Annotated in this window: 47 protein-coding genes (1 of these 47 cut by a window edge); 21 read left to right on the top strand and 26 right to left on the bottom strand. The window is 68.0% G+C overall.

Annotated features, from left to right (window positions below; genetic code table 11):
* From ALI144C_RS14800 to ALI144C_RS14790, 3 genes are all read right to left on the bottom strand, one after another.
* Positions 1-377 carry the 5' portion of a hypothetical protein gene (locus ALI144C_RS14800; RefSeq protein ID WP_143230649.1) on the bottom strand. 43 nt of this gene lie to the left of the window's left edge, so the window shows 377 of its 420 coding nt (coding positions 1-377); its start codon is at positions 375-377; its stop codon lies off the left edge, out of view.
* A 100-nt stretch (positions 378-477) separates the two neighbouring features.
* Entirely contained in the window at positions 478-1398 is a 921-nt protein-coding gene (locus ALI144C_RS14795) for an MBL fold metallo-hydrolase (protein ID WP_076987664.1), read from the bottom strand.
* Positions 1399-1409: 11 nt separating this feature from the next.
* Positions 1410-4472: a UvrD-helicase domain-containing protein gene (locus ALI144C_RS14790; protein WP_076987750.1), complete on the bottom strand. Its 3063-nt coding sequence runs from the start codon at positions 4470-4472 to the stop codon at positions 1410-1412.
* 147 nt (positions 4473-4619) lie between these two features.
* Between ALI144C_RS14790 and ALI144C_RS14785 the strand changes: the two genes are divergently transcribed.
* A complete protein-coding gene (locus tag ALI144C_RS14785; protein ID WP_330359589.1) occupies positions 4620-6047 on the top strand; it encodes an alpha-L-fucosidase in 1428 nt (475 codons plus the stop codon).
* 34 nt (positions 6048-6081) lie between these two features.
* Here ALI144C_RS14785 and ALI144C_RS14780 read toward each other — a convergent pair whose 3' ends face one another.
* The 3 genes from ALI144C_RS14780 to ALI144C_RS14770 all read right to left on the bottom strand — a co-directional run bounded on the left by ALI144C_RS14780 (position 6082) and on the right by ALI144C_RS14770 (position 8810).
* Entirely contained in the window at positions 6082-6777 is a 696-nt protein-coding gene (locus ALI144C_RS14780; RefSeq protein WP_083753031.1) for a TetR family transcriptional regulator, read from the bottom strand.
* A gap of 360 nt (positions 6778-7137) precedes the next feature.
* Complete coding sequence (locus ALI144C_RS14775) at positions 7138-7770, bottom strand: response regulator (protein WP_076987662.1); 633 nt, start codon at positions 7768-7770, stop codon at positions 7138-7140.
* Positions 7767-8810, bottom strand: coding sequence for a sensor histidine kinase (locus ALI144C_RS14770; protein ID WP_076987661.1), 1044 nt, complete (start codon positions 8808-8810; stop codon positions 7767-7769). The genes ALI144C_RS14775 and ALI144C_RS14770 overlap by 4 nt, the downstream gene beginning before the upstream one ends.
* Positions 8811-8956: 146 nt before the next feature.
* Here ALI144C_RS14770 and ALI144C_RS14765 point away from each other — a divergent pair, with 146 nt between their 5' ends.
* Positions 8957-9508, top strand: a complete 552-nt coding sequence (locus ALI144C_RS14765) for a hypothetical protein (protein ID WP_076987660.1) — start codon at positions 8957-8959, stop codon at positions 9506-9508.
* On the opposite strand, the gene pcaC is transcribed toward ALI144C_RS14765, so the two are convergent.
* The gene (gene pcaC, locus ALI144C_RS14760; RefSeq protein WP_202818951.1) at positions 9487-9828 is read right to left on the bottom strand and encodes a 4-carboxymuconolactone decarboxylase; all 342 of its coding nucleotides are present in this window, start codon (positions 9826-9828) and stop codon (positions 9487-9489) included. The genes ALI144C_RS14765 and pcaC overlap by 22 nt on opposite strands.
* Positions 9829-9925: 97 nt before the next feature.
* On the opposite strand from pcaC, the gene soxR reads away from it, so the two are divergent.
* The 4 genes from soxR (at position 9926) to ALI144C_RS14740 (ending at position 12977) form a co-directional block, all read left to right on the top strand.
* Entirely contained in the window at positions 9926-10390 is a 465-nt protein-coding gene (gene soxR, locus ALI144C_RS14755; RefSeq protein WP_076987659.1) for a redox-sensitive transcriptional activator SoxR, read from the top strand.
* An 18-nt stretch (positions 10391-10408) separates the two neighbouring features.
* A complete protein-coding gene (locus ALI144C_RS14750) occupies positions 10409-11380 on the top strand; it encodes a hypothetical protein (RefSeq protein WP_076987658.1) in 972 nt (323 codons plus the stop codon).
* A 73-nt stretch (positions 11381-11453) separates the two neighbouring features.
* Entirely contained in the window at positions 11454-11792 is a 339-nt protein-coding gene (locus ALI144C_RS14745) for a YciI family protein (protein ID WP_076987657.1), read from the top strand.
* Positions 11793-12977: an RNA polymerase sigma factor gene (locus ALI144C_RS14740; protein WP_076987656.1), complete on the top strand. Its 1185-nt coding sequence runs from the start codon at positions 11793-11795 to the stop codon at positions 12975-12977.
* Here the strand turns inward: ALI144C_RS14740 and ALI144C_RS14735 are convergent.
* A complete protein-coding gene (locus tag ALI144C_RS14735; RefSeq protein WP_076987655.1) occupies positions 12949-13374 on the bottom strand; it encodes a hemerythrin domain-containing protein in 426 nt (141 codons plus the stop codon). The two genes, ALI144C_RS14740 and ALI144C_RS14735, sit on opposite strands and share 29 nt — an antisense overlap.
* Positions 13375-13460: 86 nt before the next feature.
* Positions 13461-13733: a hypothetical protein gene (locus ALI144C_RS14730; RefSeq protein WP_143230647.1), complete on the bottom strand. Its 273-nt coding sequence runs from the start codon at positions 13731-13733 to the stop codon at positions 13461-13463.
* 99 nt (positions 13734-13832) lie between these two features.
* Here ALI144C_RS14730 and ALI144C_RS53155 point away from each other — a divergent pair, with 99 nt between their 5' ends.
* The 5 genes from ALI144C_RS53155 to ALI144C_RS14710 all read left to right on the top strand — a co-directional run bounded on the left by ALI144C_RS53155 (position 13833) and on the right by ALI144C_RS14710 (position 20489).
* Positions 13833-14132, top strand: a complete 300-nt coding sequence (locus ALI144C_RS53155; protein WP_083753030.1) for a helix-turn-helix domain-containing protein — start codon at positions 13833-13835, stop codon at positions 14130-14132.
* A 26-nt stretch (positions 14133-14158) separates the two neighbouring features.
* The gene (locus tag ALI144C_RS53150) at positions 14159-14674 is read left to right on the top strand and encodes a DUF5753 domain-containing protein (protein ID WP_083753029.1); all 516 of its coding nucleotides are present in this window, start codon (positions 14159-14161) and stop codon (positions 14672-14674) included.
* Positions 14675-14782: 108 nt separating this feature from the next.
* The gene (locus ALI144C_RS14720) at positions 14783-15121 is read left to right on the top strand and encodes a VOC family protein (protein ID WP_076987653.1); all 339 of its coding nucleotides are present in this window, start codon (positions 14783-14785) and stop codon (positions 15119-15121) included.
* A 39-nt stretch (positions 15122-15160) separates the two neighbouring features.
* Positions 15161-17656, top strand: a complete 2496-nt coding sequence (locus ALI144C_RS14715) for a DEAD/DEAH box helicase (protein WP_076987652.1) — start codon at positions 15161-15163, stop codon at positions 17654-17656.
* Between the two features lie 838 nt (positions 17657-18494).
* Positions 18495-20489 carry a tetratricopeptide repeat protein gene (locus ALI144C_RS14710; protein WP_168211251.1) on the top strand — a complete coding sequence of 665 codons (1995 nt, stop codon included), beginning with the start codon at positions 18495-18497 and terminating at the stop codon, positions 20487-20489.
* Here the strand turns inward: ALI144C_RS14710 and ALI144C_RS54350 are convergent.
* Genes ALI144C_RS54350 through ALI144C_RS14700 form a run of 3 tightly spaced genes read right to left on the bottom strand, consistent with a single transcriptional unit; the run spans position 20405 to position 23059 of the window.
* Entirely contained in the window at positions 20405-20707 is a 303-nt protein-coding gene (locus tag ALI144C_RS54350) for a hypothetical protein (RefSeq protein WP_143230646.1), read from the bottom strand. The genes ALI144C_RS14710 and ALI144C_RS54350 overlap by 85 nt on opposite strands.
* Positions 20704-21897 carry a hypothetical protein gene (locus ALI144C_RS14705; protein WP_076987650.1) on the bottom strand — a complete coding sequence of 398 codons (1194 nt, stop codon included), beginning with the start codon at positions 21895-21897 and terminating at the stop codon, positions 20704-20706. Before ALI144C_RS14705 ends, ALI144C_RS54350 begins: the two co-directional genes overlap by 4 nt.
* Positions 21890-23059 (bottom strand): nucleotide sugar dehydrogenase, encoded by a 1170-nt coding sequence (locus ALI144C_RS14700; protein WP_143230645.1) that lies wholly within the window; start codon positions 23057-23059, stop codon positions 21890-21892. The genes ALI144C_RS14705 and ALI144C_RS14700 overlap by 8 nt, the downstream gene beginning before the upstream one ends.
* Before the next feature lie 304 nt (positions 23060-23363).
* On the opposite strand from ALI144C_RS14700, the gene ALI144C_RS14695 reads away from it, so the two are divergent.
* The gene (locus ALI144C_RS14695) at positions 23364-26345 is read left to right on the top strand and encodes an ATP-binding protein (RefSeq protein WP_143230644.1); all 2982 of its coding nucleotides are present in this window, start codon (positions 23364-23366) and stop codon (positions 26343-26345) included.
* A gap of 80 nt (positions 26346-26425) precedes the next feature.
* Here ALI144C_RS14695 and ALI144C_RS14690 read toward each other — a convergent pair whose 3' ends face one another.
* On the bottom strand, positions 26426-27817 hold the full coding sequence (locus ALI144C_RS14690; protein ID WP_076987647.1) for a M20/M25/M40 family metallo-hydrolase: 1392 nt from the start codon (positions 27815-27817) through the stop codon (positions 26426-26428).
* 114 nt (positions 27818-27931) lie between these two features.
* Between ALI144C_RS14690 and ALI144C_RS14685 the strand changes: the two genes are divergently transcribed.
* The gene (locus ALI144C_RS14685; protein WP_076987646.1) at positions 27932-28531 is read left to right on the top strand and encodes an RNA polymerase sigma factor; all 600 of its coding nucleotides are present in this window, start codon (positions 27932-27934) and stop codon (positions 28529-28531) included.
* Positions 28524-29690 carry a hypothetical protein gene (locus ALI144C_RS14680; RefSeq protein ID WP_076987645.1) on the top strand — a complete coding sequence of 389 codons (1167 nt, stop codon included), beginning with the start codon at positions 28524-28526 and terminating at the stop codon, positions 29688-29690. Before ALI144C_RS14685 ends, ALI144C_RS14680 begins: the two co-directional genes overlap by 8 nt.
* Positions 29691-29692: 2 nt before the next feature.
* On the opposite strand, the gene ALI144C_RS14675 is transcribed toward ALI144C_RS14680, so the two are convergent.
* The 6 genes from ALI144C_RS14675 to ALI144C_RS14650 all read right to left on the bottom strand — a co-directional run bounded on the left by ALI144C_RS14675 (position 29693) and on the right by ALI144C_RS14650 (position 37047).
* A complete protein-coding gene (locus ALI144C_RS14675) occupies positions 29693-31402 on the bottom strand; it encodes a dipeptide ABC transporter ATP-binding protein (protein ID WP_076987644.1) in 1710 nt (569 codons plus the stop codon).
* Positions 31399-33078, bottom strand: a complete 1680-nt coding sequence (locus ALI144C_RS14670; RefSeq protein ID WP_076987643.1) for an ABC transporter substrate-binding protein — start codon at positions 33076-33078, stop codon at positions 31399-31401. The genes ALI144C_RS14675 and ALI144C_RS14670 overlap by 4 nt, the downstream gene beginning before the upstream one ends.
* Positions 33079-33088: 10 nt before the next feature.
* Entirely contained in the window at positions 33089-34084 is a 996-nt protein-coding gene (locus ALI144C_RS14665) for an ABC transporter permease (RefSeq protein ID WP_076987642.1), read from the bottom strand.
* Positions 34084-35022 carry an ABC transporter permease gene (locus ALI144C_RS14660; RefSeq protein ID WP_076987641.1) on the bottom strand — a complete coding sequence of 313 codons (939 nt, stop codon included), beginning with the start codon at positions 35020-35022 and terminating at the stop codon, positions 34084-34086. The genes ALI144C_RS14665 and ALI144C_RS14660 overlap by 1 nt, the downstream gene beginning before the upstream one ends.
* Positions 35023-35218: 196 nt before the next feature.
* Positions 35219-35866: a response regulator gene (locus ALI144C_RS14655; protein ID WP_076987640.1), complete on the bottom strand. Its 648-nt coding sequence runs from the start codon at positions 35864-35866 to the stop codon at positions 35219-35221.
* Positions 35863-37047, bottom strand: a complete 1185-nt coding sequence (locus ALI144C_RS14650; RefSeq protein ID WP_076987639.1) for a sensor histidine kinase — start codon at positions 37045-37047, stop codon at positions 35863-35865. Before ALI144C_RS14650 ends, ALI144C_RS14655 begins: the two co-directional genes overlap by 4 nt.
* A 107-nt stretch (positions 37048-37154) precedes the next feature.
* Between ALI144C_RS14650 and ALI144C_RS14645 the strand changes: the two genes are divergently transcribed.
* A complete protein-coding gene (locus tag ALI144C_RS14645) occupies positions 37155-37694 on the top strand; it encodes a hypothetical protein (protein WP_076987638.1) in 540 nt (179 codons plus the stop codon).
* Here the strand turns inward: ALI144C_RS14645 and ALI144C_RS14640 are convergent.
* The gene (locus ALI144C_RS14640; protein WP_076987637.1) at positions 37666-40380 is read right to left on the bottom strand and encodes an ATP-binding protein; all 2715 of its coding nucleotides are present in this window, start codon (positions 40378-40380) and stop codon (positions 37666-37668) included. The two genes, ALI144C_RS14645 and ALI144C_RS14640, sit on opposite strands and share 29 nt — an antisense overlap.
* Positions 40381-40539: 159 nt before the next feature.
* Between ALI144C_RS14640 and ALI144C_RS14635 the strand changes: the two genes are divergently transcribed.
* Positions 40540-42009 (top strand): S8 family peptidase, encoded by a 1470-nt coding sequence (locus ALI144C_RS14635; protein ID WP_076987636.1) that lies wholly within the window; start codon positions 40540-40542, stop codon positions 42007-42009.
* Positions 42010-42019: 10 nt separating this feature from the next.
* Positions 42020-43768 carry a S8 family serine peptidase gene (locus ALI144C_RS14630; RefSeq protein ID WP_330359587.1) on the top strand — a complete coding sequence of 583 codons (1749 nt, stop codon included), beginning with the start codon at positions 42020-42022 and terminating at the stop codon, positions 43766-43768.
* A gap of 127 nt (positions 43769-43895) precedes the next feature.
* On the opposite strand, the gene ALI144C_RS14625 is transcribed toward ALI144C_RS14630, so the two are convergent.
* A complete protein-coding gene (locus tag ALI144C_RS14625) occupies positions 43896-45137 on the bottom strand; it encodes an aminotransferase family protein (protein WP_076987634.1) in 1242 nt (413 codons plus the stop codon).
* A 19-nt stretch (positions 45138-45156) separates the two neighbouring features.
* A complete protein-coding gene (locus tag ALI144C_RS14620) occupies positions 45157-46326 on the bottom strand; it encodes an acyl-CoA dehydrogenase family protein (protein WP_076987633.1) in 1170 nt (389 codons plus the stop codon).
* Positions 46327-46386: 60 nt separating this feature from the next.
* Between ALI144C_RS14620 and ALI144C_RS14615 the strand changes: the two genes are divergently transcribed.
* On the top strand, positions 46387-47436 hold the full coding sequence (locus ALI144C_RS14615; protein ID WP_076987632.1) for a CaiB/BaiF CoA transferase family protein: 1050 nt from the start codon (positions 46387-46389) through the stop codon (positions 47434-47436).
* Positions 47433-48083: a GntR family transcriptional regulator gene (locus ALI144C_RS14610; RefSeq protein WP_076987631.1), complete on the top strand. Its 651-nt coding sequence runs from the start codon at positions 47433-47435 to the stop codon at positions 48081-48083. The genes ALI144C_RS14615 and ALI144C_RS14610 overlap by 4 nt, the downstream gene beginning before the upstream one ends.
* A 6-nt stretch (positions 48084-48089) precedes the next feature.
* Here ALI144C_RS14610 and ALI144C_RS14605 read toward each other — a convergent pair whose 3' ends face one another.
* Positions 48090-48887: a hypothetical protein gene (locus ALI144C_RS14605; protein ID WP_076987630.1), complete on the bottom strand. Its 798-nt coding sequence runs from the start codon at positions 48885-48887 to the stop codon at positions 48090-48092.
* 19 nt (positions 48888-48906) lie between these two features.
* Between ALI144C_RS14605 and ALI144C_RS14600 the strand changes: the two genes are divergently transcribed.
* A complete protein-coding gene (locus tag ALI144C_RS14600) occupies positions 48907-50157 on the top strand; it encodes a serine/threonine-protein kinase (protein ID WP_076987629.1) in 1251 nt (416 codons plus the stop codon).
* Between the two features lie 44 nt (positions 50158-50201).
* On the opposite strand, the gene ALI144C_RS14595 is transcribed toward ALI144C_RS14600, so the two are convergent.
* Positions 50202-52058 (bottom strand): glycoside hydrolase family 9 protein, encoded by a 1857-nt coding sequence (locus tag ALI144C_RS14595; protein WP_076987628.1) that lies wholly within the window; start codon positions 52056-52058, stop codon positions 50202-50204.
* Between the two features lie 78 nt (positions 52059-52136).
* A complete protein-coding gene (locus ALI144C_RS14590) occupies positions 52137-53207 on the bottom strand; it encodes a hypothetical protein (RefSeq protein WP_083753025.1) in 1071 nt (356 codons plus the stop codon).
* Between the two features lie 212 nt (positions 53208-53419).
* Here ALI144C_RS14590 and ALI144C_RS14585 point away from each other — a divergent pair, with 212 nt between their 5' ends.
* Positions 53420-54061 (top strand): lytic polysaccharide monooxygenase auxiliary activity family 9 protein, encoded by a 642-nt coding sequence (locus tag ALI144C_RS14585; protein WP_076987626.1) that lies wholly within the window; start codon positions 53420-53422, stop codon positions 54059-54061.
* 59 nt (positions 54062-54120) lie between these two features.
* Here ALI144C_RS14585 and ALI144C_RS14580 read toward each other — a convergent pair whose 3' ends face one another.
* Positions 54121-57336 (bottom strand): S8 family serine peptidase, encoded by a 3216-nt coding sequence (locus tag ALI144C_RS14580; RefSeq protein WP_237774149.1) that lies wholly within the window; start codon positions 57334-57336, stop codon positions 54121-54123.
* Positions 57337-57366: the final 30 nt, after the last annotated feature.

Raw genomic sequence — 57366 nt, 5'->3', positions numbered from 1 at the left:
TCGCACAGCACGAGCTTCACGTCACCGGTGAGCCCGCTCGGGCTGCGGTAGGTGATTATCGAGCCGTTCTGGTCACCGTGGGTCCACCCGCGTGCGGTCACCACCTTGGCGATGTCCTGCTTGACCACCTCGGGGTCCGCGTCGATGACCGCGGCGACCTCGATGGTCTCCCCGGTCTGCTTGCCCCTCGGCTCCTGCACGCTGTCGTCGGGCAGCGGCGGGACGGGGTTCGGCTTGAACTCGTCGACCGGCAGCCCGGTCGCCATCACATCCTTGGCCCCCTGGCACGTCCGCGCCCTGTCCGAATCCGCGCGCACCGGCCCCGCACACCCCGCGGCCACCAGCACAAGCGCCATCACAAGAACCCGCCCCTGCATGACATCGACCTTATCCGGACGATCAAGCCGACGCCGCCCGTTTGACCAACCTCACCAGGCCGATGCGGACAAAGACAAAATAGACACGGTCCTGAGTGGATTACAGCGCACACGCCAGCGGGCCGCCATTGTACGTCATCGCGTCGGTCAGCGACGCGAGCAGGTCCATCTCGGTGTTCGTCGCCTCCGCGTACGCCCGGTGCAGGTTGAGCACGATGCGCTCGGCGTCCGGCAGGTCCGCGAACTCGCCGAGGTCGCAGTCCTTCGCGGCCTCCAACGGCGTCCAGCCCCGGTCGAGACCCGCGGCCGCTGTGGCCTGGACCATTTTGTAGTACCGGGCGTGCGAGTCGAGCACCTCGCCGAACGCCGAGCCGTCGAGGACTGGGCCGTGTCCCGGCACGACGTGGGCCGCCGAGAAGCCGCGCAGCCACTCCAGCGAACGCAACGCGCCGCTCACCGAACCCATGAACACCAGCGGGGTGACCTTGTGGAAGATCAGGTCACCGGTGAACAGCACCTTGGCCGACGGCACCCACGCGACCGCGTCGCCCGGGGTGTGCGCGCTGTAGCCGGGGTGCTCGAGCGAAACGGCGATTTCGCCCGCGTACACGGTCATCGACGAGCCGAAGGTCACAGTGGCCGCGCGGATCTCGGAGATCTCCCAGTCCGGCGCGGGCGACCAGACCGGCGGCGTGTTCTTCAGGATGAAGTCCGCGAGCAGACCGTCACGTGTCAGCCGGTGGGACACGATCGTGGTCGAGGACGGCAGCAGGGCGTTGCCGTACGTGTGGTCGCCGTGCAGGTGGGTGTTCACGGCGATGTCGACGGACGCGCCATTGGTCACCTCGGCAACCGCTTCCAGGAAACGGGAAGTACGGTGGCGCGTCGCACATGTGTCGACCAGCACGACTGATGATCCGTCGTGGATCACACCCGCGTTGTTGAGCCACCACGAGCCGTCGGGCTGGACCCAGGCGTGGATCCCGGAAGCCACTTCGTGCAAAGCCGGTGTTTCGCTCATGGCAGTAGAACTTATAGGAGTCTCAGCTGACGACTTCTCCTAGCGGTGCGATCTGCCAACTTTTCAGCCACTTGCGGGCCGAGTGCGCCCAGGAATGGCGAGGGTTCGCCCCGATGGCTGAGGTACAAGTGCTTCTGCGCACGACTCACACCGACGAAGAACAATCGTCGTTCCTCGTCAGTTTCCTGCGACCAGCGCATTGGCAGCGTGCCATCGGCGCAACCGATGATGAATACGACCGGGAACTCGAGCCCTTTGGACGCGTGCAACGTCAGCAGCGAAATCTTCTCGGCCCGCGGATCCCACGTGTCCACCTCGGCGCCCAGCGCCAGCTCGGCCAGGAACGCGGCCGGTTCCAGCCGGGTTGCCAGCGGGTTCAGCAGTTCGAGCGCGTCCTGCACGTCGACCGACTCCGGCACGCGCTGCGCGGCCTGCCTGAGCAACAGAGGCGTGTTCGGACTGTCCACAACGAAATGTTCGACCAGCGCGCGCACGCCGGGGTGCCCGGCAAGCGGTGAGTGGGAGCGCTTCTGGAACGGCAAACCTTCCCGTGCCAACGCCTCCATCACGGGTTTCGTCTGCGCGTCCGTCCGGTACAGCACCGCGATGTCGTCAAAGGACAGTCCACCGTCGACGCCGTCACCCCCGACCCGGCCGGAGTCGTGTGCGTGGAACGACGAGCCGCCGAGCAACTCCTCGATGGTCCGCACGACGAACTCCGCCTCCGACTCGTCGGAAGCGGCCAGGTAGACGCCGATCCGCTCCCGGTCACCCGGTGCCGTGCGCATCGCCTGCAGTTCCCGGTCGGGCACGAGCGTCGTCGGTTTGATGGCCGCGAGCGCGCCTGCCACGATCACCGGGCTGGAGCGGTAGTTGCGGGTCAGCTGGACGGTCCGCGCGGCCGGGAAGTCGTGCTGGAACCGCAGGAAGAACCCGACGTCCGCACCGCGGAACGAGTAGATCGCCTGGTCGGGGTCGCCGATCGCGCAGAGGTTGCCGTTCTGCGGCGTCAACTCCTGCAGCAGCCGGTACTGCAGTTCGTCGACGTCCTGGTACTCGTCGACGCAGATGTGGGAGAACCGCGACCGGTAGTGCTCGACCAGCTCGATCTGCCGGGACAACAGCGTCACCGGCATCGCCAGCAGGTCGTCGAAGTCGACGAGATCCTTGCTGTGCAACGCCTTGTCGTAGCGTTCGACCAGGCCGATCAGGTCACCGTCGATCTCGTCGCCGATCGGCAGCTCCCCCGCGGCGGCCGCGGCGAGCTCGGCGGCGAGCACCCGCTTGGCGCGGGAGATGTCCCGCAGCGCCCGTCGCGGCTCCTCGCCGACGATCTCCCGCAGCAGGGCGATCCTGGTCGCCTCGTCGGCGACACCGAAGTCCGCCGCGAGGCCGAGCACGGCGTGCTGCTCGCGCAGGATCATCAGGCCGAACTGGTGGAATGTGGCCACGGTCAGCTCCGCGGCAGCCGGGATCAGCGCGGCGAGGCGTTCCCGCATCTCCTCGGCGGCGCGGCGGGTGAACGTGATGGCCAGCACCGAGTCGGGCGAAACGTCGTGGGACAGCACGAGGTGCGCGATCCGGTGGGTCAGCGTCCGCGTCTTGCCGGTTCCCGGGCCTGCGACGATCAGCACCTGACCGTCCACAACGGACGCCGCGACGCGCTGGTCCGGGTCGAGACCGTCCAGCAGCGACGACGTGGACGGCGGCGTGATCATCACCGGCGTCACCGGCCGCGTGATCTCGACCAGCGGCTTGATGGCCCGCCGCGACACGACGATCTCCTCGACCGTCGGCACGTCGAACAGCCCGGGGCTCTGGTCGGTCGGCGCGTCCAGTTCACCGGGCGCGAACACCTTGATGGTGCCGTACTCGCCGTCGAACCCGGGATCGCAGCGGACCTGGCCGCGGCGCAACCGGTCGATCGCCTCGTGCACAAGGGGATTGCGGATCCCCTCGAGCGGAGCCTCCATCAGCAGCGGCAGTTCCGGACCGTGCGCGTTGACCAGATCGCTCACCGCCGCGCTGACGGCCTTGCTCTTGGGACCGACCTTGAGGATCTCGCCCATGATCTCCGGCAGCGGGATGATGCTCCAGTACTCGCCCGCGTTCGCCGGGCGCACACCGGGTTCGCGGTCGGCCAGCTCGGCTATCCGGTGCAGCACACCGACAGTCAACGGCTTCGAACACGAAGGGCAGACGCCGCCGAGCTTCTTGGTCTCGCCGGGTTCCATCCGCACGTCGCACTTGCGGTGCCCGTCGAGGAAGTACTTGCCCTCTTCGGGAAACATGTCGACCGTGCCGACGTACCCGGTGCCGTCCCGCAACGCGTCACGCAGCTTGAAGTAGTCCAACTCGGTGTCGAACACGGTGGCGTTGCGGCCGAGGATCGGCGGCGAGTGCGCGTCGGAGTTGCTGACCAGCCGGTAGGAGTCCAGTCCGGACACCCGCCAGTTCATCGACGGGTCGCTGGACAGCCCGGTCTCGACGGCGAAGACGTGGTCGGCCAGGTCGGCGTAGCAGTCCGCGACCGCGTCGAAACCCGACTTCGAGCCGAGCACGGCGAACCACGGCGTCCACACGTGCGCGGGCACGAGGTACGACCCCTCGCCCGACTCCAGCGTGATCTCCAGCAGGTCGCGGGAATCCAGACCGAGAATCGGCCGCCCGTCGGACCCCAGGTTGCCGATCTTGGCCAGCGCGGCGGTGAACTTGTCGGCGGCGTCGAACGACGGCACGTAGCAGAGGTGGTGCACCTTGCGGGTGCGGTCGTCCCGCTTGTAGATCGTCGAGATCTCCACTTCCAGCATGAACCGCACATCGCCGTGGCACGAGCCGGGTAGCGTGCGCAGCACGTCGGCGTCGACGTCGTCGCGCAGCTTGAACAGGCCGGGCTCGGCTGGCTCCAGCGTCTCGCGCAGTTCCCGCGCCCACGCCGGATGGGTGAAGTCACCGGTGCCCAGCACGGTGATCCCCTTGCGCCGCGCCCACCACGCCAGGTTGCGCACGTCACAGTCGCGGCTGCACGCCCGGCTGTGCTTCGAGTGCACGTGGAGATCAGCGTAATAACGCACTGACGGATCCTGCCATGAGCGCGACAAAAACCCACGGAGGGTCGGCGACACGCGCCAGTCGATCATGCAGGTTCCACGTGGATCAGCCAAGATCCACCGATCGGGCAACCAATCGGTGGATGTCCGCATACCGCCATCCCGGTGACGATGACGGTCATGGTCAGCCGTCGCGCACTGCTCTGTGCAGCATCAGCAGGAACGTTTTCCCTCGTCATGGGCGGTACCGCCGCTGGGGGAACGCTGGGGAAAGCGGCGACGCGACCAGTGCCGGGATGGTACGACGAGGTCAAGCTGGGCATCTTCGTCCACTGGAACGCGGCGGCCATCCCGGCATTCGCCCCTGTGCACCTGCTGCGCGACCTCGTCGCGCCGGGCACGCCGAACGTGCCACTACGCCTGCAGCAGCAGACGTGGCGCACGCTGCCGTACGCCGAGATGTACCAGAACACGATGGCCGTCGCGGGCAGTGAAACAGGCCGCTACCACGCCGAGCACTACGGCACGATGCCGTACGACGGGTTCGTGGAGCAGTTCCGCGACCGGATGATCCCGGGGTGGGACCCGGGACCGTGGGCGGAGCTGTTCCAGCAGGCCGGGGCGGGGTACGTGGTGCTGACCACGAAGACCGAGGACGGCTTCCTGCTGTGGCCGAGCCGGCACACCAACCCGCACAAGCGCGGATGGCAGTCGCCGCGCGACGTGGTCGGCGAACTCGCCGGAGCGGTCCGGGCGCGCGGGATGCGGTTCGGCGCGTACTACTCGGAAGGAATGGACTGGACCTTCGGCGGTATCCCGATCACCGACGACACCAAGCTGATCGAGGCGATGCCGCAGGGCGAGCAGTACGCCCGCTACACCGACGCGCACTGGCGTGAACTGGTCACCCGCTACCGCCCAAGCGTGCTGTGGAACGACTACGGCTTCCTGCCCAACGCGGACGCGGAGGCGTTGTTCGAAACCTATTACGCCACGGTGCCGGACGGCCTGGTCAACGACCGTTTCGACATGAGCCGCCCGCTACCGGCCGACTTCGTCACGTTGGAGTACGCCGCGACGACCGGCCCGGCGGACCGCAAATGGGAGGCGTGCCGCGGCATCGGCACCTCGTTCGGCTACAACAGGCTGGAGTCGGACGCGAGCTACCTGAGCGAGACCGCGTTGGTGCACCTGTTCGTCGACATCGTCGCGCACGGCGGCAACCTGCTGATCAACGTCGGACCGACCGGCACCGGCCAGATCCCCGCCGCACAACGTGAACGCCTGCTGGGCCTGGGGAAGTGGTTGCACACCAACGGCGAGGCGATCTACCGGACGAGGCCGTGGGACCGCGCCAAGGGGATCACCTCGATGGGCCAGCAGATCCGTTACACCACCTCGAACAACGCGGTGAACGCGATCGTCCTCGACAGCCCCGGCCCGGTGGTGGAGATCGACATGACACCCGGTCCACGCGCGACGATCACCCTGGCGGGCACCAGGGACCGGTTGCGCTGGGAACCGACGCCGCACGGAGCACGAGTCCAGTTGCCACGATCAGCGGCCCGACAGCCCGCGTACGCACTGCGCATCCGTTAGCGGTTGGACACCCTCAGCGTTTTGGCACTCAGTGTCAACGTTCGAGCGCGTCCTCGATCCGGCTCATCACGTTGGCGAGCGGCATACCCCGGCGCATCACCGCGACCACGACATCGTCGTCGGCGTCGTCGGCGCGTGCGGCGGTCAGTCCCAGCGTTTCCCGGATGTACCGGAACGCGCGGTCGGCTTTGCCGAGCACATCGCCCTTGCCGCCCGCCTTGAGGTACTGCCGCAGAACGTGGTTGTGCGCGGACACGACCGCCGAGGCGGCGACTTCGGCCCACAGCGCGCCGTCGGGTTCGTCACCGACGCGGTCGACCAGATACCGCGTGACGGCGATGTGGTAGCTGTGCGCGCTCGCGATCTCCCTGGCGCGCAACTGGGGGAAGTCCCTGGTCAAACGGTACCGCTGTACTGCGATGACACCCTCGGCGAGGTACGCCTCCAGCACCCCGTGCACAGCGCGGCAGGCGACCGCCAGCGGTGGCTCGTCCTGGGGCGCGGTCGCGAAGACCTCGGCGACGCGGACGAGGCGGGCCTCGTGGTCGGGGAAGATCACGTCTTCCTTCGAGGGGAAGTAGCGGAAGAACGTCCGCCTGCCCACCCTCGCCGCCGCGGCGATCTCGTCGACGGTCGTCTCCTCATACCCCTTTGTCAGGAACAGGTCGATCGCGGCCGCGGTGAGCGCCTCGCGGACCCGTCGCCTGCGGTCGGGCACCCCGCTCGTCATGACCGAAAAAGTAGCACGGGGTGTTGCGCTGTGGCACTGAGTGCCATTAGTGTGTTGAATCACGCTCACCAACGGAGGTCGCGATGAACCCCAGCACCGCCTGCCTGTGCGTCTGCGCCCCAGCCGGTCACCACCACAGCACGTGCCAGTCCACGGCCGAACCGGGACTGAGCGTCGCCCTGAGCCAGTCAGTGACCAGGCCCATCCGGGTGCCGGCCTGCCGCCCCTGCTACGAGGCAGTCCGGCGCGCACTCTGGGCGGGCGTCGGTCTGCGTCTGCACCCCGCGACCGCCGCCAGCGCATGAGTGCCGCGGGGTGCCGGCCTGGCTGTGCCCGGCACCCCGTGCCCGGATGTGCTGCTCAGACCAGGCCGTGGTCCCTCGCGTAGATCGCCGCCTGGGTGCGGTCGCGTAGCCCGAGTCTGCCGAGTATCCGGGAGATGTGGTTCTTCACCGTCCCCTCGCTGAGGAACAGGCGCGACGCGATCTCGCGGTTCGTCGCTCCGGACGCGATCAGCCGCAGCACATCCGTTTCCCTCGCCGTCAGCGCGTCCACGCGGCTCGGCGCGGCGTGCGAACTCAATGCAGCGGCAACGTGGTGCGCGGCAGCGTCGTCCAATTGCGTGACGCCTGCGTGCGCCAACCGGACGGCCTCGGCCAACTGCGCGGCGGGCAAGTCCTTCAGCAGGTAACCCGCCGCCCCGGCACGCAGTGCCTGGATGACGTACTCCTCGTCGTCGAACGTCGTCAGCATCACGACTTTGCACTCCGGCGCGCGTTTCCTGAGCACCGCCACCGCGTCGACGCCGTCCATCCCGGGCATCCGGACGTCCATCAGCACCACGTCCGGGCCCAGCGCGGCGACCTGGTCCACGGCCTGCTTGCCGTCCTCGGCCATCCCCACCACCGAGATGCCCGGCTGGATGTCCAGCAGCGACGCGATGCCTTCGCGGACAAGCCTTTGGTCGTCGACGACCAGCACACGGACCGTCATGAGCGCGGCACCGTCACCGCGACCCGCGTCCCCGAACCCGGCGCACTGTCCACTGTGACCGATCCGCCCACCAGTGCCGCGCGTTCCCACAAGCCCAGCAGCCCGAAGCCGCCGTGATCCGCCCCGGGCTGGAAGCCGCTGCCGTCGTCGCTCACCACCAAGCGGGTGTCTGCTTTGCCGAACGCCACCGCCACGGACACCCGGCCCGCCTGACCGTGCCGTCGTGCGTTGGTGATCGCTTCCTGCGCCGCGCGGTAGAGGGTGGTGACGGTCGCCCGGTCCAGGGCCGGTTCGTCGCCGTCGACCTCGACCGCCACGTCGAGCGCCGTCAGTGCCCCCACCAGCGAATGGCCGGTGCGCAGCGTGCTGACCGAGGTCCGGACGTCCTCCAGCGCGTGGGCCACCGATCCCCTGGCGTCCGCGAGGGCCCGCGCGGCCACGTCGGGATCCCGCGAGGTGAACGCGGCCGCCTTCTCCAGTTGGATGGAGACCGCGGTCAGGTGGTGCCCCAGGCTGTCGTGGATGTCACGGGCGAGCCTGCTGCGCTCGGCGGCCGCGGACAGCTCGGCGACCTTCGCCGCCGCGCGTCGCTCACGGACAGCGACGTCCGCCATGGCCACCGCCAGGATCAACCCCAGGCTGAACATCAGCACGTCGGACACGTAGTTCGCGTCCCGGTACCAGCCAGGCACCCACACCACGAAACTCACGACGAGCAACGCGAAGCACAGCCCGCCGAGCCCAAGTCCGGCCATCCGACCGAACGTCAGATACGCGGCGAACGGCACCAGCACGAACAGGACCCGGGACAAGCTCGACTCGTCCAGCGCGACCACGACCGAGAACAGCACCAGCCTGGCGGCCAGGAACAACACCGCGTGCGAACGCTCCACCGCGTCGAGGACGAACAACACCGCGATCGCGGCCACGAAGCCGAAGACCCGCAACGGATGCGGCTCGCCCAGACCGGCGAAGACGTAGTAGAGCCCGGCCAGCAGCACGACTCCGTAGACCGCGCCGGACACCCACGGCATCTTCATCCCCCGAGCCTACGGCTGTTCGGACACGGCACGGTCAAAGTCTGGCCAAAGGTCATGTGCCTCCGCCATGACCGCGGGCACTTCCGCGTGACTGGCTGCCGCGCCTAGCTTCTGCCGTGCGATCCCTTATCTGTCAAGGAGTTCTCATGCTTTCCAGATGGTTCGGACTGGCTGCCGGGCTGTGCGTCGTCCTGCCCGGCTCCGTCGAGGCGTTCACCGGGGAGACCGCCGCGACCAGTTTCGTCGTCGGCGTCTCCCCGGCGCTCGCGCTTCCGTTGCTCGTCGGGCTGCACCTGCGCCAGCGAGCGGCGTCCGGCGCGTTCGGCGCGTTCGGCGAACTGGCGTACACGCTCAACCTGGTCGGGCTCGGGCTGTTCGGCGGTGCCGCGTTCACCCTCAACATGGTCCTCTTCCACCTCGACAATCCCGTACTCCCGGCCGCGACCAGGTTCGCTTTCCTCGGCAGCGCGGTGGTGTTCGCGATCGGGACCATCCTTTTCGGAGTCACGATGCTGCGCGGCGGCGTGTACCCGAAGGTCCCGGTCGTGGCCTACACGGTGGCGTTCCCGTTGCTCGCCGTCGCCGCGCGGCTGCCGGACACCCCGGTGACCAGCGCGGTTCACGTCATCGCAGGCGGATCGCTGATCTGGCTGGCCGGGACCCTGGTGCCGGAGCGTCAGGTGGCGAGGACTTCCTGAGCGACCGCCAGCGCGCGGTTGGCCGTCGGGACACCCGCGTACAGGCCGACCTGCAGCAGGACCTCGGAGATCTCCTCCTTGGTCACGCCGTTTCGCAGCGCCGCGCGGACGTGCATGGCCAGTTCGCCCTCGTGTTGCAGCGCCGCGAGCAGCGCGAGGGTGATCAGGCTGCGGGACCGGCGGTCCAACCCCGGCCTGCTCCAGATGTCGCCCCACGCGTTGCGGGTGATGTAGTCCTGGAAGTCGCGCGTCACGTCATCCGTCCGCGCGATCGCGCGGTCGACGTGCTCGTCGCCCAGCACTTCACGCCGGACCCGCATGCCCTGCTCGTAGCGTTCCTCGTCGTTCACCTTGCGTTCCAATCCACGCGCCTGACATTCTGAGACTTAAAGTACGCTTGAAGGTCAAGGGCGGGGTATGCACACCAGGGACCTGCTGGGGGTCGGTGAGGTGGCGCGGCGCAGTGGCTTCGCGCCGTCGGCGCTGCGTTACTACGACAGCCTCGGCCTGATCACGTCGACGAGGACAGCCGGTTCCCAACGCCGGTACGAACGCGGCGTGCTGCGACGGCTCGCGTTCATCCGCGCGGCCCGCAACGTCGGCCTGACGCTGGAGGAGATCTCCGCCGCGCTCGCCACGCTGCCCCAGGGCCGCACACCGACCAAGGCGGACTGGGCCAAGCTCTCCCGCGGCTGGCGCGAGCGGATCAACGAACAGATCGAGGCGTTGGAGTCGCTGCGCGACAAGCTCGATTCGTGCATCGGCTGCGGGTGTCTGTCCATGCGGACGTGCGCGTTCTCCAACCCGGACGACGAGCTCGGCGACCGGGGCCCGGGAGCCCGCTACCTGCCGGGGCGGCTGCGTGCAGCCGACGCCGGTTGAGGTGGCAAACTCCGAGCCATGGAATACCAGCTCAAGGCCGAGGTCGCCCCGCCGGCAGGCACCTCGGAACTGGACGCACTGCACCGCCACGGCGTCGTGTCGCTGCTCGACGAGCAGCTCGACCTGCTGGCCGGCATCGAAGGACCCGACGGTGTCGAGATCGAACCGCTCGATCACGAGGTGTCCGCCCACCCGGGTGGCGCGTCGATCAAGTGGCTGGTCGAGGCTCCCGCGCTGGCATTCGCCGAGGAGGCGGCACGTGCGGTGCTGACCGAGCTGCTCGAGCGCACCGAGCTGCTGGCCAACTGGTCGGTCGGGACGTGCGAGGTCACCGTCAGTGACGAGGACCTGGAGACGGCGCTGGAGGACGAGCCCGCCGAAGCCGACGACGAGCTCGAAGAGGACGCGGTCGAGCTGATCGAGCTGTCCGGCGAGGAGCTGGACGAGCGCCGCGACCTGCTCGCGAACGCCTCCGAGCTGGTGACCGCGCTCGGCACGGACTCGTTCGGCACCGAGGACGGCGTCAGCGCGGAGCAGGCCCAGCTGGTGGCGGGCGCGCTGGCCGAGGCCGTCGTCGTGGTGATCGACGAGCTGTTCGACGACGTCAACGCGCTCGACGAGGACGACACCACCGCCGACCAGCACGACGAGCTGCTGGTGATCGACGAGCTGCCGACGGCGTTCGCCGACCAGTACTCGGCCTGGTTCGCCAAGCGGTTCCTGATCGCGACGGTGATCGTGGGCGAGCGGCTGACCGAGGACGAGTGGCGGTCCCCGACGAACACCGCCGAGGCGCTGGCGCTGCACGTGCTCAAGGGCCGTGCGCGGACCGAGCTGGCCTCGTCGGGCCTGTTGGACGAGGACACGCTCAAGCGCGCCTTCGCGGCGTTCGACGAGACGGCGTTCGACGACCTCGAGCACGAGGCGCTCTACGGCGAGGACGCCGAAGGCTCGGTTGTGGACTGGCTGCCGACGATCGCCAAAGCATGACGTCATCGATCGGCCCGGGTGTGTCGAGTCCGGGCCGATCGGATCGTCATTCTCCTGACGAAGGAGGATCGTGATGCGCTACATGCTGTTGATCTACGACTGCCACCGCGAGCAGATGCCGGACAACTACCGCGATGTCGTCAACGCCTACGCCGAGCACCTGAAGGACCGCGGTGTGTTCGTCGCCGCGGATCCGCTGCACCTGCCGGACACGGCGACGACGGTGCGCGTGCGTGACGACGACACGCTGATCACCGACGGACCGTTCGTCGAGACACACGAGCACCTCGGTGGGTACTTCATGCTGGACTGCAAGGACCTGGACGAAGCCATCGAGCTGGCGGCCTTGTGCCCGATGGCCAAGGTGGGTTCGGTGGAGATCCGGCCGGTGCTGGAAGGCATCCTGCGGTAGATGGACGCCATCGAGCGGGTGTTCCGGGAACAGCGGACACGCATGCTCGCGGCGCTGATGCGGGTCCTCGGCGACATGGAACTCGCCGAGGACTCGTTGCAGGACGCGCTCGCACAGGCGTTGCGCAGCTGGACGACGGTGCCGGACGACCCGATGGCGTGGCTGCTGACGGTGGCACGCAACCGCGCGATCGACCGGATCAGACGAGCGCGCCGCGCGCCGCAGGAGCCTCCGGTCGCCGTGTTGGAGCACAGCGAGGAACGGCTGCTCAACGTCGGTGACGAGCGGCTCTCGTTGATCTTCACGTGCTGCCACCCGGCGTTGTCGCTGGAAGCACGGGTGGCGTTGACGTTGCAGGCCGTCGCCGGGCTGACCGCGGCCCAGATCGGCCGCGAGTTCCTGGTGCCGGAGACCACGATGGCGCAACGCCTGGTGCGGGCGAAGCGCAAGATCAGGGACGCCGGGATCGCGTTCGCCGTACCGGCGGACCACCAACTGCCTCAACGACTTTCGGCCGTGCTGGCAGTGGTGTACCTGGTCTACACGCAGGGGTACACGGCGGCGGACCACACACTGGCCGACGAGGCGATCCGGCTGGGCAAGCTGATCGCGACCCTGATGCCGTCAGAGCCGGAGGCGCACGGCCTGCTGGCGTTGATGCTGCTCCAGGACTCCCGCCGGAACGCAAGGCGTACACGATCGGGTGATCTTGTCCTGTTGGAGGACCAGGACAGGTCGCTGTGGGACACCTCCCAGATCGCGGAAGGCATCGGAATCCTGGACCGCGCGCTGAGCCGCCGCGAGCCAGGCCCGTACCAGCTCCAAGCCGCGATCGCCGCCGTGCACTCCCAGGCCGCGCGCCCGCAGGACACGGACTGGCTGCAGATAGCCGCCCTGTACACGGAACTGGTGACGCAGCAGCCGACCCCGGTGGTCAGGCTGAACCTCGCGGTGGCGGTCGCGATGGCCGACGGCCCCGCGAGAGGCCTCGAGATGCTGGACTCGATCACCGGCTTGGAGAAGTTCCACCTGATGCACTCGGCTCGCGCGGACCTGTTGCGCCGCTTGGGACTCGCCGAGGAAGCGGCGGAGTCCTACCGCGTGGCGCTGTCACTGGCCACAGAGGACTCGGATCGCCGCTTCCTGCGTTCCCGGCTCACCGAGCTGGGAACTCCATCGAGTTGAGCGCGTCGACGATCTTGCGTTCCTCGAAGGTGAAATGCGACTCCATGATGGCCTCGACGCCGTTGATCTCCCGCAGCGCGTTCGGGCGATCGGTGAAATCGACGTCCTCAAGGCGTTTGAGCATCACGGTGATGATCTCGTGGTCGCGAGCGAGCTCGTCGACAACCGGCTTGAGCTCGGGAAACCGTTGCGCCAGAGCAGGAAACACCCCAACGTCTTCCCCGGTGTGGTGTTTGGTGAGCGCCGCGCAGAACGTCAGGCAGTGCGCCTGGAGTTTGCGCGGCTGCGCGACCCCAGCGTCCACGTCGGCGCGCAACTGGGCAAGCTGCTCACGCAGCCAGTCGTGAATTTCGACGAGTTGAGTGCCAAAAGCCGAGATACGGCTCTTCGATTCCAAGTTCTTCCCTGTAGTACCACGCCTCCGCGCCCTCGACGGTCTCCTTGCCGGGTGCACTGCGACGCTGGGGAAGATGAAATCACCGGTCAGCCGGGTCCGTCAAGCCCCTCGGGACGTGGGTCGATCCACACGACCTCGTGCGGCTCGCCGAAGAGGAGACCGATCACTTTGAGCGACCCGAGTTGCCCGGTCATGTTGTCCACTACCGAGCGCACATCGACACGGTCGGCGGTAGCGAGCCCCCACCCGAGCAGGAAACCTTCGCCGTCGTCCTCGACCGAGCAGATCGCGAACCGGCTCGGCGGATTCTCGACGGCGTCGTTCCGGAGTGTGTAGACGATCTCGTCCAAAGAAGTCATGGAAGTACCGTGACAGAAGGAGATCGTGTCCCAAAAGCCGAGACAACAACCACGATCGGGCGATGCGGATCCGCTGCCCCGCGGGGTCGAATAGGCGTCATGAAAGCTGGTTCGGCCCAGCTCCGCCTACTCGCGGCTGAGCTCAAACACATGCGCGACAAGGCAGGACTGAATGTTCGAGATGCCGCGAAGCTGGCGGGTCTCTCGCGCGCCTCACTCAACAGGATGGAACTCGGACACCGAGTCGTCGCGCCCGAGGACATGGCCACTCTGCTGGTGATCTACGGTGTCGAAGGCGCCGAACGAAACCACATGCTGAACCTGGCTCGGCAACTGGGCCAGCCGCATTGGTGGGAAATCCTCTCTTCACACGGCCGGACCATGGTGGTTCCGCGCTGAACGCTTTCGAGTCGGAAGCGAACCTGGTGACTCACTTCGAATCGCTGCGAGTCCCGGGCCTGCTCCAGATTCCGGAGTACACCAGAGCGATCATGAGCGGCTGCGGCATCTCGCCCGCCGAGAAGGAGAAGCGAGTCGCCATCCGGATCGAGCGGCAGAAGCTCCTCAACCAGCCCAAGCCACATCTTGTCGCGATCCTCGACGAGACTGTCCTACAGCGGCCCGTTGGCGGTCCGTCGGTGATGGCGAACCAGCTGAGAAGCTTGATCGAAGCAACCCAGCGACCCACTACTGACGTGCGAGTCATCCCCCTCGCCCATGGCGCCCACCCCGGCATAGACGGCTCTTTCGTAACCATGGAGTTCGCCAGGGCGGCGCCCATCGTCTACCTTGAACACAAGACGGCATCCCATTTTCTCGATGCACCCGAACTGGTCGCCCCCTACCTTGATGCGAACAAGGTGCTCATGGAGCTCGCGCTCAGTCCGACCGAGTCACTCGACCTCATCGCCCGAACGGCTGAAGAACATGCCAGGACGTGAGACAGGAAAGATCTTGTAAGCGTCTTCGAAAATCTCCTGCCCGGTGTCGAGTTGGGGCTGACCTGGTCGTCCTCCGAGTCAGTTGGTTCCGACTCGAAGGGAAGATCCATGTCTGGCGAAGTCAACTGGTTCGAGCTCGCCGTCGACGACACCGCGAAGGCCACCGCCTTCTTCGGGGGCGTCCTCGGCTGGCAGACCGCGCCGTTCCAGGAGGGTGTGGACTACCACCTGGTCACCAACGGCGCCGCCGGTGCCATCGCGTCCAAGGACTCCGTCACGCCCAACAGCCGCGTCTACTTCAGCGTCGACGACCTCGACGCCTCCCTCGCCAAGGTCGGCGAGCTCGGCGGCAAGCCCGGTGACGCGACACCCATCCCCGGCTTCGGCCGGTACGCGCACTGCGTCGACGACCAGGGCACGGCGTTCAGCCTCTTCCAGCAGAGCTGACCATGGCCGTACGGGCTGGTGGGATAAGTTTGTGGGGTCATGACACTCACCGAACTCGTTCCCGCCAGCCCGGACCCGGACGCCCTCTTCGACGCGTTCTCCACCTGGGCGACCGACCGTGGGCTGAGCCTGTACCCCGCACAGGAGGAAGCCCTCATCGAGGTCGTCTCCGGGTCCAACGTGATCCTGGCGACACCGACCGGCTCCGGCAAGAGCCTGGTCGCGGTGGGTGCGCATTTCGCCGCTCTCGCCGAGCGCCGCCGCAGCTTCTACACCGCGCCGATCAAGGCGCTGGTGTCGGAGAAGTTCTTCGACCTCTGCGAGGTCTTCGGCGCCGAGAACGTCGGCATGATGACCGGCGACTCCAGCGTCAACGCTGGCGCGCCGATCATCTGCTGCACGGCCGAGATCCTCGCCAACATCGCGTTGCGGGACGGCGCCGACGCGGACGTCGGCCAGGTCGTGATGGACGAGTTCCACTTCTACTCCGAGCCCGAGCGCGGCTGGGCGTGGCAGGTTCCGCTCCTCGAACTGCCGAAGGCCCAGTTCGTCCTGATGTCCGCCACGCTCGGTGACGTCACGCGGTTCGAGAAGGACCTCACGCGCCGCACCGGGCGGCAGACCACCACGGTCAGCTCCGCGCAACGGCCCGTCCCGTTGTTCTACAGCTACGCGCTGACGCCGATGCACGAGACGATCGAGGAGTTGCTGCAGACCAACCAGGCCCCGGTCTACGTCGTCCACTTCACGCAGGCGTCCGCGATCGAACGGGCCAGCGCGTTGATGAGCATCAACGTCTCCACCCGGCAGGAGAAGGACGAGATCGCCCGCCTGATCGGGCGCTTCCGGTTCACGTCCGGGTTCGGCAAGACCCTGTCGCGCCTGGTCAGGCACGGCATCGGCGTGCACCACGCGGGCATGCTGCCCAAGTACCGCCGTCTGGTCGAGCGGCTCGCGCAGGCCGGGCTGCTCAAGATCATCTGCGGGACGGACACGCTCGGCGTCGGCATCAACGTGCCCATCCGGACCGTCCTGTTCACCGGTCTGTCCAAATACGACGGCACGAGAACACGGCACCTGAAGGCCCGCGAGTTCCACCAGATAGCCGGGCGGGCCGGGCGCGCCGGGTACGACACCGTCGGCAACGTCGTCGTCCAGGCGCCGGAGCACGACGTCGAGAACGAGCGTTTGCTCGCCAAGGCCGGGGACGACCCGAAGAAGCGCCGCAAGGTCGTGCGCAAGAAGCCCCCCGAGGGCTTCGTCTCGTGGAGCAAGCAGACGTTCGAGCGGCTGATCGCGGCCGAGCCCGAGCCGCTGACCTCGAGTTTCGCCGTCAGCCACACCATGCTGCTGAACGTGATCGGCCGCCCCGGCGACGCGTTCAAAGCCATGCGGCACCTGCTTGAGGACAACCACGAGGACCGCCCGTCCCAGCGCAGGCTGATCAGGCGCTCGATCGCCATCTACCGCGCCCTGCTGGCCGCCGGAGTGGTCGAGAAGCTCGACGAGCCGGACGAAACCGGCCGCACAGTGCGGCTCACGGTCGACCTCCAGTTCGACTTCGCGTTGAACCAGCCGCTGTCGCCGCTGGCTTTGGCAGCGATCGACCTGCTGGACAAGGAGTCCCCGAGCTACCCGCTCGACGTGCTGTCGGTCATCGAGTCCACATTGGAAAGCCCACGGCAGATCCTGTCCGCGCAGCAGCACAAGGCGCGCGGCGAGGCCGTGAACAAGATGAAGGCCGAGGGCATCGAGTACGACGAGCGCATGGCGTTGCTCGAAGAGGTCAAACACCCCGAGCCGCTCGCCGAACTGCTGAACGCGGCGTACGAGATGTACCGCAGCGGCCACCCGTGGGTCGCGGACTACCACCTCGAACCCAAGGCCGTCGCACGCGACATGTACGAGCGCGCGATGAACTTCGCGGACTACGTGGGCTTCTACCAGCTGGCCCGCTCGGAAGGCCTGGTGCTGCGCTACTTGGCGGACGCCTACAAGGCCGTCAAGCAGACCGTGCCGGACGAGGCCAAGACCGACGAACTGCAGGACCTGGTCGAGTGGCTGGGCGAACTGGTGCGCCAGGTCGACTCCAGCCTGATCGACGAGTGGGAGAAGCTGGCCAACCCGGACGACGAGGAAATCCAGCAGCAGGACGACACCCCGCCGGGCGTGACGAAGAACGCGAGGGCTTTCCGCGTCCTGGTGCGCAACGCCTTCTTCCGCCGGGTCGAACTGGCCTCACGCCGCGACTACTACGAACTCGGCCTTCTCGACGCCGCCGACGGCTGGGACTACGAAGCCTGGCAGGAAGCCCTCACGCCGTACTTCGAGGAGCACGACGAGCTCCCCGCCGGTCCTGAGGCCCGCGGACCGCATCTTTTCGTCGTGGAACAGAAGCCGGACAGCTGGCTGGTCCGCCAGATCATCGACGACCCCGCCGGTGACCACGACTGGGCGATCAGCGGCGAGGTCGACCTGGCCGCGTCCGACGAGGCCGGGACGGCCGTCGTGCGGATCACCGAAGTAGGCAACTGACTTCCGGAGTTCACGGCCCCCGTTCGGCACTGCCGGACGGGGGCTGGGACGTGTGCCGCGTTCACACCGCGACCGGCGCGGTGCCCCCTCCCCTGATGTGATGCCGGGACGCCAGCACGACATCTGATCCACCACACCTGATGTGGTGCCGGGACTCGGTCGAGAGACGCCCCTGGCCACAGGCGTCTTCCGCGCTGACACTCCGGATGTCACGAGGTTGGTCCACGGACTCAGGCGCTCCGGAAGCCAGGCCCGTGAACACCACAAACCCGAATGCGGCAACAGCCGCGACCGACTTCTTGTTCCTCGGCATCCGTCGAGCTCCTTCGAGAATCACAACATCATCGATCTTGAAACTGGGTTCACAGGGTAGATGCCTCATTTTCACCGGTTGACTTCGGGTGGCTGATCGGTCGACCAAAAGTGTCAGCGGTGCTCAGACTTCGTGCCGCCTTCATGCGAACGGCTGACAAACACGACACGGGCAGTAGATCGATGTCGACATCGAGTGAAGATCCACTAACCCCGCCGCACCAGCCCGACTTCGCACGCATGCCACAACCAGCACTGATGCTTTTTCCTGGTCCATTTGCCGCGCCGACGACCGCCGGATGGTGCACGCAACGGAGTGATTCTCACCGGATAGATCGCGCGGACTTCCGGTTTGGAAGACACTGCAAAGAGAGGTAGATGGGCCAACCAGCGGGGAGGTACGCCCATGGCGGGAAGCGAGAAACCTGATCAGATCCGACTTTCCGGAATCGTGGAAGGCAGTTCGGTGGTACAGGCGGGTTCCGTCCGTGACATCACGATCAACAAAGGTTCTCGCGACCATCCCGTGCCGTCGCAGCTGCCGCCGCCGCCACAGTCCTTCACCAGCCGTGACAGCGAACTGGCTCGGCTGGATCAATGGTTGGCTGAAAGCTCCGGACTTGTGGTCGCGGTCATCAGCGGCGCCGGCGGCGTCGGTAAGACGACCCTCGCACTGGAGTGGCTGCACCGCGTGAGGAAGAGATTTCCCAACGGAATGCTGCACGCCGACCTCGGCACGTTTTCGTCGAGCGGTCCGGCGGCTCCCGACCACGTTCTCGAATTCTTCCTGTTGGCACTCGGCACACGTGCCGTGGACATGCCTCCCGATCTGCCTCAGCGGCAGGCGCTCTACCGGTCCATGACGGCCGACCGGGCCATGATCGTTCTGTTGGACGACGCTGTTTCCGCCGCTCAGGTCCGGCCGCTGCTGCCCGCCTACGGCAACACCGTGGTCGTCGTGACGAGCAGGCGGCGGCTGGCGGGGCTGAGCCTCGACAGCGCCCGGTTTCTCGAACTCGGCCCGCTGTCCGTCGCGGACTCCGTCCAGCTCATGGACAACATCGTCGGCGCCGGGCGGCTCGCACGTGAGCAGAGTCAGGCCGAGGAGATCGCCCGGCTCTGCGGCGGTATGCCGCTCGCGCTCTCCCTCGTCGGTGCGCGGCTGTCGGCTCGCCCGCACCGCCCGGTGTCCCGGGAGGTCGGCACCCTTCGCAGCGATGACCGGCTCGCGACCCTCACCGTCGACGAGTCGTCGGTCGAGGCGGTCTTCGACGTCAGCTACGGTGAACTGGCCAGTTCGCCCGCAAGGACGTACCGGATGTGCTCGCTGCACCCCGGAAGGCAGTTCAGTCTCGACGCGGCCGCCGCGGCCACCGGTGAGGAGCCCGACGAGGTCGAGGAGTCACTGAGTGAACTGGTCGACTGCCACCTCATCGCGGAAATCTCCGACCGGAGGTTCCGTTACCACGACCTCCTCCGGCTGCACGCTCGTCAACAGGCGAGATGGGTGGATCCGCGGGCCGATCGGGAGGCGGCGGTCCGACGGATGGCCGACTGGTATCTCGACAGATCAGCCGCCGCGGACCTCGCCCTGCGTCCCACACGGCGAAGAGTCGGCTCCCGGTTTCAGGTTCCCCTCGAACATCCCTTTCCGTCACACAGCGACGCGTTGCGGTGGCTGGCCGTGGAGCGCCACAACCTGCTCGACGCGGTTCGCGCCGCCGCACAACACGGCTGGGACGAGGCCACGTGGGAGTTCTGTGAAGCGCTGTGGGGATTCTTCCTGCACGCCAGGCACTACGACGACTGGCTTGAGATGCACAAGCTCGGCATCCCGGCAGCGCAACGGACAGGCAACACCGTCGCGGAAGCCCGGCTGCGCACCCAGCTGGTGCTCGCACTGGCCCAACTCCATCGGTACGACGAAGCCCTCGACGAAGGTGCGATCGCACTCAGGCTCGCGAAACAGGCGCAGGACGAGTTCACCGAAGCGGCGTTGCTGTTCGAGGTCGCCGGGGTCTTTCTGAGCCAGGGCGACCTCGATGCGGCGCTCCGGCACTTCAAGCAGGCGGAGCAACTCCGGTTGAAGATCGGCACCGAGCGAGCTGTTGCCCTGTGCCGTCGCAGGATCGGCGAGACACTCGTCAAGCTCGGCCGTCACGACGAGGCACTCACGACGCTGCTCGACGTCGCCAGCACGTTCGCCGAGATCGACCGAGCGGAGCACGCTCGCGTGCTGACGATCCTCGGCAGCCTCTATCTCGACCTCGACCGGGTGCCGGACGCGGCGTCGTCGCTGGCCGAAGCCCTGCGAATCGCTCGTGAACTGGGTTCGGACCAGTACGAGGCGGAAGCGCTCGTGGTGCTCGGCGACGCCGCACTCCGGCAGGGCGACGTGGAGAGCGCGCGTCGCCATTGGACACTTGCACGCGATCACTACTCGGGCAACCGGGATCCCAAGGCAGCGGAGATGTCCGTCCGGCTGTCCAGCATCCCCTTGCCGCGCAACAAGGATTCGTAAGCCTCGGCCGCGGTCCGAAGCACGTCACCCGGCGAAGTGACCACACGCTGAGCAGGCCGGGCCGCGAGCAGAACGCCTCGCTCGGCCACGTCGACGACCACCAGGACACACCCTGGCAGCTCGGCGAGGATCGCGGTCGCGAGGTCGTCGGCGACGGACATGCAGGGCGCGGCACGGACAACGACGTCAGCCAACGGGCTGCCCGGCGACCGGCTCATGACGTGACCAGATTCGGCAACGGCACAGCGAACAGCCTCGCCGGGTGGTCGGGCTCCGGCAGCCCGATCGACTGGTAGATCATCCGGCGCAGGATCGTCGCGGCCTGGCCGGGCCGCGATGTCACCTGCCCCGCGATCCGCCTCGTGTGCTTGCGGGCCTGCCGGAGTTGCGGCAGCAGCGGACTCCGGAGATCCAGCCGGGTGGCGCTGCTCGCGAGCCGGTCCGCGATGCTGCCCGACCGGATCTTGTGCCGCGGGAACGTCGCCAGCGCCACCCGTTTGCCGATCGCGGCCGCGTATTGCGTGGTGGACCCGTAGTCGCCGACCACGTAGTCGCTGGCGATCATGGTGGCCCGCCAGCCTTCCTCCGGCGGGACGATGAGCAGCCCGTCGTCCACGCAGTCGGCCAGCCACGACGAGATCTGCCACCGGCCGTGCGCGGCCCACACGTTGGGGTGCAGCACGAGCGCGACCCGGCCGCCCGCGGCGGACGCCTCCCGGAGCAGCAGGTGGCACAGATCGGGCTGCTGGCCGAACACCGAGTCCGGCGACCACGTCGAACTGAGGGTGATCAGGCTCTGGTCCGCTTCGATTCCCAGTGCCTGCCTGTATTCGGTGTACTTCGGCACACTCGTGATCATGCGGTCGTAGCAGATGTCGCCCGCGACAACGGCCACCGGCAGCGCTTCCGGACACGTACGACGCAGCACGCGAACCTCGTTGTCGTGAGTCAACGCCAACGCGGCCGGGATGAGCCTGCCCTGCCTGGTGAGTGTCTCCCTTGCCAGCCCGGTGTGCGGTGCCGCCGCGCCGCCCGCCAGAGCGAAGTACTTGCGGGACATCAGGTTCCCGGCGCCGTGCGGAAGCATCATGATCCGGCCGTTGACCCGGTCGACCCCGATCTGACTGGCGGTGAGCACGAGATCGAACCGGTGGTTGACTGCCTGGTGCCACGGGATGACCAGACCGCCGCACGCGGCCGCGAAGTCCGACGCACCGGGCCACGCGTCGTCCGGGACCGTGAGCACGGTCTGGATCCGCTGGTCGCCGCGGACCAGCGTCAGCACGTCCGCCAGCCGCGCCCCGGCCGTGACAGTCGGGACCATCACCAGCACTGTCCGGCAGCCTGCTCTGGTGACTCGTGCTTCCGAGCCGTGTCCGATCGGGCCGCGCACCCATCGCTCAGACATCCGAAACCTCCACAGTGGATGGAACGCCGCTGGAACAGTCGATGACCGGTGCCGCGAACCCGGCCACATTCATCCCGCTGTGCCTGGTGACCACCAGGACGAGGTCCGCGACGTCCGGCGACGGCGGCGTGCTGCGCAGTTCGGTACCGTCGGACAACCGGAGCCAGGGCACGAACGGGTCGTGATAGGACACTTCGGTCTCCGTCCTGATCTCCTCGAGCAGGCGGACTGCCGCGGACCTCCGCACGTCCGCGACGCCGGGCTTGTAGGTCACGCCCGCGATCACGACCCGCCTGCCGCGAACGGGAATCCTGCGCAGGATCGATCGCGGGACGGCGTCGTTCACCTCGATCGCCGCCTCCACCGTCCTGGCGGGCGCACCATGACGACGAGCAGCGGCGGCGAAGAACTCCGCGCAGACCGGTACGCAGTCGCCACCGGCACCGGGTCCGGGGGTGTGGGCGAGAAAACCGTATGGTTTGGTCCTGGCGGCCGCCAGCACTTCCATGACGTCGATACCGGACACGCCGCACAGCGCGGCCAACTCATTCACCAGCGAAATGTTGACGAGCCGGAACGTGTTCTCGAAGACTTTGGTCAATTCGGCGACCCGGACGGAGCTCACCGGAATCACCTCTTCACCCAATTGCCGCAAAAATCGAAGCCCTTTGCCGAGCGCGTCTGGGGTAAGACCGGCAACAGTGCGTAGCGCGGAAGTAGTATGATCAGGTCCAGGGTTGATACGAACCGGTGAATGAACGATGTGAACTTCACCATCGACACTCCCGGATATTCGGGAAACAACGAAGTCCTCGATCATCCCAGGCGGACACGTGGACTGCACGATCACGAGATCTCCCGCGCGCAGCAGGGGTGAGATCGAGTCGACCGCGACCGCCAGATCCCTGCTCGGCACGCACAGCACGTACACCGGCGCGTGCGGGATGTCGCCTGTCCGCACACACAGCGGCCCCGACAACAGCGCGGCGAGTTCGACCTCGGCGACGGTCGTCCGCCCACAGCCGGGTTCACCCGCGACGATCTCGGCCACCCGTGCCGCGCTGGAGTCCACACCGACGACCCGCAAACCGCGGCGTGCGGCCGCGACTGCCATGGGCAGCCCGGTATACCCCATTCCAACCACAACCACATCGGATTCCACTTGGCCCTCCTCGTACACCGGGAACCTCCCGGTACGCACCCAGACTGCGAGGTGTCCCGGGTCATCCGACTGACACGATCAAGACAATTCTCGGAAACCGCAGGCCAGCGCCGTGAATCGCGATCAGAACGTAGGATCGGTGGACGCTGTGGACACCTGTGGGACAAACAGACGTCATCGATCAGGTCATCCGAATGGCACATAACGACGGGATTTCGGATCCGAAGGCCGTCTGGTGGCGGCCCGACGAATATGGGCAGAATGAACAATTGTCCGATGGCCCGACCAGCGAGGGGAAGCGCTGGTGGAGATCAATTACAGGATATTGGGCGCTCCAGCCCTGCGCATTCGAGGTCGCTTCGAGCAGGAGTGGGCGCAGTCCAAGCCGAGGGGGATGCTCTCGGTCCTGCTGCTACGGGCACGCCGGCCGGTCCCGGTCGCGGAACTGACCGACTGGATGTGGCCTGTCGGCAAGGCACCCGATGATCCGGCAGGAGCCCTTGTCACCTACCGCAAACGGATCGTGCACGCGCTCGAGCGGATGGACGCCCCACCGCGAATCCGGTATCGCGACGGCAGCTACCAACTCGACGTCGACCGGGAAGAGATCGACTTCCACGAGTTCGGCAGGCGAGTGGACACGGCCAGGGCGGCGGCGCGGGACGGCGACCACGCCAGTGCCGTGCGAGAGCTGGCATCCGCGATCGACGACCTCTGGACGGGCACGCCGGTGCCCGATCTGCACGGCGACCGGGCAGCCAACTGGCGCCAGATGGTCGTGTCCGAAAGCCTCGTCCCCGCACACAGCGCGTTGTTCACGAGCCTGGGCGCACTCGGCGAACACGGGCAGGTCCTCCGCAGGCTCGCGGACCTGCCGGTCGAGCTCAGGCAGTCCCTGACCATGGTCAAGCACCGGCTCGCCGCACAGCACGGCGCGCACCGGTTCCATGAGGCACACAGCTACTACCTGGACCAGCGCAAACGGCTCAGGGACGATGGCAGCCTCGACGAAGCCGACGAGCTCACCCGGTTCCAGAACGAACTGCGCGCCCGTCACCACGAGCACCGAGTCACCGTTTCCGCACGCGTGCCACCGCCGCGGGCCGCGGAAGTCCCGCACCTGCTCCCCCATGACGTCACGGACTTCACCGGACGGGAAACGCTGCTCCAGCACCTGGACAGGATCACTGTGGACGCCACCGGCCGACCGGCCGCGACCATCGCGGTGCTGGCCGGCGACCCGGGTGTCGGCAAGACAGCGCTGGCCGTGCACTGGGCGCACCTCGCGGCGAGCCGGTACCAGTGCGGCAGGCTCTACCACGACCTGAACGGGTTCGGCGAAGGTCCGGTGGCGCACGAGTCCGATGTGGTCAACGACTTCCTCACCGCGCTGGGTGTCACGGCCGAGTCGGTGTCGCCGCTGTCGGCGCGGAAAGCCAGATTGCGCGGCCTGCTCAGCGGACAACGCGCGCTCGTGGTGCTCGACAACGTCCGCGACCACGACCAGATCCGTCACCTGCTCGACTGCCTGAGCAACTGCACAGTGCTGGTGACAAGCCGGTCGCGGTTGCCGGATCTGGTGCGTCGCGGCGCGTCGACCGTGCCGGTCCAGCCGCTGACGTACACCGAAGGCAAGGCGTGGCTGGCGAAATGGGTCGGTCAGCGTGCGTCAGCCGAGGCCGCGGCGGCGAGCGATCTCGTGGCGTTGTGCGGCGGCAACGCGCTCATCCTCAAGATCGTGATCGAGCGGACACGAAGCAGACCCGGCGTGGCGCTGGCCGAGTTCGCCGACGAACTGCGGGACGAGCACACGATGCTCGGCCTGGGCGGCCGTGGTCCCGAAAGCAGTGTCCGCGCGGCGCTGGGCTGGTCGTACCACGCCATGAGTCCGGCCGAGCAACGCCTGTTCCGCCTGCTCGGCACCCACCCCGGGCCCGATGTCAGCATCGATCTGGCCGCGTCGCTGGCAGCACAGGACCGCAAGGACGTTCAGCGCAAGCTGGAGGCTCTGGTCGACTTCCACATGCTCAGCCAGCCTGAGTCGCTCACCCGCTACCGGCTGCACGACCTGCTCCGCAGGTACGCGAGGGAACTCGCCGCGGCTTCCGACGAAAGACAAGCCGCGGTGCGGCGCCTGCTCGACTTCTACCTCACGAGCAGCCAGAACGCCGACCGCGTCACCGCCCCGAACCGGGTCCCGGTCGCCATCGCGCCACCCTCGGTTGGTGTCGTCCCTGTAGAGTTCGCCGACCCGGACAGCGCGATGCGTTGGGTGGCGAGAGAACGAGCGAACATCAACGCGGTCATGGGCTACGCGTCCGACAATGGACTGCACGAGTTCGTGATGAAGATGCCCAGCATGGTCGGCGAGATCTTCCAACGGCTCGGGCACCGGGATGACGCCATTGCCGGACTGCGGATGTCGATCCAGTCCGGCCGGCTGGCAGGCGACGTCTACGAGGAGGCCTGCGCATGGGGAAATCTGGGTTTCCACCAGCTGGCGGCCCGCGAGTTCGAAGCCGCGCGCGACAGCCTGGTCAAGGCACGGGCGATGTTCGAGCACATCGACGACCCGATCGGGATCGCGGTCACCGATCTGAAGGTCGGCAGGCTGGCACTCGAACAAGGTGACGCGGGCCGTGCCGTCGAGATCCAACTCTCCGTACTGCGTACCTTCCGCCAGTTGCGGTCCACCGGTGAGGAGGCCGTCACGCTGTACCGGCTCGCTCAGTCCTATCGCAGGATGGGCAACCTCACCGAGGCGACCACGTACGCGCGGGCCGCGTTGCGGCTCGCCGAGCAACTCGGTGCCGACCACACAAAGGGGTGTGCGTTCACCGAACTGGCGGAGATCCACCTGGAACGCGGTGAGTTGACCGAAGCGAAGGCCTGCTGTGAACGCGCACTGCGGATCCATGAGAACTCCGACTCGAACCAGATGGGCACCATCCACCTGACCCTCGCCCATGTGCACGTGAACATGGGCAACACCGCAGACGCCGAGCTGTGTGCGCGTCGCGCGTTGACGTACTACCGGAGTTCGCATGACATCAGCGGGCAGGCGAAGGCACAGCGGGTGCTCGCCGAACTGCTGCACGGGCAGGCCCGGCACGAGGAAGCGGCGGAGCTGTGGGCGCTGGCGCTGAGCTCGTTCGAAGCGATCGGCAACCAGCGGGCGGCCACCGACATCAGGGAACGACTGACGGAGATCCCTGCGGCCCCCAGCATTCCGGCGGACCGGACGGAGTCCATCCAGCACCCTTCCGCCTGGTACCGGAGTGTCTGACGCCGGTGTTCACCGGACCGCTGCCCTAGGGGTGACGAGGTGGGCCACTGGGCCGCGTTTCATATGTCCGATCCCGGCTCTCAGGACTGCGGGGTCGGGAACGCCACCGGGCTGCGGTGTCCTGCCTTGTCGTAGGCGCGGACGCCGAAGAAGACGTTGTCCTTGGACAGGTCGATCTTCGCCGTGGTGGTGTTCCCGACGTCGATGTAGTGGGTCCAGTCGTTGTCCGTGGTCTCCCGCCAGACGACCTCGTAGCCCGCGAGGTCCGGCTCGGTTCCGCGCTGCCACAGCAGATCCGTTTCGTTGGTCAACGCGGCTGTGTTGACCCGCACGGCTTTCGGTGTTCCCGGGGCGGTCGCCAGCGACCACAGGGTCGCCGCGTTGACCTTGGCCACCCTCGCGATGAAGGAGAAGTCGCAGAACTCCGGCAGGTCGCCGAACTGCACGCCGTTCTCCACGCGCACGTCCTGGTGCTGGTGCGCGAAGTTCTCGTTCGGCTCGGTGAACCGCGCCGCTGGGTAGGCCTGCTCCAGGAACGGGATGTGGTCGCCGCCGCGCAGGTACCTGTCCCTGCGGTAGATCACACGTACGTTCATCCCGGTCGCGTCGTTCACCGCGACGCTCCGCACGAACCGGGACAGCTGACGTGCGGTCGAGTCGTTCTCGCCGCCCACCGACCTGCGGATGTTGGCTTCCGCGGGGGTTTCCGCCGTCGGCACGCCCTCGGCGAAGAGCCTGATCGTCCTGGGATCGCGGGTTCCGTCGTCGGCCGTGCTGCTGCCGACGATGTCGTTGGTGAACATGGCTTGTACGTCCGCGTTGGCGGCCTTGAACTGTGTCGCCATGTGGCGCGCGCCGTGCAGGCCCTGCTCCTCGCCCGCCACCGCGGCGAACACGATCGTCGCCTCCGGCCTGCGCCTCGCCATGATCCGCGCCAACTCCATCGCCACGGCCACTCCCGACGCGTCGTCGTTCGCGCCGGGCGCGTCCTTGGTGAAGTCGTTGGGATCCGTGCACCGCGAGTCGTAGTGCCCGGAGACCACGTAGATCCGTTCCGGCGCGGTGGATCCGCGCAGTGTCGCCACGACGTTGGTGATCCGGACCGGTTCCGGGACACGCGGCGGCACCGGCTGCTGGATGTAGGACTGCAGTTCGACCTTCATGTTCTCGTTGGCCGACTTGCTCATCTCCTGGAGGATCCAGTCGCGGGCGGCGCCGATGCCGCGGGCCGGATCGTCCTGTGCGGACAGTGTGTGCCTCGTGCCGAACGAGGCGAGTTTGCGGACGATCGCCTCGATCCGGCGTTCGTCGACCTGCCGTAGGATCGCCCTGAGTTCGGCGTCCGGCTGCTGCGGCCGGACCGGCTTGCCGGGGCCGCGGTCGCCAACCTGCTCGGCACCCGCTGGAACACCGGTACCGGTCAACGCGGCCGCCGCGATCGATGCGGAGAGGAACGTTCTTCTCGTGCCCATGAGGGCCGTCCTACGCCCACCACAAGGTCAAGTCCAGCCCCGAAAGCCGGTCTTCGCCAACCGGGGCCGTGAACGCGATCGGCCACTTCTGCCAATCACAGGGGTGTGAGGACGATGACTGACCCATTCGGGCGGCCGGACGAGGGCGACCCGCCGCACGACCGCGACCGCCCGGACCTCGGCGGCCCCGACGCCGCCGGGACCTTCGGGTGGCTGTTCGACCGGTACGCCGAAGCGCTGCACCGGTACCTGACCAGGCGTGTCGGCGGGGCCACAGCGGACGACCTGCTCAGCGAGACCTTCCTGATCGCACTGCGCCGCAGGCGCAGCTACGACCCCGCCAGGGCGGCCGTCCGGACGTGGCTGTACGGCATCGCCACGAACCTGATCCGTGAGCACGTACGCGCGGAACTGCGGGCGTTGGCGCTGACAGCACGGGCCGCCAGCGAACGCGCGATCTCGGGCTCCGCCCACGACGGCATGGTCGCCGACCGGGTGGACGCCCAGAGCGCGGCCCGGCGGCTCGCCACGGCACTGGCGAAACTGTCGCCTGCCGACCGTGACGTCCTGCTGCTGATCTCCCTGGCCGGGTTGAACACGGGTGAGGTCGCCGAGGCGCTGGGCATCCCGGTCGGCACCGTGCGGTCCCGTCTGCACAGGGTGCGCAAACAGCTGCGCGCCACCACCGCTGGAGAGGAGGACAACCGTGCCTGACAAGGAGAACGTCCACGAAATGTGGTCCGACCGAGAAATCGACGAAGCGATGGCCTTGCTGTACCAGGACGTACCGATCAACAAGCACGCCCAGGTCAAGGCCCGTGCCCAGCTGATGCGCGCCGCCGGAGCGGATGAGATCGCCACGCCGGACCAGACCGCGGAACCCACCCCCCGCCGGGTCGCACCATTCGCGGCCGTGGCAGCAGCCGTGGCCGTGGTCGTCGTCGGCGCTGTCGTGGTGGTCAGCACAGCCACGCGTGACGACATCGGCCCCGCACAACAGCCCGGCTCCGTGATGCCGAGGCCGCCCGCCACCTCCGACAGCCAGCACGCCCCGATGCCCGCGATGCCGGACCAACCGCAGAACAGCCTGAACAACCTGGCAACGCGGGTGACCGACACGCCGCTGGGGCCCGGACAGTACCGCTACGTCGCCACCCACGGGTGGAACCGGCAGAGCACCGAGGGCCGCAGCGGCACCAAGTACGTGTACCGCGGCGAGTACCGCACTGAAACGTGGATCCCCGTGAACCAGGAACAGGAATGGCTGTCGCGCAACCAGACAACGGGAAAGCGGCAGTGGATCACCGGCACCGAGCCGGAAGCCCGCGCGGACGCGGCGTTCTTCGAGTCGAAACTGATCCAGCCGGACGGTGAGAACCGCGCCCGCTGCGGCTTCTTCGTGCCCGTCAACAGCCAGATCTGCGCACCGGGGACGGTAGGCACCATCCGGACGGCGACCGGGTTCGTCAAACCGCCGACCGATCCGCTCGCGGTCTACACGCTGCTGGCAGGCGAATCCGCCACCCTCGCCGACCCGCCGTTGCAGTTCTTCCGGTCGGCAAGGGGACTGCTCGACGCCCGGTACCCGGCCGCTGTGCGGCGCGCCACTCTCGAAGCCTTGAGTCGTCACCCCTACCTCGCCGTCACGAACACGACGACGAGCGACAAGCGGCCCGCGATCTCGGTGAGCATCGACTACGCCAACGGTCAACTGCGCGAGGAGTTACTGCTGGACCCGGCGAACGGCACCGTGCTCGGCAGGCTGACGACCGCGCTCAAGGACGTCGACGGCGCCAAGTCCGGAGAGCGCATCTACGACGAGGTCCAAAGCGTGGGCGTCGCCGACGCGATCGGTGCCCCGCCGACCAGGTGAGGTCACGACGGAGCGAGCAGCCGCCAGGCCTCCCTGCGCCTGCGCTGCTCCTCCGGATCCGCGACCGGCGCGGCGGCGAGCAGGCGTTGCGTGTACGGGTGCAGCGGCTCGGCCAGGACGCCGTTCGTCGGGCCCTGCTCCACCACGTGCCCGCGGTGCATGACGGCCACCCGGGCGGCGAGTTGTTCGATCACCGCGAGGTCGTGGCTGATGAACAGGCACGCGAAGCCGTGTTCCTCCTGCAGTTGGCGGAACAGCTCCAGCACCTTGGCCTGCACCGACACGTCCAAGGCGGACGTGGGCTCGTCGGCGATGAGCAGGTCGGGGTTCAGCGCCAGCGCCCTGGCGATGCACACCCTTTGCCGCTGTCCGCCGGACAGCTCGTGCGGGTAGCGGTTTCGCAGATCTGCCGACAGTTGGACGGATTCCAGCAACGAGGCGACTCGTTTGTCCACATCGGAGCCGCTGAGGACCTTGTGCAGTGTGATCGGCTCGGCCACGCTCTCGCCGACCGGGGTGCGCGGGTTCAGCGACGACAACGGGTCCTGGAACACCACGCCGATCCGGCGGCGCAGCGCCTTCGCGGCACGCCCGCGTACGCGGGCGATGTCCTCGCCGTTGATCCGCACGCGACCGCTGGTCGTCTTGATCAAACCGGTGACCGCGCCTGCCACGGTGCTCTTGCCCGATCCCGATTCGCCCACCAGGCCGAGTACTTCGCCCGGCTCGATGTGCAGGCTGACCTGATCGGCCGCGCGCACGGAGATCGCACGGAACCGGCCGCCGTAGACCACCGACAGGTCTTCCACGCTCAGCACCGGCTGGTCGGCCGGGACGTCCGGGACCGACGACGTCGCCGGGTGCTCGGCCGCCGCCAGGTGGTTCTCGCGGACCACCAAGTCCGAGGCAAGCGCTCGTTCGAGACCGGACGTCGCCCGGGATCCCAGCGAGATCACCGAACCGAGCAGTTCCCGCGTGTACTTCTCCCGGGGCGCGGTGAAGATCTCGGTCACCGTGCCCTGCTCGACCACCTGGCCGTCGTACATCACCACGACCCGGTCGGCGAGGTCCGCCACGACACCCATGTCGTGGGTGATCAGCAGGATCGCGGTCCGCAGGCGACCGCGCAGGTCCCGCAACAGCTCCAGGATCTCCGCCTGGACCGTCACGTCCAGTGCCGTCGTCGGCTCGTCGGCGATCAGCAGTTTCGGGTCGTTCGCGACCGCCATCGCGATCACGATCCGCTGCAGCTGTCCGCCGGACAGCTCGTGCGGGTACGACCGGAACCGGCGCTCCGGCTCCGGCAGGCCGACCAGGCGGAGCAGTTCGGTCGCGCGCGTGCGCGCGTCCGCCGCGGACACGTCCTGGTGCGCCCTGATCGCTTCGACGAGCTGGTCCCCGATGGTGAACACCGGGTTCAGCGCGCTCATCGGCTCCTGGAACACCATGCCGACGTCGCCGCCGCGGACCTCGCGCAGGTCCGCGGGCGGCAGGTCGTACAGGTTCCGGCCGTCGAGCAACGCACGACCGGAGACCTTGGCGGTCGACGGCAGCAGGCCGAGCAACGACATGGCCGTCACTGTCTTGCCCGAGCCGGACTCCCCCACCACGGCGACGACTTCGCCCGCCGCGACGGAGTAGCTGACCGAGCGAACCGCTTGGACGGGGCCGAAGCTGACTTCGACCCCATCCAGTTCGAGCAGGTCCGTCACTGAACGATTCCGAACTGCCGGTAGTCGGCGTAGGCCGGGAAGCGTCCGATCTGGACGTTGCCGACCTTCGAGCCGTGCAGGTAGGAGTTGCGGGTGTAGATCAACGGCACGACCGGCGAGTCGGCCAGGATCTTCTTGTCCAGCTCCGCCCACTTCTTCGCGGCTTCCTTCTGGTCCACAGTGGCCTGTGCCGCGGTGATCAGGCTGTCGACCTCGGCGTTCTTGTACCGGGCGATGTTGTAGCCACCGCCGCCGATCTCGGTGGACTGGAACAGCGGCTGGATGTTGGCGTTGGCCGTCGGGATGTCCGGCTGCCACGAGGTCAGCGCCAGGTCGTAGTCCGGGTTCTCCTTGTTCTGCACCTCGGCGGTGAAGGTCTCGTCGTCCATCGGCTTGATGCTGACCTTGATGCCCGCCGCGGCGAGGCTCGACTGGACGGACTCGGCCAGCTTCGGCCCGTTGTTCTCCGCACGCGTCGCCAGGACCAGGCCGTCGAGGCCGTTGGGGTTGCCCGCCGCCGCGAGCAACTCCTTGGCCTTGGCCGGGTCGCCTTCCGGCTTGGTCTGGTACAGGTCGAACTGCTCGCGCCCGGCGATGCCCGGCGTGACCAGCGTGGTGGCGGCGTCACCGGCCAGCTGCGCGTTGCCCGCGCTGGCGACCTGGTAGGCGGCCTTGTTCACCGCGTACTGGAAAGCCTTGCGCACGTTGACGTCCGTGAGCTTGCCGCGCTGCGTGTTCAACGCGAGGTACGCCAGCGCACCGGACTCCGAGGTCACCAGGCGGGACTTGGCCGACTGGTTGGACTGGATCTGTGCGAGCTGCGCCGGTGAGGCGAACGACGTGCCGAACGCGTTCTTGTCGTCGCCGGTGTCGTCGGTCAGCCGCTTGGAGATCACGTTGGTCTGCTGGCTGAACTGCCAGATCACCTTGTCCGGGTACGCCGGGCGTGTCTCGTCGGACTTGCCGTCCCAGTTCTGGTTGCGGCTCAACTCCGCCGTCTTGCCGCGCTCGAACTTGTCGATCTGGTACGGGCCCGACGCGATCGGGTGCTCGCCGTAGTTGGCTTCCGCGCCCTTGCCCTTGGGCACCGGGGCGAACGCGGGCGTGCTGGCCACCCAGTTCCAGTCACCGTACGGGCGGGCGAGCTTGAAGATGATGGTCTTGTCGTCCGGCGTCTCGATCGAGCTGAGCTCCTGGCCGCCTTCGAACGGGCCCTTGTAGGTCAGGCCGGGTGACAGCAGGTCCTTGTGGTAGGCCAGACCACCCGCGAACGCCGGGGCGTACGAGCGCTCAAGCCCCCACTTGATGTCCGCGGACTTGATCGTGGAGCCGTCGCTGTACTTCTGGTTGTCCTTGAGGGTGAAGGTCCACGTCTTGCCGCCGTCGCTCGGCTTGCCGGTGTCGGTGGCCAGGTCCGGCACGATCGTGGTGTCCTGCCCCGGCGCGACCTTCCACGACGTCAGGCGCCGGTGCACGAACTGCAGGCCGGTCACCACCAGGCTGGAGCTGCGTGCCGGGTCGTACTGCTGGGTCGGCGAGTCGGACAGCAGGTACAGCGTGCCGCCCTTCTTCACGTCGCCGCCCGCCTGCCCGCCCGACGGCTTGTCGTTGGCGCCGCAGGCGGCCAGCAACACTGCCACCGCTGCTATCCCGGCGAGCGAATGCCTGCGTTTCATGGGTTCCCCTTCATGTCAGCCGTGCCCGTGGGTCGAGCACGCCGTAAAACAGGTCCACGAGGAAGTTGACGAGCGTGACCGCCAACGCCGCGAACAGCGTGACGCCGAGCAGGATCGGCAGGTTGAGGCTGCGGATCGAGTCGACGAGCAGCATGCCGACGCCCGGCATGCTGAAGATCCGCTCGGTGATCACGGTTCCGGCCAGCAGCAGACCGAGGTCCACACCGAACACCGTCACCACCGGCAGCAGGACGTTGCGCAACGCGTGCCTGCCGACGACCTTGCGTTCGGTCAGGCCCTTCGCGCGTGCCGTGCGGATGAAGTCCTCGCCGAGGGTTTCCAGCATCTGGCCCCTGGTCAGCCTCGCGTAGATCGCCGCGTGCAGGAACGCCAGCACGAGCCACGGCGTCACCAGGTGCCACGCCCACTGCGCGACGTCCTCGCCGATGGGCACGTAGCCGTTCTTCGGGACGACGTCGAGTCCGAACGCGAAGATCGTGATGCCGAGCATCCCCGCGAGGTACGCGGGCATCGACACCCCGGCCATGGCCACCGCCATGGTGATCCGGTCGAGCGGTGTGCCGCGCTTGAGCGCCGACACGACACCGAGCCCCACGCCGGTGATCAACCAGATGATCGCGGCGCCGATGGCGACCGAGACGCTGACCTCGACGCGGCTGAGGATCTCGTCGAGCACGTCGGCGTTGTTCTGGAAGTCGTAACCGAAGCACGGCGCCGAGCACTCGATCGCGGCTTGTCCCGTGCCGAACGTCCGGCCGCCGAAGATGCCGCCGATGAAGTCGAAGTACTGCTGGTACCAGGGCACGTTGTAGCCCATGAACTCGCGCGCGAGTTCGAGCGCCTGCGGCGAGCACGGACGTCCGCACGCCAGCTGCGCCGGTTCGGACGGCAGGACGTAGAAGACCACGAACGTGATGAACGAGACGATCAGCAGCACCAGGACCATGCCCGCGAACCGGCCTGCCACGAATTTGACGGCGCGCATCAGCCACGGCCCTTCGACTTCGGATCGAGCTCGTCCCGGATGCTGTCACCGATGACGTTGAACGCCAACGTGATCAGGAACAGCATCAGCCCGGGGAAGATCAGGTACATCGGGTCGGTCTCGAAGAAGTCGATCGCGTCCGAGATCGTCCGGCCCCAGCTCGGGGTCGGCGGGAGGACACCGGCGCCGAGGAACGACAGCGCGGCCTCGTTGCCGATCATGGACGGGATCGTCAGGCTGGACACGATGATGATCGGCGCCCACAGGTTGGGCAGCAACTGCTTGACGAAAACGTGCCACGTGCCACCACCCATCACTTTGGACGCCGCGACGAAGTTGCGTTTGCCGAGACTCAGCACCTGGGCACGGACGATCCGCGCCACTCTCGGCCAGCCGAACAGCCCGAGCACGACGATCAGCAGCAGCTGGCGGGGGAACTCGATCGGGGCGACGGCGCCGAGCGCGATCATGAAGATCAGCGACGGGAAACCGAGGATCACGTCGGACGACCAGGACACGACCCGGTCCCACCAGCCGCCGATGTAGCCGGCACTGGCGCCGATCAGGACACCGAGGACAGTCGCGAGGAGCGTCGCGCCGAGACCGACCAGCAGCGACACCCGCGCGCCGTACGCGACGAGCGCGAACAGGTCGATGCCGTTCAAGGGCTGGACGCCGAACCAGTGGTCACCACTGACACCACCGAGTGACCCGGCGGGTAGCCCGTTCGGACCAAGGACGGCGAGATCAGGTTCCAGGTCCTGCCCCTCGATCGCCACCCACAGATCGGCGCCGACAGCGAGCAGCACGATGGCGACGGCGATGATCGCGCAGGTGAACGTCCATGTGTCGCGGCGGACAGCGCGCAGGAGAGCAGCCGGGAGCGAACGCGCGGCACCCGGCGAGACGTCGCCGCCAAGCGGTAAGGGGTCGGACACGGCACCTTCCGTAGTCGGCTGTTCGGGTGACCAGCACGGACCTTAGGCGGGGCCCACGCCTGGTCACGCATCATCTCACCATGTGGTCGGCAAGTAACACCCGTCGAACCGCCGTCACGAACACTTCAGCACCTATTGGACGAATTCGTCACGCTGCGTCAGCGTCCGTCTCACGCTGTGACACGGGAAAGCGCGGTCATTCCGGTACGAGCCCGGCGTCCTGGGCGAGGATCGCCGCCTGAACACGTGACCTCAGGTCCAGTTTGGTCAGCACGCGGGACACGTGTGTCTTCACGGTCGTCTCGCCGATGAAGAGCTTGCGGCCGATCTGCTGGTTCGACAGCCCCTCGCCGAGGCAGATCAGCACCTCGCGCTCCCGCTCGGTCAGCTGGTCGAGGCCGGGGGCCTGCTTCACCGGCTTCGGGGCGTTCGCCGCGAACGCCGTCAGCAGCCTGCGGGTCACCTTCGGCTCGATCACGCCGTCACCGGCCGCCACCAGCCGGATCGACTCGATCAGCCGCGGCGCCTCCACCGACTTCAGCAGGAACCCCGCCGCACCCGCGCGCAACGCCCCGTGGACGTACTCGTCCAGGTCGAACGTGGTCAGCACGAGCACGTCGCACACACCGTCGCGGACCAGTTCCCTGGTCGCCTCGATCCCGTCCATCCCCGGCATCCGGACGTCCATCAGGACCACGTCCGGCTTGAGGGCGCGCGCCATCCGCACCGCCGCCGCGCCGTCCCCCGCCTCGCCGACCACCTCGATCCCGTCCGATCCGGACAGGATCAGGACCAGTCCCGCCCGGATCGCCGCGTGGTCGTCCGCGACCAGTACCCGAATCAACTCGCCGTTCCTCCCATGGGCAGTGCTGCCCTCACCCGCCAGCCGCCCGACCACGGGCCCGCCTCGAAATCGCCGCCGACCGCGTGGGCGCGTTCACGCATGCTCACCAGCCCGGTTCCCGTCCCGTCCCCCGCCGCGGCGGTCTTGCTCAGGTCGTTGACGACCTCGATGATCAGCTGACCTGCCACCACGCGCACGTCGACGGTGGCGCCACCGCCGCCGGAGTGCTTCAGCGCGTTCGTCAGCGCCTCCTGGATGATCCGGTACGCCGCCAGGTCGACCGCCACCGGCAACTCGCCGTCCACGGCCCTGTGCACGTCCAGCGCGAGGCCGCCCGCCCGCGCCGAGTCCACCAGTCTGTCCAGTTCGGCCAGCCGGGCCGGTGCCGTCCTCGGGTCGTCCGCACCGCCGTCGGTGCGGAGTACGTCGATCATCGCGCGCATCTCCGCCAGCGACTGGATGCTGTTCTCCCGGACCGACTTCAGCACCGTGCGGACCAGATCCGGGTCGCGGTCGGCCATCGTGAGCAGCGCCTCGGACTGGATCGCGATCGCCGAGAGGTGCCCGGCCACGACATCGTGCAGGTCACGGGCCATCTGGCCGCGTTCCGCCGCGACCGCTGTCCGCCTGTCCAGCTCCGCGATCCGGCGCAGCTGCCGCGAGTTCTCCCGTTCCGCCTGCAGGAGCTCGTCGTGCTGGCGGATGTTGAACGACCACCAGACCGGGATGATCAGCAGGCTGGAGACGCCCTGGAACGCGAAGAAACCCTGCCGCCAGTCCCTGGAGAGGATACCGACCACGATCGAGATCGCGACCACGATGGTGATCGCGGTCGCCAGGATCATCCGGCTCGCCCGCCGGGTCGTGCTCAGCGTCGCGTTGAACAGCAGGTCGACGAAGACCATCATCACCGGGAGGGTCAGGTTGTACGCCAGGTCGGTCAGCAGGATGCCGGTCGCGATCGCGAGCATCGCCAGCGGCGCCTTGCGGCGGAACATCTGCGCGACGCACAGCAGGCCCGACTGGCTGATCAGGACCCACAGCGGGAGCTGGTTCGCAGGCGAGATCGCGTACAGGTCCGAGGCGTACAGCACCAGCGCGACCCCGAAGAAGCACAGCGCGACGAACACGTCCCACCAGGGACGTGGCCGGTAGCGCCGGACCCACGAGGTCAGGATCACCCCACAATCTCAGCACAGTTTCCCCCGGCCCAGGTCGTACGAAGGGATGACCACGGGCCGTACGGCCGTCTGACGTTTTCCCGGCGCCGCTCACGCAGGCTTACAGCATGTTCATGTTGATCGTGGCGTGCGAGATCGGCTTCTGGGTGGTGCTCCTCGCCGCACTGGTGGCCAGGTACGTCTTCCGCTGGCAGCGGACCAGCACCGTACTGCTGATCTGTGTCCCGCTGGTGGACGTGGTGCTGCTCGCGGCGACCGTGGTCGACCTCGCCGACGGCGGGCTGGCCGACAACGTCCACGGCCTCGCCGCGATCTACCTCGGGGTGAGCGTCGCGTTCGGACACAGCATGATCCGCTGGGCCGACCAGCGGTTCGCGCACAAGTTCGCCGGTGGCCCGCCGCCGTGGCGCAAGCCCAAGTCCGGGCCCGAGCGTGTGCGTTACGAGTGGCGTGAGTGGGGCAAGTTCATGATCGCGTACGCCATCGCGTGCGGTGTGATGGTGTTCCTGATCTTCGTCGTCAGCACGCCCGACCACACCACCGCACTGTGGCAGGGCACCATCCCCTTCATGTCCGTCATCGCCGGGATCTGGCTGGTCACGACGATCGCGGACACGTTCAAGAAAGCAGGTCCTGCCGAGAGCTGACGCCCAGCTTGCGCAGGATGTTCGCGACGTGCTGCTCGACCGTGCGGCGCGAGAGGAACAGGGCGGAGGCGATCTGGCGGTTGGTCTGACCGGCCGCCAACAACCTGGCGACGTCGTGCTCACGGGGGGAGAGTTCGTTGCCGTATCCGCGGCGGCCCCTGCGGGAGGGGATGGGGCCACCGCTGGTCCTGATGATGTGACGGCACCGCGCCGCGTCCGTGGTCGCCCCGATGGCCTCGTACTGGACGGCCAGGTCGTTGAGGTCCTCCGGGGTGTGCGCGAGCCGTTCGGCCAGTTGCGTGACGCGATAGGGCTGGCCGAGGGCCTCGTACAGCCGTCGCGGTGTCTCGTAGCTCTCGTAGCCGAGGTGGGCACGGCAGACCGCGAGCGCCGCCCGAGCCAGCGGAGCGTCCACAGAGACAAGACCGCTCTCGAATTCACTGGTCAGCGCCTGCGCGTCGGCCACCCGGCCGACCTTGAGGTACGCCTCGACGGCCTGCGGCGCGAACTCGCCCGCCCACGACCAGATTCCCTTGCGGCGCAGCACTTGCGCCCCGGTGTCCGCCTCGCGGACGGCCGCTTCCGGGTCCGCGCGGGCCAGCAGCAGCGTCACCATCCCGCCGAACGCGGCGATGACCGCCGGGGCGATCGCCTTCTCCGGGGCGTCGAGGCCGGTGCTCCGGAAGCACTCCACCGCGCAGCCCCAGTCGCCCTGTGCCGTGGCCAGCCAGCCGCGCACCAGGCACAGCTCGGTGACCACCGGGTGCAGGTGTTCGTAGACCTCGGTCAGCTGGCGGGCTCGTTCGTCCAGACCGGACCATTCACCGGCCAGCCAGTCCAGCCGGATCCTGGTGGCCTCACCGGTTCCGACCACGTAGGGCGCCCCCGACCTGGCCGCCAGGTCGAGGCCGGTGCGCAGGTACTTCGCCGCCCAGCGGTAGTGCCCGACCCAGGAGTACGAGTCCGCGACGTTGTTGTACAGCCGCGCCAGCTGCCGAGTGCTCTCCGGGTCGTCGGCCTGCGGCGTGGTCACCGAGCCGATCGCGCCCTCGATGTGGATCCGGGCACCGAGGATGTTGGCCAGCAACGCGATCCGCATCGACGGCGACTCGGGCAACCCCTGCTGTTCGACCTTCCGCAGCCAGGTCAGGTGCTCGGTCAGCGGCGCGGTGCCGAGGTACGGCATCGCCAGCACGGCCATCCCGCGCAGCAACCGGTCCGGGCGGCGCGCCAACGCGGGCAACGCCATCTCGATCTCCGCGCGGCCGCGGTCGATCTCGTCGCAGCCCCTGACCAGGATCAGGCCGAGGCCGAGCTGGACCTCACCGCGGACCTCCTCGGACAGGCGCTGGTCGGCGAGCAGGCGTTCGAACTGGGCGGTCACCTCGTGCTGGTGCAGCCCGGTCAACGCGTCCTGGCACAGTTTCGTGGCCAGCCGGTCGACATCCGCGGCGGGCACATCAGGCTCGGACACCAGCGCGCAGCGCAGCTCGATCGCGGTGGACGCGTCACCGGCGTCCATGGCGGCGTCCGCGGCTTGTTCGCCGTAACGCAGCCATTCCTGGATCAGGCCCGCGCGTCGGCAGTGCTCGGCGACCTGCACGAGCGGGGTCGGGTCCAGCCGGGACAGCACACGCGCCGAGCGCAGGTGCAGCTCCTGGCGGCGCGGACCGGGCAGTGACTCGTAGACGGTCCGGCGCGCGAGTGCGTGCCGGTAGCCGTACTTGTTCTCGACCGGTTCGATCAGCACGCCCGCTTCGAGCAGCTTCATCGTCGCCTGCTGGGTACGGGCCTGCGTCTCGACGGCGATCGCGCTCAACCCGTCGATCCCGGCGGGCACGCCCAGTACGGCGGCGGCCTCGGCGATGCCGCGCGCGATCGTCGGCAGGCCGTCCAACCGTTCGATCATGGCTTCCCGCAGCGAAGCCGGGACTTCTACGGTGTCCAGCAGGCGCGCGTCCGGGTTGCCCGCCTTCGGATTGCTCAGCGCGTGCATCGTCTCCTCGACGACGAACGGGATCCCGGCCGTGCGCTTGTGCAGCGTCGTGGCGAACTCCGGGGTGACCGGCCTGCTCAGGATCGCTTCGGCCAGGTCACGCACACCGTTGGTGTCCAACGGCCGCAACACGATGTGCGTGCTGTGCTGTGGCCGGAACGCCCGGCCCAACGTGGTCCCGCCCGGCAGGTCCTCCCGCCGGTAGGTCAGCACCAGCGACAACTCGGGCGGCTGGTTGGTCAGCACGAACCTCAGCAGCTGGCGGGTGCCCTCGTCGGCCCAGTGGATGTCCTCGATGACCAGGGTCAGCCTGCCCATGGCGGTGATCAGGTCACGGATCGCGCGGAACAGCCGGTGCCGCTCGGCCGCCGGGTCCCCGAGCGGCTCGGGCGTCGGCGGCAGCCGGTCGGCCAGTTCGGGCAGGTACGGCCGCAACGCGCCGGTGATCGCACCGAGCCGCCCGGTCAGCTTGTCCGCGCAGGCACCGAGGCATTCGAAGATCACGCCGTACGGGAACGGGTCGCGCAACGGCTGGCAGTGGCCCACCACGCTGCCGGACAGCTCCGCGACCAGGCGCGTCTTGCCCACGCCCTCCTCACCTTCGACGAACGCCACCGAGGGCGCGTTCCCGACGGCCGCGGTGAGCAGGGCCAGTTCCTCGCCGCGTCCCACCAACACTGGTGAGGTCATTTTCGCAGCGTAGGGAACGCGTACCACTGAACGGAACCGTCTTTCGGGGCGATCTTGCGTCAAAAGATAAGTACCCCTACTGAACGCTACCTCGGTTGTTCCATAGGTACGGGTCGCCGGATGGTGCTCGGACATCCCTGCAACCGAAACGGAGCACTCATGCGAGGGGCAATACTCGCTGTGGGGCTGGCCGCGCTCGTCAGCGGCCTACCCGCCACAGCGGCACCCGCAGCCGAGAGCAGCTACATCGTCATGCTGAAGCCCGGCGCTTCCGTCAGCTCCCTGACCAGCAGCTTCGCCGCCGACCGGGAGTACACCGCGCTGGGCGGCTTCGCCGCGCGGCTGACCGCGGCCGAGGCACGCACGCTGGCCGCCGACCCGCGCGTCGCCTCCGTGGCACCGGATGGCATCGCCCGGATGTCGGACACCCAGAACAACGCGACCTGGGGCATCGACCGGATCGACCAGAAGAACCTGCCGCTGGACACCAAGTACACGTACGCCAACAAGGGCGACGGCGCCACGGTGTACGTGGTGGACACCGGTGTCCACTTCGCGCACCCGGAGTTCGGCGGACGGGCCAAGAGCGGCTACGACTTCATCGACAACGACTCGGACGCCGCCGACTGCCAGGGCCACGGCACGCACGTGGCAGGCACCGTCGGCAGCGCGACCTACGGCGTGGCCAAGAACGTCGACATCGTCGCGGTGCGCGTGCTCAACTGCTCGGGCCAGGGTCAGTGGTCGCAGGTCATCAGCGGCATCGACTGGGTGGCCAAGAACGGCAAGAAGCCGGGTGTGCTGAACATGAGCCTCGGCGGCCAGGCGCAGTCCTCAGTGGACGAGGCGGTCAAGCGCGCGGTGCAGGCCGGGTTCGTCAACGCGGTCGCGGCAGGCAACGACAACGGCGCCAACGCGTGCAACACCTCGCCCGCCCGTACGCCCGAGGCGATCACGGTCGGCTCGACCGACAACGCCGACAACCGCTCGTCCTTCTCGAACATCGGCACCTGCGTCGACATCTTCGGCCCGGGATCCAACATCACATCGACGCGCAACGGCGGTGGTACCGCCCAGATGTCCGGGACGTCGATGGCGACGCCACACGTCGCCGGTGTGTCGGCGCTCGTGTTGACCGCCAACCCGACCTACACGCCAGCCCAGGTCCGTGACGCACTCGTCAACAACGCCACGAACGGTGTGCTGAAGAACGTCGGCTCCGGCTCGCCGAACAAGCTGCTGAACACCGAGTTCATCGGCAGCGGCGGCCCGCCGCCCGGTTGCGGCGCGAAGACCAACGACACCGACGTGTCCATTCCGGACGCCGGGGACGCGGTCACCAGCACCATCGACAACAGCGGCTGCGACGGGCGCGCGTCGGCGAGCCTGCCGGTGAAGGTCGACATCGACCACACGTACACCGCGGACCTCGCCGTCGACCTGATCGGGCCGAGCGGCGCCGTGTACCCGCTGCACACACCACGCGGAATCGGTGAAGCGGGCGGGATCCACGCCACGTTCACCGTGAACGCCGCCAGCGAGAACGCCAACGGCCGCTGGCAGCTGCGGGCGCGTGACATCTACAAGTTCGACACCGGTGTCCTGACCGGCTGGTCCATCACCTTCTAGGAGCATGGCAATGAGAGTCTTTCTCGGTATCTCCGCCGCCGTGCTGCTGGCGGCGGGCGCGGCACCGGCCTTCGCCGCGCAGCCGGAAGGCACGGTCGTCCAAGCGGATCACCACGTCAGCGGCAGCTACATCGTGCAGATGAAGTCCGGCGCGTCGGCGTCGGCGCTCGGTTCCAAGTACGGCGGTGTCATCCAGTCCGAGTACAAGCTGACCTTCTCGGGGTTCCACGTCCGCGACCTGTCCGAGACGCAGGCCCGCCGCCTCGCCGCGGACCCGAACGTCCAGGCCGTCTACCAGGACGGGACCGCGCGGATCGCGGACACGCAGAACAACCCGCCGTCGTGGGGCCAGGACCGCGTCGACCAGAAGGCGTTGCCGCTGGACAGCAAGTACACCTACGCCAACTCGGGTGAAGCCGTGACGGCGTACGTGATCGACACCGGCGTGGCGCCGTCCAACCCGGAGTGGGAAGGCCGTGCCAGCTACGGCTACGACTTCGTCGACAACGACAACGAAGCCCAGGACTGCAACGGCCACGGCTCACACGTGTCCGGAACGATCGCGGGCAAGACGTACGGCCTGGCCAAGAAGGCCAAGATCGTCGCGGTGCGTGCCCTCGGTTGCGGCGGATCGGCGCCGGACTCGGCGGCCGTGAGCGCGATGGAGTGGGTGGCCAAGAACGCCAAGAAGCCCGCCGTGGTCAACATGAGCCTCGGCATGGACAGCGTCGGCGTGGGTGACACGCAGGCGAAGGCGTTGGTACAGGCCGGGATCACGGTCGCGGTCGCGGCTGGCAACAGCAGCGCGGACGCGTGCAACACCTCACCGGCCCGCGTGCCCGAGGTGATCACCGTCGGCTCGACCGAGCGCAACGACGGCCGTAGCAGCTTCTCCAACTACGGCTCGTGCCTTGACTTGTTCGCGCCGGGCGGCAACATCGTGTCCACCGGGATCAACAGCGGCTCGGCCACGATGTCCGGTACGTCCATGGCCAGCCCGCACGTGGCAGGCGCGGCGGCGCTGTACCTGACCGCCAACCAGTCCGCCACGCCGCAGCAGGTCCGTGACGCGCTGGTGAACAACGCCAGTGGCGGCGTCGGCAACCCCGGCAGCGGCTCGCCGAACAAGCAGCTGTACACCGGTTTCATCGGTGGCGGGCAGAACCCCGGCACGTTCACGCTGGCGCTGTCGCCGTCCTCCGGCCAGGTCGACCCGGGCAAGTCCGTGTCGACGACCGTCGCGACCAAGGCGGGTGAGCAGGGCGCGGAGAACGTCGCGCTGAGCGTCTCGGGTCTGCCCGCCGGTGCCAAGGCGACGTTCCAGCCCACCGAGGTCCAGTCCGGCCAGAACGCCAAGCTGACCATCGAGACCTCGGCGTCCACCCCGGCCGGTCAGCACCGGATCACGGTGTCGGGCAAGGGAACGAGCGAGACCAAGACGGCCGACTACACGTTGTCGGTCGGCGGGCCACCCACCGGTGACCTGAAGCTCAGCGTGTCACCCGGTTCCGGCACGGCGCGTGCGGGCAGCTTCCTGAAGGCAACGGTCACCGTGACCGGCGGCGAGGGCACGATCTCGCTGGACGCCACGGGTACCCAGTTCAAGCCGTTCTTCAGCCCGCAGACGGTGAGCCCCGGCGGCACGTCGGAACTCACCATCATCTCGCCGTTCCAGGCGGGTACCTACAAGATCACCATCACCGGCACGGACTCCTCAGGCAAGTCCGGCAGCACCGAATACTCCCTCACGGTGCAGTAGGGAACGCAGGGGTGATCGCTGGCGGGCGGTCACCCCTGCAACGTTCGCAACCAATGTGGCCTTCGTTGCACATCCCGCACCCAATGTGGCCTTCGTTGCACCGGTCTCAAGGGCGCTGGCGGCGGGGCTACCCCTGCAGCTCTCGCAGTGCTTCGTCGAATCCGGCGACCATCTCGCCGACCTGCCTGTCGGTCATGGTCAGCGCTGGTGAGACCTGCAGGCCGCCCGCGCCGACCGCACGGCCGGACACGCCGTGCTTGCGCAGCAGTTTGATCATCTTCATCGCGTCGGCCGGGTCGACCATCTGGATCGCGGCGACCGCCCCGAATCCGCTGCGCACCTCGGCGACAGCGGGGTGCGCGGCGAGCACACCGAGCTCTTTGTCCAATGTGGACTCCAGGCGGGCGGCCGACGACAGCAGGTCCTCGCGTTCGACGATGTCCAGGTTGGCCAGTGCGACCGCCGCGCTCGTGGCGTGACCCGAGTACGTGTAACCGTGCCGCCACCAGACGCCCGCGCCCGGCCGGTGGAACGGTTCGGCCACGTGACCCGCGATCAGCACCGCACCCATCGGCAGGTATCCCGAGGTGAGGCCCTTCGCCGTGGTGATCATGTCCGGCGCGAGGTCGTAACGGGTGCTGGCGAACCAGGCCCCGCCGATCCGGCCGTACCCGGTGATCACCTCGTCCGCGACGAAGAGGATGTCGTTGTCACGGCACACTTGCCGCACTTCGGCGAGGTAGCCGTCCGGCGGCGGGTAGACGCCGCCCGCACCGATCACGGGTTCGCAGAAGAAGGCCGCGATCCGGTCGGCACCGAGTCTTTCGATCTCCGCGAGCAGCGCTTTGGCCGAGTCCCACGCGACCGTCGCGGCGTCCTGCATCAGCGAGCCGTAGCCCTCGCGGTTGCCAGGGATGCCCGCCAGCGCGGTGCCGCCGACGTGGGTGCCGTGGTAGGCACGGTCGCGTCCGATGACGATGTTCTTGTCCGGTTTGCCCTGCTCGTGCCAGTAACGGCGGGCCAGCTTGAGCGCGGTGTCGATCGAGTCCGAGCCGCCGCTGGTCAGGAACACCTTCGCGTCGGCCATCGGCGCGATCGACGCCAGCCGGTCGGCCAGCTCGATCGTCGACGGTGTGGCCACGTCACCGAACGTGTAGTACGCGGCGATCTCCCGCATCTGCCTTGCGGCGGCCTCGGCGAGTTCCTCTCGGCCGTGGCCCACGTTGACGAACCACAACCCCGCGGTCGCGTCGAGATACCGGCGACCGTCAGCGTCCCAGACGTAAACACCCTCACCACGGGACACGACGAACTCGCCGTTCTGGGTGACCGCACCCATGTCCGAGAACGGGTGCCACAACGCCCCCATAGAAAACGCCTCCCTACGCCTAGCGGAACGCGCCCACGCCCGTGAGCGCTTGGCCGATGACGAGCAGGTGCACCTCACTCGTCCCCTCGTAGGTAAGCACTGATTCCAGGTTGTTCGCATGTCGCATGACGGGGTATTCGAGTGTGATCCCGTTCGCGCCGAGGATCGTGCGGGCCTCGCGGGCGATCTGCAGCGCCGCGCGGACGTTGTTGAGCTTGCCCATGCTGACCTGCTCGGGCTTGAGGGTGCCCGCGTCCTTCAGCCTGCCGATGTGCACCGCGAGCAGCATGCCTTTGCCCAGTTCGAGTGCCATTTCGGCGAGCTTGGCCTGTGTCAGCTGGTACGCCGACAGCGGCTTGTCGAACACCTCGCGGTCGGCGGCGTACGCGATCGCCGCCTCCAGGCAGTCCCGTCCGGCGCCGATCGAGCCGAAGACGATCCCGAACCGGGCCTCGTTGAGGCAGCCGAGCGGGCTGGACAGACCCTTGCTCTCGGGCAGCACGGCGTCCGCGGGCAGGCGCACGTTCTCCAGGACGAGTTCGCTGGTGACGGACGCGCGCAGGGAGAGCTTGCCCGGCACGGTGTTGGCTGAGAACCCCTTGCTGTCCGTGGGTACGACGAAGCCGCGGATGCCCTCGTCGGTGCGGGCCCAGACCACGGCGACGTCGGCGATCGAGCCGTTGGTGATCCACATCTTGGTGCCGTTGAGCACCCAGTCGTCGCCGTCCTTGCGGGCGTTGGTGCGCATCCCGCCCGGGTTGGAGCCGAAGTCCGCCTCGGTCAGGCCGAAGCAGCCGATCGCCTCGCCCTTGACCATCCTGGGCAGCCACTCGTTCTTCTGCTCGTCGCTGCCGTACGCGTAGATCGCGTACATCGCCAGCGAACCCTGCACCGAGACGAGGCTGCGGACGCCGGAGTCAGCCGCTTCGAGCTCGTGACAGGCCAGGCCGTAGGACACCGCGTTGGTGCCTGCCGCGCCGTAGCCCCGCAGGTGCATGCCCAGCAGGCCGAGCTCGCCCATCTCCTTGGCCAGGTCACGGGCGGGCAGGTCGCCCTGCTCGAACCACTCGGCCAGGTGCGGGCGGATCCGGTCGGCGCAGAACTTGCGGACGGTGTCACGGATCGCGCGCTCCTCGTCGGAGAGCAAGTCGTCGATCGCGACCAGGTCCAGCGGGGCAGTACGGGTCATGCCGAGCAGGCTAGCCCAGAATTGGATCCAATATCAATTCTCCAATGATAGCCTGATCACGTGCAAGCTCTGGCAGGCGTGACGATCGCCGACTTCAGCCGCGTGCTGGCCGGGCCCTACGCGACGATGCTGCTCGCCGACCTGGGCGCCACCGTCGTCAAGGTGGAACGACCGGGCAGCGGCGACGACACGCGAGCGTGGGGACCGCCGTACGTCGGCGAAGACTCCACGTACTTCCTCGGTCTCAACCGCAACAAGCACATCGTTTCGCACGACCTGGCCGATCCCGCCGCACGCGAACTGGCCGAGTCGGCCGACGTCGTCGTCGAGAACTTCCGGCCGGGAACGATGGCCCGCCACGGCCTGGACTACGAATCCCTGTCCGCGGTGAACCCCAAGCTCGTGTACTGCTCGATCACCGGGTTCGGCCCGTCGTCGCCGTTGCCCGGTTACGACTTGCTGGTCCAGGCAGTCGGCGGGCTGATGAGCGTGACCGGCACGCCCGAGTCGCCGACCAAGGCCGGGGTCGCGGTGGTGGACGTGATCACCGGGCTGCACGCGATGGCGGGCATCCTCGCGGCGCTCCGGCACGCCGAGGCGACCGGCGAGGGCCAGCTCGTCGAGGTCTCCCTGTTGTCGTCACTGCTGTCGGGCCTGGTCAACCAGTCCGCGGCGTACGTGATGGCCGACGTCGTGCCCCAGGCGATGGGCAACGCGCATCCCAGCGTCGTACCGTACGCCGTGTTCCAGGCCGCAGATCGGCCACTCGTACTCGCGGTGGGCAACGACAAGCAGTTCGCCGCGCTGTGTTCCGTGCTCGGGATTCCGGAAGACCCCAGATTCGCCACCAACGCGCTGCGCGTCGAGCACCAGACCGCACTGACAGCGGTGATCAACACCCGGCTGGCCACGCGGGACGCCGCGCACTGGTGTGCGGCGCTGACCGACGCGGGTGTCCCCTGTGGACCGATCAACACCCTCGCCGAGGCCGTCGGCCTGGCGACCGAAGTCGGCCTCGCGCCGGTGGTCTCGATCGACGGGCTGCCGCACGTCGCCAATCCCATCCGGATGAGCCGCACACCGGCCGTGTATCGGAGCAACCCCACGTGACCACGCCGAAACGCCCGCCGACCGCGCAGGAGTTCGTCCTCGCCGAACTGCGCAGGGCGATCCTGACCGGCGAGATGCCGCCCGGTTCGCCCGTGCGCCAGGACGCGCTGGCCGAACGGCTCGGCGTGAGCCGTGTGCCGTTGCGGGAGGCGTTGCGGACGCTGGAAGGCGAGGGGCAGGTCATCTACCGCCCGCACCGCGGGTACCAGGTCGCGGACCTGTCGCTCGAAGACCTGCTTGAGGTGTACCGGATCCGCGAGCTGCTGGAGACCGAGGCGACCGTGCGCGCGGTGCCGTTGATGTCGGCCGAGGACATCGAACGCATGGAACAGGCCGAGGAGGACATCATGCGAGCCGCGGAAGCCGACGACATCGTCGGTATGGCCGCCGCGAACCGGGTCTTCCACTTCACGGTCCTGGAAGCGTCCGGTATGCCGCGTTTGGCCAGACTTGTCCGGGTGATGTGGGACGCCACGGACGCCTACCGCGCCCTGTACTACAGCTCCTCGGACAACCGCGCCCGCGTCCATGCCGAACACGAGGCGATCATCGCGGCCATCCGGGCCGGTGACGCGGACGCGGTCGTCCGGTTGTGGAACGAGCACAGGGAAGGCGCGGTCGCCGCACTGCGCACGATCGTCCAATAAGGCTGGTCACTCCAGGGTTTCGAGGTGGCGGCGGGCCCGTTCGGCCGCCTTCTCCGCCGTGCGGAACACCGCTCTCGCTTCCCTGACCTCGGTGGCGGCTTCCTGTTCGGTGGCGCGGAGGCGTTCCAGCTCCGCGGTCAGGTCGGCGACCTGCTGCGCGGCACGTTCGGCTTTCTGCTCCGCGTGCGACAGGGCGGACTGGGCGCGGTCGCGGACTTCGGCCGTGTGCTGCGCGTCCGCGCGGGCACGGCCGAGTTCCTGGCGGAGGCGCTCCGCGCGCTGCTCACGGCGCAGGCCCACTTCGTCGACCACCGGTTCGGGTGATTCCGGCCATGCCTGCGGGAGCGTCAAGTCGTTCGTGGCCGAAAGGGTTCCGGCCAGCAACACCTCGGTCACCGCCGGATCGGCCAGCGCCGCGGCGAAGACCGTTTCGACGTCGCGCAGCACGGACTCGCTGAGTTTCTGGCCTTCGCCAGAGGCCAACGACCTCACTTCGGCCACGAGCGCGCGGATCACCTGGTGGCGCTGCTTGGACAGGTCACGCAGGGTTTCGCCGTCGAACCGACCGTGTGCGTCACGCAGCGCGACGCCCAGGTTCTCCAAACGCTGCAGGTCAGGGCGTGCCTTGCGGGCAAGCAGGTTCAGCGCCCACGCGGCGAGCGACGGCTTGCGGAACTTGCCGATCGCCGCGGCGGCCTCCTTGTCGCCCTCTTCTTTGGCGGCACGCACGAACTCACTCCTCGCGGCCATGAAATCACCCGGGCGCAAGGCGTAGAGCCGGTCCGCTATGGATTTGAGATCCATGGCCACTAGTGTGGCCGAAATGTACGAGGAATCCGGCGGACGCGCCGCACCCGTGCTGGCCGACAGGTACAGACTGATCACACAACTCGGCCGCGGCGGCACCGCGCGCGTGCTGAAGGCGTGGGATGAGCGGCTGGATCGCGAGGTGGCGATCAAGATCTTCCAGCCGCACGCGGATCCCGTCGGCCGTCTCAGATTCGAGGACGAGGCCAAGCTGCTCGCCGGGTTCGACCACCCGCGCCTGGTCAAGGTGTACGACTCGGGCGACGCCAACGGCGAGCCGTTCCTGGTGCTCGAGCTGATCAAGGGCCCGCACCTGGGCAACCGGATCGACCGCGGTGCGATGACGCCGGAGGAGGTCAGCCGGATCGGCATCGAGATCGCGGGCGCGCTGGCCTACGTGCACGGCAAGGGTGTGGTCCACCGGGATATCAAGCCAGGCAACATCCTGCTCGACGCCGACGGCGTACCGCACCTGGCCGACTTCGGGCTGGCCAAGCTGATGGCCCGCAGCGGGATGACCGCATCCGACCGGCTGGTCGGCACCGCGGCGTACCTGTCGCCCGAGCAGGTGCTGGGTACCGAGGTCGGCCCGCCCGCGGACGTCTACGGTCTCGGCCTGATCCTGCTGGAGTGCCTGACCGGCGAGGTCGAGTACCCGGGCCTGGACGCGGAGACCGTGCTGGCCAGGCTGAACCGGCGGCCACGGGTCCCCGAGAACATTCCGGCGCCGCTCGCCGATGCGCTGGAGCAGATGACCCGGTCCGCGCCGGGTGAACGTCCGAACGCGACCGAATGCGTGGACCTGCTGCGCGTCGACCGGCCGACCGTGCCGATGCCCCGGCGGCAACGCAAGTTGGTCGTGCCGAAGGTCGCGGCGATGATCGGCGCGGGCCTGACGGCCGGTGTGATCGCCCTGTTCGTCGCCGCGCCGACGACGCCGCCCGCTGGCCCGGATCCCGTTCCGGCCAAGCCCAACCGGGGCGAGGTGATCGACTCGACCATCACCAACGACACGCCCACACCGCAGCAGCAGGTCGCCAATCCCCAGCCCAGGCACCAGCAACACCAGCAGACTCCCGACCATCAGCCACCGCAGCCGAAACAGGGATCAGGCGAAACCGTCGCCAAGACCCCCGGCCCAGGACTCGCACCGCCCCAGGCGGCAGACCCGGAGGAACCAGGGCCGGGCGGCCAGGCCGAACCGGACAGGCCAACCAAGCCCAGACCCAGCAAAGCCAAGACCAGAACCCCCAAGAACACCTCGTGAGTGTTTGCCCGGGTCAGAACCCCGGCAAACACTCACGAGGGTTTTCAGCTGGACAGGCCGAAGGCCAGCAGGGCGGTCGATGTGAAGTCGATCGCCGGTTCCGAGCTCGGCCACGACCGCACGTCGTCGAAGAACTTGGATCCCTTGCCGTCGAACGCCGTGAACGAGTTGCCGCACGACTTCGCGCCGTCCGGCATGTCGCCGAGGCCATCGAAGTTCTCGGCGCCGTTCGGGCCGTTGATCACCGCGCCGTACAGCACGCGCTTGCCACCGTTGAGGTCGCCTGCCAGGTTCGCGGCCTGGTGTTGCGGGCACTTCGGATACGTCGAACCGACACCGATGACCAGCGAGATACCCCAAGCGTTCGCGCCGAGTGCGAAGTTGCGTTGCTGCACACCGAAAGCGTCGAACGAGGTGTCACCGGTCGCCGCACGGTAGAGCCGGGCGGTGGCGGCCAGGCCGAAGCTCTTGCTCGCCGCGTCGAAGCTGGTGATCTCCACGCCGGTGCGGAACGGGCTGGACGCCGCGCGCTGGACACCGGAGTTCAGCTGCCGCTTGAGGTCGTCGACCAACTGCTTCTCGGTCACCTGCGCCCCAGGGACTCCCTGCCGCAGCAGGCCGATCAGCTCGGCATGCGCCAAGGCGCTGGTGTCGTACAGGTTCAGCGTGTCCTTCGAGGTGCTGCCGATGTACTGCTTGGCCCACTGCGTCGCCTGCTTCGACCACGCGTCGGCCCGGTTGTCGCCGAGCTTGCGCGCGGCGAGCGCCAGCTGGGCCGCACCGAGTTCCATGTCGTCCAACCAGGATGCCTCGGGGTAGTAGGCGTGCGGGAAGGCCGTCACGAGCTCGCCGACGCCCGTCGTCTTGGCGGCACCGAAGATCGACGCCGCCTCGTCCAGGTAACGCTTGGCCTTCGCCGGATCCTGCTCCAACTGGGCACCCAGCGCGAACGCGGCGGCGACCCGGCCCGCGAGGTTCGGGCTGACCGGTGATCCGGCCGGGCCCGCGGTGAACACCGGGCGGTACTTGATGAAGTACTGCTGGTCGCCCGGTTTGACGCTGAGCTTGTCGTCCGCTTCCGGCAGCCGCCACACGTCGTGGTCGCCGACGAAACCGAACTCTTCGCTGCCCGTACCGATTCCGACCTGGGCGTAGAGCGTCTTGCTCTGCGCGTCCCACGCCTTGTCGAGCCAGTCGAGGCCGTGCTTGAACTCCGCGTACAGCTGCGGGTTTCCGCCTCGGCGTTGCGCGTAACCCAGTTCGGCCAGTGAATAGGCGGTGTTGGACGTGAACTTCACGAAGTCGCCCGCGTCGAACCAGCCGCCTTCGACGTCCACCGGACCGCCGACCGCCTTGAGCGGCGCGGCGGGCACGTCGCCGCCGTCGCCCTTGAACTTCGGTTCGGCGTAGACAGTGGCCTTGGCGTCGGTCAGGTGCGCCTGCTTGCGGTCCAGCCGCCCGGGGATGACGTTCCTGCCGTCGCGCTGCGCCTGGAAGAACTCGGTCGTGGCCTGGACGAGCGGCTGGAACAGCGCGTCCGCCCGGTCCACTGTGAAGCGCGGCGACTGTGCGGTGATCTTGCCGGAGAACTTGACCTGGTACGCGCCCGGCTTGTCCACCTTGGAGAAGTCGACCTGGTGCACGGCCTTGTACTTGGTGTTCCAGCCGCCGAGGCTGGCACCGACCTTGCCCGAGTACACCGTTTTCCCGCCGGAGTCGACCACGGTGAACGGGGCGCCCGACACGGCCTGCGTGCCGAGCAGGTACCCGACCTTGGCTTCACCCGTCGCGTATCCGACCTGGTCCACACGGACGAATCCGGCGGCAGCGGCCGACGCCGGAGTCGCGGTCGCTGCGAGACAACACAGTGTGATCACGGCAACCGACCCGCGTCTGAGCATGGCTGGCTCCATCCTGGCGGCGAGTTAAATAGGGAACTTTCCGAACAGTAAAGACTCAGCCGCCAGGATGGTCAAGAGCTACTGACGTGACGTGTAGGCGACGAACGAGTCGTTCTTGGCCAGATTGCCCGCCGCGTCGTAGCACTCGACGTTGCGCACCAGCCCGTCCGTGGCCGAGGTGAACCACAGGTTGCTCAAACCGCAATAGTTCGGGCCCGGCCCGTAGGCGGTGACCTGGACGTGGTCCTCCTTCAGGCCGATCTTCGGGAACGTCACCAGGTACTGCCCCGGCCCGAACGACACCGTGTTGGTCGCGCCTGCCGAGTTGAAGTTGGTCAACGGCGGCAGTGCGGGCGTCACCCAGATGTGCCCGAACCGCTTGGGCGGACCGTATTCCCCGATCACGGGCCGCTCACGGTTGTAGCTGAGCGTCCACCCGGTGTCATACGGTTTGCTGGCCGCGTCGAAGCAAGCCACGACCACGGTCTGCCCGGTCGAGGACGGATACCACTCGGCGACCTTGCACCGAGCGGGCTTCGCCCCGGCCGCGGTCACCTGCAGGTTGCCGCTCGGGTCGTTCGGCCCCGCTCCCGGCAGGAAGACCTTGTACAGCCCGGAACCGGCGCCGCCCCAGCCGACGAAGTTCGCCCCGCCGGAGGAGTTGAACTCGTTGAGGACGGTGCCCTGGAAGTTGGCGAACACGTAGTCATGGGCGCCGGGTGGCGCCGCGATCGGACCGCTGCTCTCGGTGAACAACACGCTGAACTGGCTGTTGGCCAGCGCGCCGCCGTGTTTGTAGCAGTTGACGAACACGTGCAGGCCGTCGTTGCCCATCTTCCAGTTGCTCGCGATCTGGCACCAGCCTGGTTGCAGCCCGGCCGACGTCACGTGCACGATGCCGCGCTTGCCCGTGGTCTTGGGGAACAGCACCTCGTAGCGACCGGTGCCCGGCGACCGGACTTGGCCGCTCGCACCGCCGAACTTGCTCCACTGGTGTGTCGGGTCCATCAGCGTGAATCCGCCGATCGGCGCGAGGTGGTTGTTGAATGCGAATGCCCAGTCGTCACTGAGTGCCGCATTCGCCTGTGGGACGGAAACAGTGATTCCCAATATCGCCATGATCGATATCAGGACGGATCTCAGCCGCATGACGCTACTCCTCATCATCGGGCCGTAATTTCCCCTCGTTCCTTTTAGATCGAACGTTCATTCCCGACCGTTAGGGGGTAAAGTTCGCAATCTTTTAGCCCGAACGGACCTAGCGGCAGTCAACTGGGTCAATTCACACTCGAATAACGGAGTTTCTTCCTCATGAGTCGGGCGCGACGACTTCATGGCACCCTGTCGCAAGGAGACGCCTGATGTCCAAGCGCCGTAGATCCGCACTGGTCGCCCTGCTCGGAGCGATCCCCCTCGTGCTGTCCGCCGTCCTGCCGGTGTCCGTGGCGAACGCGCACGGCTCGACCATGAACCCACCGAGCCGCACCTGGCAGTGCCGGTTCGTCGAGAACCCGGAGAACCCGGCGTCAGCCGCGTGCAGGGCGGCCGTCGCCGCCGGGGGCACGCAGGCCTTCTACGACTGGCACGAGGTCAACCTGCCCAACGTCGCGGGCAACCACCGCTCGATGATCCCGGACGGCCAGCTCTGCGGCGCGGGCCGGGCCAAGTACGCGGGCCTGAACCTGGCCCGCGACGACTGGCCGGCCACGAAACTCACCGCGGGCGCCAACTTCACGTTCGGCGTCAAGGCCACCGCGGCCCACCAGGGTGTGTGGACCAGCTACATCACCCGCGACGGCTACAACCCGCTGCAGACGCTGCGCTGGTCCGACATGGTCCAGTTCAACCAGGTGACCAACCCGGTTCCGGTCAACGGCGTGTACCAGATCGCCACCAAGCTGCCGTCGGGCAAGACCGGCAGACACGTCGTCTTCACCATCTGGCAGCGCCAGATGCCGGACAGCGGCGAGGCTTTCTACCTGTGTAACGACGTCATTTTCTAGCCTTCACGCAATCAGGGGCGGACCGGTCGAAACCGGCCCGCCCCTGAATTGTTCCGCCGTTACGGCGTGACGGTGTTGATCAGAATCGAACCGTTTCCGACGATTCCGCCGTCGCTGGTCCGGACCGTCAGGTCACCCTGGAGCTTGCGACCGGCGGGCGGGACCGACGCGGCGGTCACCGTGCCGGGCACGGTCCAAGTCGCCCCGAGGCCACGCTGCGCGTCACTGTCGTTGACAGTCACCGTGCCCAGCTGCGGCGAGGAGAACAGATCGTTGTAGTCGAAGTCCGTGGTGCCCGCGGGCACCGCGTAACCGACGACCAGCGAGATCCAGACACCAGGCGCCGGGTTGGTGACGCTGACCGCTTCCTCGGAGTCGGCGTCAGCACTCTGCGCCGCCAGCACGCACGACCCGCTGGTGCAGTTGAACAGCGCCAGGTCGAGGTCGGCCTTGATGTCACTGGGGTTCCCGATCGCCACCCGCAGCGAGGTCGAGCCCGGCAGCACGTTGATCTGACGCTGCTGCTGGTCTTCGGTCTTGATGCTCGGCCGCAGCGCCAGCGAGCTGCTGAGCGGGCCGCCGACCAGCTTGCCGTTGAACGCACCGGCCGAGTTGGTGACCGAGTAGTTCCGGGTGGACGGCACACCGGCCTGCAACGAGTCGATCGTGTCCGGGTTCGGGCTGATCTTCGTCGTGATGGCCGTGGTGGTCAGGGAGAACGGTGCCGACGCGACGTCCGACGTGCGCCGGGCCTCGACGTAGACCTCCCAGACACCCGGGATCGGGTTGTTGACCGTGCGGGTCGTCGGCGATCCCGTGCTGCAGCCCGCACCGGCGTCCGGGTTGTAGCAGTTCGTCGTGGACGTCACGTCGATCGGGATACCGCGCGGGTCGACCCGGATGAACCGGACCTGCCCCGCACCGGCCGCGGCGCCGCCACCGGTCAGGTCGAACTTCAGGCCGGTCGTGCCCTGCGGCACGTTGACGAAGAAGTTCTGGGTCTGGTTGCGGTCGATCCTGCCGCTGTTGGTGACGCTGAACTTGTTGCCCGCGTTGACCTGCTGCGGCACGAACACGGTGTTCAGCAGCTGCGAGTCGGTGCCGGAGGTGAACGGGTTGTCCAGCTCGAGCACCGCCGAGTGCACGCCACCCTGACGCGGGTTGACGCGGACGTCGACCGTGACGGGCTTGTTCAACGGCAGGACAACCGAACCGGCCGAGGAGAACGTGCCGTCGTTGCCGATCCACTTGAGACGGTACGGCGCCGGGCGGTCGCCACCGGTGGTCCGGGTGAACGTGTAGGTGCGGGTGTACTGCTTGCCCTGCACCACGCCCTCACGGTCGTGGATGCCGACGCCGAAGCCCGGCTTGGCCAGGAAGCCGTCCAGCACCGTGTTCACCTCGACCGAGCTGGTCACGGTGTCCGGGTTCGGGTTGGCGGCCAGGTAGAGAGCCGCGCCGAACACGTCGAACAGGCCGTTGCCCTGCTCGTACGCGCCGAGCCCGTCGACGAACCGCGCGGACGAGTAGATCGCGTTGCGCAGTGCGGCCATGTTCGGCCGCTTGCCGCCGTGGGTCGCCTTGTAGGCGCTCACGAGCAGCGCGGCGGCACCGGCCGCCTGTGGGGCGGCCATCGAGGTGCCGTTGAAGTGCGCGTAGCCGACCGGCAGCGTGTAGGTGCCGGGCAGCGGCTGCGCGGGCTGCCACTGCGGGATCGACGAGATCGCCGAGCCCGGTGCGATGATGTTCGGCTTGAAACCGCCGTCCTCAGCCGGACCACGCGACGAGTACGGGTGCAGGCCTTCCTTCTTGGCCGTCTGCGAACCGTAGTTCGACAGCCAGGTCTCCTTGGTGACGTACGAGCCGACGCTCACCGCGTCGGTGGCCACCGACGGGTCGCCGACGGTGTTGGCACCGGAGCCGCTGTTACCGGCCGAGATGAACAGCTGGACGTTGAATTCCTTGATGATGCGGTTGTAGAGCACCGCGCGGGCGTTGTTGCCGTCGTTGAGCGGCGGCAGGCCACCGATGGAGATGTTGACGACGTCGGCGCCGTTGCGTGCCGCGTAGACGACACCGTCGACCAGGCCGCTCTCGGTGCACGACGGCGTCGACAGGCACGCCTTGATGGCGAGAACCTTGGCGCCGGGGGCGGCACCGGCCATCTTGCCGTCCAGGATCGCGTTGCCTGCGGAGATACCGGCGACGTGCGAACCGTGGGCGGCGGCGGCGATGCCGAGGCCGACGAACGGGGTGTCGGCGGTGCCGTAGACCGACTTGTCGGTCTGCACGACGAACGCCACGGTCTCCTTGACCGCGGGCGTCGCCGGGTTGTCGGTGCCGAAGTGGCCGACGTCCTGCTTGACCTTGTAGTCGATCATCGCGGCGTCGTCGGTGAAGTTGCCGTTGCCGTTCAGGTCGACGCGGACCTCTTTGGTGGTGACGTCCTGCAGCACGCCGAAGCGGTCGGCCTTGTCGCCGTCGCGGTTGACGTCGCCGCCGATCTCGCTGTTGCCCGCGGCGAAGTCGTTGGCACCGGAGTTCTCGACGAACACGCCGACGCTGTACGGGCCACCGGCCGCGGGCGCGGTCCACGTGCGTCCGGCGGCGGTGAACTGGCCGGTGTAGGTCTGCTGGGACATCGTGACCCAGGTGCTGTCACCGGAGTCCGGGGAGTTGGCGTTGTACCAGTCGACGATCTTGCGCTCGCCGCCGGAGGTCTTGGCCAGCGCGGGGTGGTCGAGGTCGACACCACTGTCCAAAACGGCCACGGTGACGTTCTTGCCGTCCCAGAACGGGAACGCCTTGCCGAACTGGGCGGCGTGCGTGTCACCGGTCGGCAGGTACGGGTTGTCGCGAGGGGTGTTGGGGCCCGGCGCGGGCTGCGGCAGCGGGTTGCCCATGCCGTCGGGGCGCGGCTCGTCCCTGGCGATCAGGCCGTCGACGTCGATGGCGCGGATCGAGTCGAGCTTGACCGCCTGGCGCGCCTTGCCCGGCGGCAGCGTCACCTTCAGGTAGTCGAGGTCCTTCTCGACGGACTTGACGTTCGCGCCGATGGCACGCAGCTCGTTGGCGGCCGCGTCGGCACGGCCGTGCTCAGCGGCGACGAGGACGGTGACCGACGGCTTGCCCGCCTTCTCCGCCTCGGCGACGAGCGCGCGGTCGCGGGAGTCGAGCTGCTTGGTGCCGGAGGGAACCGGCTGCTCCGGAGGCGGTGCTGGTTGTTCGGCGAACGCCGTCGCCGGCGTCGCGAGGCCGAGCACGGCGGTGCTCATCGCGAGCACCGCCCACCCGGCGCGTCTGCG

It is taken from the genome of Actinosynnema sp. ALI-1.44, assembly GCF_001984155.1.
Classification (GTDB): domain Bacteria; phylum Actinomycetota; class Actinomycetes; order Mycobacteriales; family Pseudonocardiaceae; genus Kibdelosporangium.
This window is presented reverse-complemented; position numbering and strand designations above follow the sequence as displayed.

Excerpts from the sequence above, each read along its gene's own strand:
- ALI144C_RS14585 (WP_076987626.1), top strand. The coding sequence starts at position 53,420 with ATGTCCAAGCGCCGTAGATCCGCACTGGTCGCCCTGCTCGGAGCGATC.
- ALI144C_RS14670 (WP_076987643.1), bottom strand. The coding sequence starts at position 33,078 with ATGAAACGCAGGCATTCGCTCGCCGGGATAGCAGCGGTGGCAGTGTTG.
- ALI144C_RS14620 (WP_076987633.1), bottom strand. The coding sequence starts at position 46,326 with ATGACCCGTACTGCCCCGCTGGACCTGGTCGCGATCGACGACTTGCTC.
- ALI144C_RS14630 (WP_330359587.1), top strand. The coding sequence starts at position 42,020 with ATGAGAGTCTTTCTCGGTATCTCCGCCGCCGTGCTGCTGGCGGCGGGC.
- ALI144C_RS53155 (WP_083753030.1), top strand. The coding sequence starts at position 13,833 with ATGAAAGCTGGTTCGGCCCAGCTCCGCCTACTCGCGGCTGAGCTCAAA.
- ALI144C_RS14745 (WP_076987657.1), top strand. The coding sequence starts at position 11,454 with ATGCGCTACATGCTGTTGATCTACGACTGCCACCGCGAGCAGATGCCG.
- ALI144C_RS14750 (WP_076987658.1), top strand. The coding sequence starts at position 10,409 with ATGGAATACCAGCTCAAGGCCGAGGTCGCCCCGCCGGCAGGCACCTCG.
- ALI144C_RS14740 (WP_076987656.1), top strand. The coding sequence starts at position 11,793 with ATGGACGCCATCGAGCGGGTGTTCCGGGAACAGCGGACACGCATGCTC.
- ALI144C_RS14730 (WP_143230647.1), bottom strand. The coding sequence starts at position 13,733 with ATGACTTCTTTGGACGAGATCGTCTACACACTCCGGAACGACGCCGTC.
- ALI144C_RS14590 (WP_083753025.1), bottom strand. The coding sequence starts at position 53,207 with ATGCGGCTGAGATCCGTCCTGATATCGATCATGGCGATATTGGGAATC.
- ALI144C_RS14690 (WP_076987647.1), bottom strand. The coding sequence starts at position 27,817 with ATGGGCACGAGAAGAACGTTCCTCTCCGCATCGATCGCGGCGGCCGCG.
- soxR (WP_076987659.1), top strand. The coding sequence starts at position 9,926 with ATGCACACCAGGGACCTGCTGGGGGTCGGTGAGGTGGCGCGGCGCAGT.
- ALI144C_RS14595 (WP_076987628.1), bottom strand. The coding sequence starts at position 52,058 with ATGCTCAGACGCGGGTCGGTTGCCGTGATCACACTGTGTTGTCTCGCA.
- ALI144C_RS14580 (WP_237774149.1), bottom strand. The coding sequence starts at position 57,336 with ATGAGCACCGCCGTGCTCGGCCTCGCGACGCCGGCGACGGCGTTCGCC.
- ALI144C_RS14715 (WP_076987652.1), top strand. The coding sequence starts at position 15,161 with ATGACACTCACCGAACTCGTTCCCGCCAGCCCGGACCCGGACGCCCTC.
- ALI144C_RS14665 (WP_076987642.1), bottom strand. The coding sequence starts at position 34,084 with ATGCGCGCCGTCAAATTCGTGGCAGGCCGGTTCGCGGGCATGGTCCTG.
- ALI144C_RS54350 (WP_143230646.1), bottom strand. The coding sequence starts at position 20,707 with ATGAGCCGGTCGCCGGGCAGCCCGTTGGCTGACGTCGTTGTCCGTGCC.
- ALI144C_RS14705 (WP_076987650.1), bottom strand. The coding sequence starts at position 21,897 with ATGTCTGAGCGATGGGTGCGCGGCCCGATCGGACACGGCTCGGAAGCA.
- ALI144C_RS14720 (WP_076987653.1), top strand. The coding sequence starts at position 14,783 with ATGTCTGGCGAAGTCAACTGGTTCGAGCTCGCCGTCGACGACACCGCG.
- ALI144C_RS14785 (WP_330359589.1), top strand. The coding sequence starts at position 4,620 with ATGACGGTCATGGTCAGCCGTCGCGCACTGCTCTGTGCAGCATCAGCA.
- ALI144C_RS14685 (WP_076987646.1), top strand. The coding sequence starts at position 27,932 with ATGACTGACCCATTCGGGCGGCCGGACGAGGGCGACCCGCCGCACGAC.
- ALI144C_RS14600 (WP_076987629.1), top strand. The coding sequence starts at position 48,907 with ATGTACGAGGAATCCGGCGGACGCGCCGCACCCGTGCTGGCCGACAGG.
- ALI144C_RS14795 (WP_076987664.1), bottom strand. The coding sequence starts at position 1,398 with ATGAGCGAAACACCGGCTTTGCACGAAGTGGCTTCCGGGATCCACGCC.
- ALI144C_RS14625 (WP_076987634.1), bottom strand. The coding sequence starts at position 45,137 with ATGGGGGCGTTGTGGCACCCGTTCTCGGACATGGGTGCGGTCACCCAG.
- ALI144C_RS14765 (WP_076987660.1), top strand. The coding sequence starts at position 8,957 with ATGCTTTCCAGATGGTTCGGACTGGCTGCCGGGCTGTGCGTCGTCCTG.
- ALI144C_RS14640 (WP_076987637.1), bottom strand. The coding sequence starts at position 40,380 with ATGACCTCACCAGTGTTGGTGGGACGCGGCGAGGAACTGGCCCTGCTC.
- ALI144C_RS14645 (WP_076987638.1), top strand. The coding sequence starts at position 37,155 with ATGTTCATGTTGATCGTGGCGTGCGAGATCGGCTTCTGGGTGGTGCTC.
- pcaC (WP_202818951.1), bottom strand. The coding sequence starts at position 9,828 with ATGCGGGTCCGGCGTGAAGTGCTGGGCGACGAGCACGTCGACCGCGCG.
- ALI144C_RS14770 (WP_076987661.1), bottom strand. The coding sequence starts at position 8,810 with ATGAAGATGCCGTGGGTGTCCGGCGCGGTCTACGGAGTCGTGCTGCTG.
- ALI144C_RS14635 (WP_076987636.1), top strand. The coding sequence starts at position 40,540 with ATGCGAGGGGCAATACTCGCTGTGGGGCTGGCCGCGCTCGTCAGCGGC.
- ALI144C_RS14775 (WP_076987662.1), bottom strand. The coding sequence starts at position 7,770 with ATGACGGTCCGTGTGCTGGTCGTCGACGACCAAAGGCTTGTCCGCGAA.
- ALI144C_RS14605 (WP_076987630.1), bottom strand. The coding sequence starts at position 48,887 with ATGGATCTCAAATCCATAGCGGACCGGCTCTACGCCTTGCGCCCGGGT.
- ALI144C_RS14780 (WP_083753031.1), bottom strand. The coding sequence starts at position 6,777 with ATGACGAGCGGGGTGCCCGACCGCAGGCGACGGGTCCGCGAGGCGCTC.